At 61.6% G+C, this 57,671-nt stretch carries 47 protein-coding genes and 7 pseudogenes (2 of these 54 only partly in view); 30 read left to right on the forward strand and 24 right to left on the reverse strand.

The genetic code is table 11. The features are described from left to right. On the reverse strand, positions 1-7 hold the 5' end (the start) of the coding sequence (hydA, locus tag OKW28_RS18045; protein ID WP_429447732.1) for a dihydropyrimidinase. It extends 1,484 nt beyond the left edge of the window; the window shows 7 of its 1,491 coding nt (coding positions 1-7); the start codon lies at positions 5-7; its stop codon lies off the left edge, out of view. Beyond that, positions 4-732, reverse strand: a complete 729-nt coding sequence (locus tag OKW28_RS18050; protein ID WP_429448773.1) for a maleate cis-trans isomerase family protein — start codon at positions 730-732, stop codon at positions 4-6. Before OKW28_RS18050 ends, hydA begins: the two co-directional genes overlap by 4 nt. Positions 733-1,238: 506 nt before the next feature. On the opposite strand from OKW28_RS18050, the gene OKW28_RS18055 reads away from it, so the two are divergent. Next, positions 1,239-1,934 carry a GntR family transcriptional regulator gene (locus OKW28_RS18055; RefSeq protein WP_051103809.1) on the forward strand — a complete coding sequence of 232 codons (696 nt, stop codon included), beginning with the start codon at positions 1,239-1,241 and terminating at the stop codon, positions 1,932-1,934. Positions 1,935-1,946: 12 nt separating this feature from the next. Here the strand turns inward: OKW28_RS18055 and OKW28_RS18060 are convergent, their stop codons facing one another. Both OKW28_RS18060 and OKW28_RS18065 read right to left on the reverse strand, forming a co-directional pair. After that, the gene (locus tag OKW28_RS18060; RefSeq protein WP_429447734.1) at positions 1,947-2,183 is read right to left on the reverse strand and encodes a hypothetical protein; all 237 of its coding nucleotides are present in this window, start codon (positions 2,181-2,183) and stop codon (positions 1,947-1,949) included. A gap of 103 nt (positions 2,184-2,286) precedes the next feature. After that, a complete protein-coding gene (locus tag OKW28_RS18065; RefSeq protein WP_429448775.1) occupies positions 2,287-3,006 on the reverse strand; it encodes an IS6 family transposase in 720 nt (239 codons plus the stop codon). 614 nt (positions 3,007-3,620) lie between these two features. Between OKW28_RS18065 and OKW28_RS18070 the strand changes: the two genes are divergently transcribed. Further along, positions 3,621-5,441 (forward strand): ABC transporter transmembrane domain-containing protein, encoded by a 1,821-nt coding sequence (locus tag OKW28_RS18070; protein ID WP_429447736.1) that lies wholly within the window; start codon positions 3,621-3,623, stop codon positions 5,439-5,441. A gap of 267 nt (positions 5,442-5,708) precedes the next feature. Beyond that, a pseudogene (locus OKW28_RS18075) lies at positions 5,709-5,864 on the forward strand (helix-turn-helix domain-containing protein); the annotation flags it as partial. Positions 5,865-5,877: 13 nt separating this feature from the next. Here the strand turns inward: OKW28_RS18075 and OKW28_RS18080 are convergent. Beyond that, positions 5,878-6,171 carry a winged helix-turn-helix domain-containing protein gene (locus OKW28_RS18080; RefSeq protein ID WP_429448777.1) on the reverse strand — a complete coding sequence of 98 codons (294 nt, stop codon included), beginning with the start codon at positions 6,169-6,171 and terminating at the stop codon, positions 5,878-5,880. Between the two features lie 204 nt (positions 6,172-6,375). On the opposite strand from OKW28_RS18080, the gene OKW28_RS18085 reads away from it, so the two are divergent. The 5 genes and pseudogenes from OKW28_RS18085 (at position 6,376) to OKW28_RS18105 (ending at position 11,052) form a co-directional block, all read left to right on the forward strand. Beyond that, a complete protein-coding gene (locus OKW28_RS18085; protein ID WP_429448778.1) occupies positions 6,376-7,083 on the forward strand; it encodes an IS6 family transposase in 708 nt (235 codons plus the stop codon). Between the two features lie 57 nt (positions 7,084-7,140). Then, a pseudogene (locus OKW28_RS18090) lies at positions 7,141-7,407 on the forward strand (3-hydroxyacyl-CoA dehydrogenase family protein); the annotation flags it as partial. Positions 7,408-7,452: 45 nt separating this feature from the next. Beyond that, positions 7,453-8,202 carry an electron transfer flavoprotein subunit beta/FixA family protein gene (locus tag OKW28_RS18095; protein WP_429447738.1) on the forward strand — a complete coding sequence of 250 codons (750 nt, stop codon included), beginning with the start codon at positions 7,453-7,455 and terminating at the stop codon, positions 8,200-8,202. Between the two features lie 13 nt (positions 8,203-8,215). Next, positions 8,216-9,163, forward strand: a complete 948-nt coding sequence (locus OKW28_RS18100; RefSeq protein ID WP_429447739.1) for an electron transfer flavoprotein subunit alpha/FixB family protein — start codon at positions 8,216-8,218, stop codon at positions 9,161-9,163. 98 nt (positions 9,164-9,261) lie between these two features. Next, positions 9,262-11,052, forward strand: a complete 1,791-nt coding sequence (locus tag OKW28_RS18105; protein WP_429447740.1) for an acyl-CoA dehydrogenase — start codon at positions 9,262-9,264, stop codon at positions 11,050-11,052. Positions 11,053-11,138: 86 nt separating this feature from the next. Here the strand turns inward: OKW28_RS18105 and OKW28_RS18110 are convergent, their stop codons facing one another. Further along, entirely contained in the window at positions 11,139-11,843 is a 705-nt protein-coding gene (locus tag OKW28_RS18110) for a GntR family transcriptional regulator (protein WP_429447742.1), read from the reverse strand. Positions 11,844-12,062: 219 nt separating this feature from the next. Here OKW28_RS18110 and OKW28_RS18115 point away from each other — a divergent pair. Next, a pseudogene (locus tag OKW28_RS18115) lies at positions 12,063-12,253 on the forward strand (acyl-CoA dehydrogenase C-terminal domain-containing protein); the annotation flags it as partial. 110 nt (positions 12,254-12,363) lie between these two features. Here the strand turns inward: OKW28_RS18115 and OKW28_RS18120 are convergent. Together OKW28_RS18120 and OKW28_RS18125 are read right to left on the reverse strand one after the other, a co-directional pair. After that, the gene (locus OKW28_RS18120; protein ID WP_429447743.1) at positions 12,364-13,062 is read right to left on the reverse strand and encodes an IS6 family transposase; all 699 of its coding nucleotides are present in this window, start codon (positions 13,060-13,062) and stop codon (positions 12,364-12,366) included. A 55-nt stretch (positions 13,063-13,117) separates the two neighbouring features. Next, positions 13,118-13,393 (reverse strand): annotated as a pseudogene (locus OKW28_RS18125) (transposase); the annotation flags it as partial. Between the two features lie 231 nt (positions 13,394-13,624). Here OKW28_RS18125 and OKW28_RS18130 point away from each other — a divergent pair. From OKW28_RS18130 to tnpC, 3 genes and pseudogenes are all read left to right on the forward strand, one after another. Then, positions 13,625-14,332 (forward strand): IS6 family transposase, encoded by a 708-nt coding sequence (locus OKW28_RS18130; protein ID WP_429448778.1) that lies wholly within the window; start codon positions 13,625-13,627, stop codon positions 14,330-14,332. A gap of 57 nt (positions 14,333-14,389) precedes the next feature. Continuing rightward, positions 14,390-17,146 (forward strand): annotated as a pseudogene (locus OKW28_RS18135) (Tn3 family transposase); the annotation flags it as partial. Then, a complete protein-coding gene (gene tnpC, locus OKW28_RS18140; protein WP_090812213.1) occupies positions 17,143-17,508 on the forward strand; it encodes a Tn3 family transposase post-transcriptional regulator TnpC in 366 nt (121 codons plus the stop codon). The pseudogene OKW28_RS18135 and the gene tnpC, both read left to right, overlap by 4 nt. 206 nt (positions 17,509-17,714) lie before the next feature. Here tnpC and OKW28_RS18145 read toward each other — a convergent pair whose 3' ends face one another. The 3 genes from OKW28_RS18145 to OKW28_RS18155 form a co-directional block, all read right to left on the reverse strand. Further along, complete coding sequence (locus OKW28_RS18145; RefSeq protein WP_429443949.1) at positions 17,715-19,145, reverse strand: IS1182 family transposase; 1,431 nt, start codon at positions 19,143-19,145, stop codon at positions 17,715-17,717. A gap of 247 nt (positions 19,146-19,392) precedes the next feature. After that, positions 19,393-20,256, reverse strand: coding sequence for a class I SAM-dependent methyltransferase (locus OKW28_RS18150; RefSeq protein ID WP_026226061.1), 864 nt, complete (start codon positions 20,254-20,256; stop codon positions 19,393-19,395). A 95-nt stretch (positions 20,257-20,351) separates the two neighbouring features. Then, a complete protein-coding gene (locus OKW28_RS18155; protein WP_018421952.1) occupies positions 20,352-21,245 on the reverse strand; it encodes an NAD(P)/FAD-dependent oxidoreductase in 894 nt (297 codons plus the stop codon). 285 nt (positions 21,246-21,530) lie between these two features. Between OKW28_RS18155 and OKW28_RS18160 the strand changes: the two genes are divergently transcribed. The 6 genes and pseudogenes from OKW28_RS18160 (at position 21,531) to OKW28_RS18185 (ending at position 33,468) form a co-directional block, all read left to right on the forward strand. Further along, positions 21,531-22,163 carry a TetR/AcrR family transcriptional regulator gene (locus OKW28_RS18160; RefSeq protein WP_018421953.1) on the forward strand — a complete coding sequence of 211 codons (633 nt, stop codon included), beginning with the start codon at positions 21,531-21,533 and terminating at the stop codon, positions 22,161-22,163. After that, a pseudogene (locus OKW28_RS18165) lies at positions 22,151-22,272 on the forward strand (IS5/IS1182 family transposase); the annotation flags it as partial. The gene OKW28_RS18160 and the pseudogene OKW28_RS18165, both read left to right, overlap by 13 nt. A 798-nt stretch (positions 22,273-23,070) precedes the next feature. After that, positions 23,071-24,321, forward strand: coding sequence for a hypothetical protein (locus OKW28_RS18170; protein WP_429447745.1), 1,251 nt, complete (start codon positions 23,071-23,073; stop codon positions 24,319-24,321). A 634-nt stretch (positions 24,322-24,955) separates the two neighbouring features. Next, positions 24,956-27,247: a filamentous hemagglutinin N-terminal domain-containing protein gene (locus OKW28_RS18175; protein ID WP_429447746.1), complete on the forward strand. Its 2,292-nt coding sequence runs from the start codon at positions 24,956-24,958 to the stop codon at positions 27,245-27,247. Between the two features lie 729 nt (positions 27,248-27,976). After that, complete coding sequence (locus OKW28_RS18180; RefSeq protein ID WP_429447748.1) at positions 27,977-30,427, forward strand: filamentous hemagglutinin N-terminal domain-containing protein; 2,451 nt, start codon at positions 27,977-27,979, stop codon at positions 30,425-30,427. 620 nt (positions 30,428-31,047) lie between these two features. Next, on the forward strand, positions 31,048-33,468 hold the full coding sequence (locus OKW28_RS18185; protein WP_429447750.1) for a filamentous hemagglutinin N-terminal domain-containing protein: 2,421 nt from the start codon (positions 31,048-31,050) through the stop codon (positions 33,466-33,468). Between the two features lie 375 nt (positions 33,469-33,843). Here the strand turns inward: OKW28_RS18185 and OKW28_RS18190 are convergent, their stop codons facing one another. Beyond that, positions 33,844-34,098 carry a hypothetical protein gene (locus OKW28_RS18190; protein WP_429447752.1) on the reverse strand — a complete coding sequence of 85 codons (255 nt, stop codon included), beginning with the start codon at positions 34,096-34,098 and terminating at the stop codon, positions 33,844-33,846. Positions 34,099-34,293: 195 nt separating this feature from the next. On the opposite strand from OKW28_RS18190, the gene OKW28_RS18195 reads away from it, so the two are divergent. Continuing rightward, positions 34,294-35,991: a phage integrase family protein gene (locus OKW28_RS18195; protein WP_429447753.1), complete on the forward strand. Its 1,698-nt coding sequence runs from the start codon at positions 34,294-34,296 to the stop codon at positions 35,989-35,991. Between the two features lie 112 nt (positions 35,992-36,103). Continuing rightward, positions 36,104-36,691 (forward strand): DUF7713 domain-containing protein, encoded by a 588-nt coding sequence (locus OKW28_RS18200; protein WP_429447755.1) that lies wholly within the window; start codon positions 36,104-36,106, stop codon positions 36,689-36,691. Positions 36,692-36,718: 27 nt separating this feature from the next. Here OKW28_RS18200 and OKW28_RS18205 read toward each other — a convergent pair whose 3' ends face one another. After that, on the reverse strand, positions 36,719-37,063 hold the full coding sequence (locus OKW28_RS18205; RefSeq protein WP_429447757.1) for a hypothetical protein: 345 nt from the start codon (positions 37,061-37,063) through the stop codon (positions 36,719-36,721). Next, positions 37,060-37,353 (reverse strand): toxin-antitoxin system TumE family protein, encoded by a 294-nt coding sequence (locus OKW28_RS18210; RefSeq protein ID WP_429447759.1) that lies wholly within the window; start codon positions 37,351-37,353, stop codon positions 37,060-37,062. The genes OKW28_RS18205 and OKW28_RS18210 overlap by 4 nt, the downstream gene beginning before the upstream one ends. Before the next feature lie 806 nt (positions 37,354-38,159). On the opposite strand from OKW28_RS18210, the gene OKW28_RS18215 reads away from it, so the two are divergent. The 4 genes and pseudogenes from OKW28_RS18215 to OKW28_RS18230 form a co-directional block, all read left to right on the forward strand. Beyond that, positions 38,160-38,687 carry a hypothetical protein gene (locus tag OKW28_RS18215; RefSeq protein ID WP_429447761.1) on the forward strand — a complete coding sequence of 176 codons (528 nt, stop codon included), beginning with the start codon at positions 38,160-38,162 and terminating at the stop codon, positions 38,685-38,687. Between the two features lie 220 nt (positions 38,688-38,907). Continuing rightward, complete coding sequence (locus tag OKW28_RS18220; protein WP_429447763.1) at positions 38,908-39,192, forward strand: type II toxin-antitoxin system Phd/YefM family antitoxin; 285 nt, start codon at positions 38,908-38,910, stop codon at positions 39,190-39,192. 11 nt (positions 39,193-39,203) lie between these two features. Then, positions 39,204-39,530 (forward strand): type II toxin-antitoxin system RelE/ParE family toxin, encoded by a 327-nt coding sequence (locus OKW28_RS18225; RefSeq protein ID WP_429447765.1) that lies wholly within the window; start codon positions 39,204-39,206, stop codon positions 39,528-39,530. Positions 39,531-40,307: 777 nt separating this feature from the next. Next, positions 40,308-40,638, forward strand: a pseudogene (locus OKW28_RS18230) (PDDEXK nuclease domain-containing protein); the annotation flags it as partial. Positions 40,639-40,906: 268 nt separating this feature from the next. On the opposite strand, the gene OKW28_RS18235 reads toward OKW28_RS18230, so the two are convergent. The 7 genes from OKW28_RS18235 to glnT form a co-directional block, all read right to left on the reverse strand. Next, complete coding sequence (locus OKW28_RS18235; RefSeq protein WP_429447767.1) at positions 40,907-41,299, reverse strand: response regulator; 393 nt, start codon at positions 41,297-41,299, stop codon at positions 40,907-40,909. Between the two features lie 269 nt (positions 41,300-41,568). Beyond that, entirely contained in the window at positions 41,569-43,386 is a 1,818-nt protein-coding gene (locus OKW28_RS18240; RefSeq protein ID WP_429447768.1) for a bifunctional protein-serine/threonine kinase/phosphatase, read from the reverse strand. Next, positions 43,387-44,823: an APC family permease gene (locus OKW28_RS18245; protein ID WP_429447769.1), complete on the reverse strand. Its 1,437-nt coding sequence runs from the start codon at positions 44,821-44,823 to the stop codon at positions 43,387-43,389. Between the two features lie 80 nt (positions 44,824-44,903). Beyond that, positions 44,904-46,265 carry an FMN-binding glutamate synthase family protein gene (locus tag OKW28_RS18250; protein ID WP_429447771.1) on the reverse strand — a complete coding sequence of 454 codons (1,362 nt, stop codon included), beginning with the start codon at positions 46,263-46,265 and terminating at the stop codon, positions 44,904-44,906. Between the two features lie 62 nt (positions 46,266-46,327). Continuing rightward, positions 46,328-47,017 (reverse strand): protein glxC, encoded by a 690-nt coding sequence (locus OKW28_RS18255; RefSeq protein ID WP_429447773.1) that lies wholly within the window; start codon positions 47,015-47,017, stop codon positions 46,328-46,330. Beyond that, a complete protein-coding gene (locus OKW28_RS18260; protein WP_187638208.1) occupies positions 47,005-47,913 on the reverse strand; it encodes a class II glutamine amidotransferase in 909 nt (302 codons plus the stop codon). Before OKW28_RS18260 ends, OKW28_RS18255 begins: the two co-directional genes overlap by 13 nt. Before the next feature lie 12 nt (positions 47,914-47,925). Continuing rightward, the gene (gene glnT, locus OKW28_RS18265) at positions 47,926-49,314 is read right to left on the reverse strand and encodes a type III glutamate--ammonia ligase (RefSeq protein WP_429447775.1); all 1,389 of its coding nucleotides are present in this window, start codon (positions 49,312-49,314) and stop codon (positions 47,926-47,928) included. A gap of 191 nt (positions 49,315-49,505) precedes the next feature. On the opposite strand from glnT, the gene OKW28_RS18270 reads away from it, so the two are divergent. Continuing rightward, a complete protein-coding gene (locus tag OKW28_RS18270; protein ID WP_187638207.1) occupies positions 49,506-50,108 on the forward strand; it encodes a helix-turn-helix domain-containing protein in 603 nt (200 codons plus the stop codon). Positions 50,109-50,340: 232 nt separating this feature from the next. Here OKW28_RS18270 and hutG read toward each other — a convergent pair whose 3' ends face one another. Beyond that, entirely contained in the window at positions 50,341-51,135 is a 795-nt protein-coding gene (gene hutG / locus OKW28_RS18275) for an N-formylglutamate deformylase (protein ID WP_429447777.1), read from the reverse strand. Positions 51,136-51,159: 24 nt separating this feature from the next. Next, positions 51,160-52,125 (reverse strand): LysR family transcriptional regulator, encoded by a 966-nt coding sequence (locus OKW28_RS18280; RefSeq protein WP_429447780.1) that lies wholly within the window; start codon positions 52,123-52,125, stop codon positions 51,160-51,162. 202 nt (positions 52,126-52,327) lie between these two features. Between OKW28_RS18280 and OKW28_RS18285 the strand changes: the two genes are divergently transcribed. Genes OKW28_RS18285 through OKW28_RS18305 form a run of 5 tightly spaced genes read left to right on the forward strand, consistent with a single transcriptional unit; the run spans position 52,328 to position 57,590 of the window. Next, entirely contained in the window at positions 52,328-53,515 is a 1,188-nt protein-coding gene (locus tag OKW28_RS18285) for an NAD(P)/FAD-dependent oxidoreductase (RefSeq protein ID WP_429447783.1), read from the forward strand. 22 nt (positions 53,516-53,537) lie between these two features. Then, positions 53,538-54,311 carry an electron transfer flavoprotein subunit beta/FixA family protein gene (locus OKW28_RS18290; protein WP_429448780.1) on the forward strand — a complete coding sequence of 258 codons (774 nt, stop codon included), beginning with the start codon at positions 53,538-53,540 and terminating at the stop codon, positions 54,309-54,311. Then, entirely contained in the window at positions 54,308-55,240 is a 933-nt protein-coding gene (locus tag OKW28_RS18295; RefSeq protein WP_429447785.1) for an electron transfer flavoprotein subunit alpha/FixB family protein, read from the forward strand. Before OKW28_RS18290 ends, OKW28_RS18295 begins: the two co-directional genes overlap by 4 nt. Then, positions 55,240-55,914 (forward strand): HutD/Ves family protein, encoded by a 675-nt coding sequence (locus OKW28_RS18300; protein ID WP_429447787.1) that lies wholly within the window; start codon positions 55,240-55,242, stop codon positions 55,912-55,914. The genes OKW28_RS18295 and OKW28_RS18300 overlap by 1 nt, the downstream gene beginning before the upstream one ends. An 11-nt stretch (positions 55,915-55,925) precedes the next feature. Beyond that, positions 55,926-57,590, forward strand: a complete 1,665-nt coding sequence (locus OKW28_RS18305) for an electron transfer flavoprotein-ubiquinone oxidoreductase (RefSeq protein ID WP_429447790.1) — start codon at positions 55,926-55,928, stop codon at positions 57,588-57,590. A gap of 63 nt (positions 57,591-57,653) precedes the next feature. Here the strand turns inward: OKW28_RS18305 and OKW28_RS18310 are convergent, their stop codons facing one another. Continuing rightward, on the reverse strand, positions 57,654-57,671 hold the 3' portion of the coding sequence (locus OKW28_RS18310) for a flavin reductase (RefSeq protein ID WP_429447792.1). 909 nt of this gene lie beyond the right edge of the window; the window shows 18 of its 927 coding nt (coding positions 910-927); the start codon falls outside the window, past its right edge; it ends in the stop codon at positions 57,654-57,656.

Raw genomic sequence — 57,671 nt, forward strand, 5'->3', positions numbered from 1 at the left:
CACTCATGCGACCTCCCGGAACAGGCTGCCCCAGCCGGTGACGCGCGACGTATCGATGCCGCTCGTCCGCAGTGCTTTCCAGACCACCGTCGAGATGGTGTCGTACACCGGAATGCCGAGTTCGGCTTCGAGCTCTTCCGCGAGCGGCGCGCCGCGCAAATTGGTGCAGAAAATCGTAATCGCGTCGGGTTTGCTCTTTGCGACTTCACGTGCCATCTCACGCAACGTGTCGGCACTGACTTCCGAAAACGAAAAATTGTCCTGCTTGTTTAGATGACGTTCACCGACACATTCAAAGCCCGCGCCGCCATACGTCGAAATGACCTTTGCCTGTACGTCGTCGCGATACGGTGTGACCAGACCGAAGCGACGCACGCCCGTCATGGCGAAAACCTCGTTAAGCGCAAGCACCGAGGTGCAGGCGGCAATGCCGGTGCGTTCTGTGATGCTGCGGCACAGACGCTCGTCTGCCTCAAACCCGAGCCAGCCCGACGATGTCCCGTTCCAGCCGATTACGTCCAGCTTGGCATCGGCGAGCAACCCTGCCGCGCCGAGAATTTCCTCGTCGTCGAACTGGGCCAGCGCCTGTTCGGACAGTGCGATCTGGGTCACCCGGAAGCGGCCGAAATGCGCACTGACGTCGGGCAGGCCCGCGAGCATCGCCGAAGTGACCGGTTCGAGAACCGTGTTGGAAGACGGGGTCAACATGCCAATCAGAGTGCGTTGCGTCATGATTTCCATATCAAGGATAGCTTCTGGCGGACCGCGCCAGAGAAAGATGCTTGCTGGATTCTTTTGACGCAAGCTTTGTGCCAACATAAATCTGTGCGTTTGTACGCAATAGAAGCGTGATTGTATGCAATGTTGGACGTGCGTTCGATAGCGGAAACGGCTGCTTCCTGAATACCTTCTCTGGAACGAGCGGCAATGGATCATGGCGGAAACTACGATAAAAGCGCATGCGGGAAGATGGTGCGAGTGTGCACCAAAATTGAATCATTGGCACCAAACGAGGGTTGTCGCACGGGCCAAAAGGCGCCTGCGAAAGAGGTCTCCAGGTTGTCAGGCCCCGACAAGCATCAATGAATGTGTGCATACAAAAAATTGCGATCTCGTCCGTTAGAGAATGGTTTCGATGAGAACGCACCATCGAATTTTTGTGTACAAAAGCGCTCGTGATTGCTCTATCATCGATTCATTTCCCAGTTGCGAGAAACCCTTTGAGCCGAGCCTCCTCCATGCCTGCCAGTAAAGTTGCCGCGCCCAGGGCGCCGTTTACGAACGAGGAAATCTACGGCCGCATCCAGAAGGCGGTGCTTGAGCATCGCCTTGCACCCGGGACAAAATTGATTGAGGAGCGGCTTGCGGAAGTCTCGGGCGTGAGCCGGACAAAGATTCGCGAAGTGCTCAACAAGCTTGCCCATGAGGGGCTGGTCGAACTGGTGCCGAATCGCGGAGCCTTTATCGCCAGCCCGAGCGTCCAGCAGGCGCGAGACGTATTTGTCACGCGACGCATGATCGAGCCGGAAATGGCCAGACTGTTGAGCCGCACTGCGACGTCGGCGCAAGTGCGTGCGTTACGCAAGCACGTGCGGCAGGAAGGCGACGCGCGCAAGCAGAATGACCGGCCCGCCATCATCCGGCTGTCAGGCGAGTTTCATGTGCTGATCGCGGAGATGATCGGCAACGAAATCCTCTTGCGGATGATGCGAGAACTCGCGCCGTTGACGTGCCTCGTCATCACGCTTTACGACAAGCCCAACGCCCCGGCGTGCCCGCATCACGAGCACAGTGATCTGATCGATGCAATCGAAGCGCATGACGAAGCAAAGGCTGCGGCGAGCATGCTGGAACACCTGCAGCATATCGAAGCGACACTGAACTTCGACGAGGTGAAAGACGCGTCGCCGGATATTGAAGCGATCTTCTCCTGAGATAGCCCGGCCTCACTCCGTCGCCCCCGTCTGGCGCAGTGCATCTGCCACCGCCGTATTGCGCTGTGCGATAGCCATTTGCAGCGCGGTGCCGCATTGCGCATCCAGATGGTTCGCGTTTGCGCCGTGCGCCACCAGCACTGGGTTCATATCGCGGCGGAGAAGCGGCGTCACCAAAACGGGAACGCGGCTTCGCCGGCATCGTTGGTGATAGATATTGCGGGGCATGTCCAACAGCATCTTTTGCAACGTTCGTCTCTCTTTTGAGGAATCTGGTGCAAATAAAGGCGATCAAAAGGGCGCTGTCAATTTGGCGGTGGTGAGCCGGCGCAGTGCCAAAGAGGTAGATTGCTCAGAAAGCGATCGACGGATTTTGGCTGAGCTCGGTGAATGCATGCCACGCAGCGAATCGGGCGGCGAGTTGTTTGCGATAAAGAGAGGCGCGCAGCAGATGTCGTTTGAGAGCAAAGTGCTGCCGAATCAGACCGAAGCTCGACAGAAAATCTTGCGTTCGCTTCGGGTCGCGGAACCCGCGCATGCGTCGTTCGCGTTCACGGGTAGGTTGATGACTATTCTCAGCCCAGTTATTCACCCGTGCAGCAGCCTTGACGAACACGTGTTTGACGCCGGCCAACTCGGGGATCTCGGCCTTCGCGGCCGGATAGCTTCGTAATTGATCTGTGACGATCTTGCGCGGCACGGGGCATGACCGAAGCACGTGCTTGAAGAAGCGTTTGGCAGCGGCTTTGTCCCGCCGCTTCTGCAACAGAATGTCGAGTTCGGCACCATGCTCGTCAACCGCTCGCCACAGCGGATGAGGCTCACCGCGCAGCGTCACGAACATCTCATCGAGATGCCAGGTGCTGCCGGGCTTATAACGCGCGGCCTTGACGCGATGCGCGAAGCGAGCGCCAAACTTGTCGCGCCAGCGTCGCACGGTTTCATGGCTCACCACCACGTCGCGTTCGAACAACAACTCCTGAATGTCGCGCAGGCTCAGTTGAAAGCGGAAATGCCAACGCACCGCGCAACTTATGACTGCGGCCTGATTTTCGGCGTCTTGACAAGGAATTGGTGACCTTAGTCGATTCCCTGATACGGCGCTGAGAAACTTCAGTAGGGTATAGCGGATTTATCCATTACCAGACTAGTAAAACGAGCCAGCCGTGGGGAATTGCATTCGGCCAAGAGTGAAAGGCAGTTACAGAGCCGAAAGCGGGCATCGACGCATGACTAATACCTTTGGCCGCTTAGGGTCGGGTCGTGCCGCTCGCAGACACGCTATGACCGGCCCGGCTCGGCGATTAACGTTTGCTCCCGACTCGGCAATCGCGACCGGCGCATTTCGTATCAAGCCATCTTAGCGACGGCCACTGCGGGCCCACACGTAGCGTACCCAACGTTGCCATCGACCCTGTTGCGCAGCGGTAGTATTACGCTTTACCTGCTCTTCGCGGTCGCGCTCGACGCTCCTCTGTACCTGTTCGTGGATCTGGCGCAACGTCAAGCCACCGGGTCCTTTCAGTTCGTCCGGATCGGATTTGTCTGTCATGGCAATGGCTCATTCCTGAGAAGATCGATTTGATCTTGATACATATGGGGAGTCGCGGCAAGCACGCGACCGCTGCCTTCGAATCTGTAGGACTGGCACAATCGAGATGAACTTCTACCCGCTCGGGAATCCTCATGCCAGACGCTGTCCCGCCTTCGCCGCCTTCGCGGGCTATAGGCCCCCTGTTTGCCCTGTTTCCCTTCATGCGCCCGTATGCCGGGCGCTGGGCGCTCGCGTTCCTGGCGCTGGTGACGTCGGCGGGCGCCACACTGGCGTTGCCGGTGGCGTTCAAATACCTGATCGACCGTGGCTTTGCTGCGGGTGATCGTACGCATATCGATCGCTATTTCCTCGCGTTATTCGCCGTTTCGCTGGTACTGGCCGGCGCCACGGCACTGCGCTTCTACCTCGTGTCGTGGCTGGGCGAGCGGGTCACGGCCGATTTGCGAAGTGCGGTCTACGACCACGTGCTGGAGATGAGCCCGCAGTTCTTCGAAACCACGCAGACCGGAGAGGTGCTGTCGCGGCTCACCACCGACACCACCTTGATTCAGACGGTGGTGGGCACCAGCCTGTCGCTGGGGTTACGCAACTTCTTCCTGCTTACCGGTGGCGTGGCGATGCTGGCAGTGACCAGCCCTGTACTGTCAGGCTACGTCATCGCTACGCTGGTGGTGGTGGTCGCTCCCGTCCTTGTCTTCGGTCGGCGCGTGCGCCGCCTCTCGCGCGCCAGCCAGGACAAGGTAGCGAACGCGAGCGCGCTGGCGGGCGAGGTCCTCAATGCCATGCCGACCGTCCAGTCGTACACGCAGGAGTCCTTTGAAGCGCGGCGGTTTGCCGGCGCGGTGGAGGTGGCCTTTGAGACCGCGCTCAAGCGAATTCGGGCGCGTGCCTGGTTGACCGCCGTGGTTATCGTGCTGGTATTCGCCGCCGTCGTGTTCGTCCTCTGGCTTGGGGCGCAGTCTGTGCTAGCCGGGCGGATGACGGCCGGCCAGTTGTCCCAGTTCATCCTCTACGCGGTGTTCACCGCCGGCGCTGTGGGAGCTGTCGCCGAAGTGTGGGGCGATCTGCAGCGGGCTGCCGGCGCCACCGAAGGTTTGTTGCAACTGCTGGTGGCACGCTCGCCGGTGGTACAGGCCGAGGCCACGGTCACGCTGCCGGCGCGCGGGGACGGCATCCGCTTCGACAATATTAGCTTTTCGTATCCGTCCCGCCCCGGCATCGCTGCACTCGCCGGGCTCTCGCTCGACGTCCGCGCGGGCGAACATGTCGCGCTGGTTGGACCGTCCGGCGCCGGCAAAACCACGCTGTTCCAACTGCTGCTGCGATTTTACGACCCGCAGGCCGGCAACATTCTGATCAACGGCGTCCCGACGCGACAGGTGCCGCTCCTCGAGTTGCGCAAGGGAATCGGGGCAGTGCTGCAGGAATCGGTGATCTTTTCGGGCAGCGTGCTCGACAACATCCGCTACGGCGCGCCCGACGCCACACTCCCGCAAGTGCAGCGGGCTGCCGAAATGGCCGCTGCGGCCGGTTTTATCGAAGCACTGCCGCAAGGCTACGACACGTTTCTAGGCGAGCGCGGAGTACGACTGTCTGGCGGACAGCGCCAACGCATTGCGATCGCCCGCGCGATCCTGAAGAATCCGCCCGTCCTGCTGCTGGACGAGGCCACCAGCGCGCTCGACGCTGCCAGCGAACGCCTCGTACAGAAGGCGCTGCACAATGCCGCGCAGAACCGCACCACGCTGGTCATCGCGCACCGCCTCGCGACCGTACAGCAAGCGGACCGCATCGTCGTGCTGGAGCAAGGCCGCATCGTCGCGCAGGGCCGTCACGCCGACTTGCTTCTGAGCTCGCCGCTCTATGCCCAGCTTGCCGCCCTGCAGTTTGGCGAGCAGGTTGCGCATACGGGACAGAGCGACGCTGAGTGCGATCGCGTCGACTCGGCGTGAAGACACGATCCAGGTCGGCACGGGCAACCGCAGGGCTCCCAACGGATCGACATGACGCGGTAGCGTAAGGCAATAAGCGGCCATGAAGAGACACCTGCCTCTCGGCCATGAATGACCGCTGACACGACAAAACCGGCCCCTCGCTCCCGACTTCGGTGCGATCCCTCATGGACAGAATTGCCGGTTGTTGTCCTCGATGGGCGCTTTCGCCCAGATCATGCCAAATAGACGCATCTATAGACGCATCTAAAATGCGGAGGATGGCTCGTGGACGTCAACTTCGACATCAACGATTTGCAGGCGTTTCGAGCCGTCGTGGAGTTGGGTAGCTTCCGCAAAGCAGCGGAGGCGGTCAACATTTCGCAGCCGGCACTGAGCCGCCGCATCGAGAAGCTCGAAGAGGCGCTCGGTGTGCGGCTGTTCGCGTTCGAATTATTTAGTGAGAAGGAGAACTCGAACTCGACCAACGATAGCCTCGACTCCAAACCGTTTCGATCATTGTGTCAAATGGTCGAAGCGCATGGCGGAGGAACTTTATATGGGCATCGACCGCGCGTTCCCCAGCATCGGGTTGTTCCATCCAGATATCTTTGAGAATTGCGTCCCGGGAAAGTACCTCCCCCGGATGCGTCAAAAAAAGACGCAGGAGTTTGAATCCTGTCGGCGACAAAGTGACAGCAACTTCTCGGTCCCCGCGCCGTACGAATACTCGATGAGACGTGAGCGACATGGTGATCCCAAGGGCGCTCAACGTATCTTCGGCCTTCACGATTGGGCGCGGGCGCGATGCAGTTGCGCGAAGGTGTGCATCTGACGTCGAATGGCTGGGTCGCCGACGAGGTCTTCGTGCGCTGAACGGCTCTGGTGCAAATAACGCGGGGGCGAATCGGTTAAGGTGTCAGGCTGAACGAATTGAGAACCGACGATGAGCAAGCTGAAGAGCCTTGACGAACTGTTCGCAGGCCGTCACTTTGACCGCGATGTGATCATTCTGTGTGTTCGCTGGTACCTGCGCTACAAGCTTAGCCTGCGCGATCTGGTCGAGATGATGGCGGAACGGGGTCTGTCGCTGGCGCACACGACGATCCTGCGCTGGGTGCGGCGCTTTGCGCCGGAGTTCGTGAAACGGTGGAACCGCTTTGGCAGGCCCACCGGGCAGTCGTGGCGTGTCGACGAGACTTACCTCAAGCTGCGCGGCAAGTGGGTCTATCTTTATCGAGCGGTGGATGGGGTGGGCCAGACAGTAGACTTCATGCTCAGCGCCAGGCGCGACGTGAAGGCGGCAAAAGCCTTTTTCAGGAAGGCAATCGAACATCAAGGCCAGCCACCGAAGACCATCACGCTTGATGGTTATGCAGCCTCGCACCGCGCCGTGCGCGAGATGAAGGCCGATGGCTTGCTGCCTGAGGACACAAACGTCCGATCCTCGAAATATCTCAATAATCTGGTCGAGCAGGACCACCGCAACATCAAGTCCCGGACGAAAGTCATGCTCGGCTTCAAACGTTTCAGGAACGCAGCGATTACACTCTCAGGTATTGAGTTGGTCCATCGTATTCGCAAGGGCCAATTCAGCCTCGCGAAGCTCGGCCTCAAAGATACCGCTGCGCCCGCAGTTTGGGAGGCCGTCCTGTCTGCTTGATGAGGTATCCTTTCTATAACAAAAATCTCGTCCAGACCGCCTATTTGCACCAGAGCCCCCATGATCAATGAAGCGTTTTTCGTGCTGGCAGAGGGCGTGGCCAGCGCCGAGGAAGTCGACGCCGCAATGCGGCTTGGCGCCAATCAGCCGGTCGGTCCTCTGGCACTCGCAGACCTCGTCGGGCTCGATGTTTGTCTTTCGGTTATGGATGTCTTGTTGAAAGACCTTGGCGATCCAAAGTACCGCGCATGTCCGCTTCTGCGCGAACTGGTGGCGGCGGGACGATTTGGACGTAAATCAGGCCACGGTGTGTACCGGTATTAATGACTTTTGCCGGTCCGTCGGATTCGAACTAGTGAGGAAAGCGTTGTGAAGATTATTGTGCCAATGAAAAGAGTGGTCGACTACAACGTGAAGGTCCGCGTGAAATCGGACGGTACGGGCGTCGATATCGCGAACGTGAAAATGTCGATGAACCCGTTCGACGAAATCGCGGTTGAAGAAGCCGTGCGTCTGAAGGAAGCGGGCGTCGCGACCGAAGTGATCGCCGTGTCGGCGGGTGTTGCGCAGGCGCAGGAAACCCTGCGCACCGCGCTCGCCATCGGCGCGGATCGCGCGATCCTGATCGAATCGAACGAAGACCTGCAGCCGCTCGCAGTCGCGAAGCTGCTCAAGGCGCTCGTCGACAAGGAGCAGCCGCAACTGGTGATCCTCGGCAAACAGGCCATCGACGACGACTCCAACCAGACCGGTCAGATGCTCGCCGCGCTCGCGAATCTGCCGCAGGCGACGTTCGCGTCGAAGCTTGTCGTGGCGGACGGCAAGGCGACGGTGTCGCGTGAAGTGGACGGCGGCGCGGAAACGCTGTCGCTGACGCTGCCGGCCGTGGTCACGACCGATCTGCGCCTGAACGAGCCGCGCTACGTAACGCTGCCGAACATCATGAAGGCGAAGAAAAAGCCGCTGGAAACGGTCAAGCCCGAAGACCTCGGCGTCGATGTCACGCCGCGTCTGAAGACGCTGAAAGTCGCCGAGCCGCCCAGGCGCTCCGCCGGTGTGAAGGTGCCGGACGTGAAGACGCTGGTCGAGAAGCTGAAGACCGAAGCGAAGGTGCTGTGAGGAGACCCAAGAAATGACGAACCTGGTAATTGCAGAACACGACAATGCGTCGATCAAGGCCGCGACGCTGAACACGATCGCAGCGGCTCGGAAGATCGGCGGTGATATTCACGTGCTGGTCGCGGGGCATAACGCGCAGGGCGCGGCCGATGCGGCAGCGAAGATCGCTGGTGTCAGCAAGGTGCTGCTCGCCGATGCGCCGCAACTGGCCGCAGGCCTCGCGGAAAACGTCGAAGCGACGGTCCTGACGGTTGTGCAAGATGCGGCGAAGCACTACACGCATATCCTCGCGCCGGCTACCGCCTACGGCAAGAACATCGCGCCGCGTATCGCCGCGAAGCTCGACGTCGCGCAGATCAGCGACATCACCGCAGTGGATAGCGCCGACACGTTCGAGCGTCCGATCTACGCGGGCAACGCAATCGCGATCGTGCAATCGGCTGACCCGATCAAGGTCATCACCGTTCGCTCGACCGGTTTTGATGCCGTCGCAGCCGTTGGCGGCAGCGCAGCGGTCGAGAAGATCGAAGCGGCAGCCGACGCCGGCATCTCGCAGTTCGTGAGCCGCGAAGTGACGAAGCTCGATCGTCCGGAACTGACGAGCGCGAAGATCATCGTGTCGGGTGGCCGTGGTCTGGGCAACGGCGAGAACTACACGAAGGTGCTCGAGCCGCTGGCCGACAAGCTCGGCGCGGCACTGGGCGCATCGCGTGCGGCGGTCGACGCGGGCTTCGTACCGAACGACTATCAGGTCGGCCAGACCGGCAAGATCGTCGCGCCGCAACTGTACGTCGCGGTCGGCATCTCGGGTGCGATCCAGCATCTGGCCGGCATGAAGGACTCGAAGGTCATCGTCGCGATCAACAAGGACGAAGAAGCGCCGATTTTCAGCGTGGCCGATTACGGCCTGGTTGGCGATCTGTTCACCCTCGTGCCGGAACTCGTGAGCGAACTCGGCTAAGCGCCGCGGCGCCTGAAAGAGGCCGCCGAAAGCAAGCGAAGGGCGCAGGACCGACCAAGTCCCGCGCCCTTTTTTCATATCAAGGGAGGAGAACCGAAATGAGCTATACGGCGCCCATCAAGGACATGCTGTTCGTGATGAAAGAACTGGCCGGACTCGAAGACATCGCGAAGCTGCCCGGCTTCGAGGACGCGAACCTCGACACCGCGCGGGCCGTGCTCGACGAGTCGGCGAAACTATGCGGCGAAGTGCTCGCGCCGCTGAACGTCGACGGCGATCGCAATCCGAGCAGTTGGAAGGATGGCGTGGTCACTGCGACGCCGGGTTTCAGGGAAGCCTTCCGCCAGTTTGCCGAAGGCGGTTGGCAGGGCGTGCAACATCCGCTCGACTACGAAGGCCAGGGCCTGCCGAAGCTGATCGCGACGCCTTGCATCGAAATGCTCAACGCGTCGAACCTCTCTTTTGCGCTGTGTCCGTTGCTGACCGACGGCGCCATCGAAGCGCTGCTAACCGCTGGCAGCGAAGCGCAAAAACAGACCTATGTGCCCAAGCTGATTTCCGGCGAATGGACCGGTACGATGAACCTGACCGAGCCGCAGGCCGGCTCCGATCTCGCGCTCGTACGCACGCGCGCCGAGCCGCAGGCCGACGGTTCATTCAAGCTGTTCGGCACGAAGATTTTCATCACGTGGGGCGAGCACGACATGGCGAAGAACATCGTGCATCTGGTGCTCGCACGCACGCCGAACGCGCCCGATGGCGTGAAAGGCATTTCGCTGTTCCTTGTGCCGAAGTTTCTCGTCAACGAAGACGGCTCGCTCGGTGAGCGCAACGACGTGCATTGCGTGTCGATCGAGCACAAGCTCGGCATCAAGGCGAGCCCGACCGCGGTGCTGCAGTTCGGCGATCACGGCGGCGCGCTCGGTCAGCTGATCGGCGAAGAGAATCGTGGCCTCGAATACATGTTCATCATGATGAACGCCGCCCGTTTCGCGGTCGGCATGCAAGGTGTCGCGATCTCGGATCGCGCATATCAGAAGGCGGTCGCGTATGCGAAAGAGCGTGTGCAGAGCCGTCCCGTGGACGGCTCCGCGAAGCAGTCGGTCGCGATCATCCAGCACCCGGACGTGCGCCGCATGCTGTCGACGATGCGCAGCCTCACCGAGGCGTCGCGCGCGCTCGCCTACGTCGCGGCCTCGCACTGCGATATCGCGCATCGTCATCCGGACGATGCGACGCGCGCGAAGCATCAGGCGATCTACGAATACCTCGTGCCGATCGTGAAGGGCTGGAGCACGGAGCTGTCGATCGACGTGACGAGCCTCGGCGTGCAGGTGCATGGCGGCATGGGCTTCATCGAGGAAACCGGCGCTGCCCAGTACTACCGCGACGCGCGCATTCTACCGATTTACGAAGGCACGACCGCGATCCAGGCCAACGACCTGATCGGTCGCAAGACGCTACGCGACGGCGGCAAGGTCGCGAAGGAACTGCTCGCTGGCCTCGCCGAAACGGTTGAAGCGCTTGGCGAGCAGCGGGGTGCGGCGTTCGCGTCGATGCGCACGCAGCTCGCGCAGGGCCAGCGCGCGCTTGGCGCGGTCGTCGATTTCGTCGTCGCCAATGCGAAGGGCGATCCGAATGCGGTGTTCGCGGGCAGCGTGCCCTATCTGAAGCTCGCGGGCATCGTGCTGGGCGGCTGGCAGATGGCGCGTGCGCAGCTTGCCGCGGCGACGAAGCGAGACGAGGACCCAGCGTTTCATGACGCGAAGATCGCGACCGCGCGGTTCTACGCCGAGCACGTGTTGCCACAGGCGGCGGCGCTCGAAGTGGCGATCGTCAGCGCGAAGGGGGGCGAGGGCGTGCTGGATTTGTCGGAAGACCAGTTCTGATGCGACGCTCGCGGGCAACTGCAGCTCCAAAAACAGGATGCGCCCGAGAGGGCCTCCTGCGTGCGCAAACGATGAAGCCGTCAGGCTTATGCTGCGTTCTCGCGCACGACCACGAGGCGCTCCGAAAATGGCCCGGAATAGACGCTCTGATAGTAAAGCGGCTGGTCGCGCAGGGTGTAGCCGCGCAACTCCATGATGAAGCCGGGCGCGTCGGCCTCAAGCCCAAGCTCGCGAGCGGCCGTCGGGGGAAGTGCACCGAAGCGGATCCACTGGTCGACTCGTAGCGTGGGAAGTGATAGTCGCTGACCGATGAGTTCACGCAGGTTCTTATCAAGAGCCTCATTGTCGAGACTGCCCAGTCCGACGAATTGCTCCTCGCGCAGCCAGAATTCGCTATAGAGGTCAAAGCGTCCACCGACGCTGATGATTCTCTCAATGCGAACGAAACCGTCACCGTTGAGAAATTCTGACCACGGTCCTTTGCGTTTCATACGCCTTACGGAGCGCCCGTGAACATAGGACGGCAATTCGTTGCCATCGGCGTCGCGAAAGCGCAGGTAGCGGACGTCTGCGGGGGCCACACGCGTACCCGACACAAACGTGCCGCGGCCTTGCTCGCGGGTTATCAGTCCGGAGTGCACGAGACGGGCGAGAGCCTTCTGAATGGTGCCAACGCTAACGCCATGAGATGCCGCGAGTTCGCCCTCGGAGGGAAGGCGGTCACCCTCGCGCAGTGACCCGGATTCGATGTGACGGATGATCGCGTCAGAGACGCTGGAGAGCTTTGTCATATTGCTTTGGCGGCTGCGTTGGAGCCGAAAATTTGCGATCTCGCTGACTTCGAGGACCGTGCCTGTGAGTCGATGAGGCTGCCGACTACCGGTGCAAAAGTGAGCAGGAGGAAGACAGCAGAATCATACACCTATATAGGTGTAGAAGAGGTTGTCGAAGCGCAGGAACGTGTAATCCGGCGCAGCTGTCTTCATCGGATCCGCGGAGGACGTAGACAATGGGAGATGGCGCGTTCGCTGCTTGCCGCAGCGCAGAAACAGGCCGAGAATTCTTTATTCAACGGCGCGAAAATCGCGACCGCGCAGTTCTTTGCCGAACATGTGCTGCCCCAGGCAGTGGGGCTGAAAGCGTCGATTGTCAGCGCGAATGGCGATGCGGGGGGCTGGCGCTATCGGAGGACCAGTTCTGAGGGTGGTTGCGATAAACCGGAGGGAGCATCATGGCCAGTGCCCCAAGTGTAAGGGTTCTGTCGCAATAAGAAAAAGTGCGTTGAACAATGGCCCGCATGATTAGGACTATTTATACGGCTAACGAGTAGAACTGCTCCGCGGGAGTCTGTCCGATGCCGCAGTCTTTCATCTGCCCTTTGGCGATCATATGCATAAGTTCAATGCCGCTTAACAAGATGCGCGCACAACGAAATATCTTGAATCCCAACATGGGTCGGGTACGGCGCTTTATCGCCCGATGGTCTTGTTCCACGATGTTGTTGAGATACTTGACTTGGCGGATCGTGATGGGCGTCTCACGCTCGGCGTTCACGGCGTGCAGCCCGGCCAGATTGGCACCGCTTTTATCGATGGTTACGGTTTCGGGCACGCAATTCTGATCGATGGCCTTCTCGAAGTACCGTCGGGCCGCTTCCTTGTCCCGCCTGGCTCGCAGCAGAAAGTCAACCGTGTTGCCGGCCTTGTCGACGGCGCGGTACAGATAGGTCCATTGCCCCTTGACTTTGATGTAGGTCTCGTCGACACGCCAGCTCTTGCCGACCGGGCGCTTGCAGCGGCGGAACGCCTTTTCAAGCACCGGCAGAAGCTTGATGGCCCACCGGTGAACGGTCGAATGATCGACCGCGATCCCGCGTTCGGCCATCATCTCTTCGAGATTGCGCAAGCTCAGCGGGTAGGCCACGTACCAACGCACGCACACCAACATGATCTCAAGCGGATAGTGCAACCGCTTCAGCACCTTGGCTACCGCCGGACTGAGTGCTTTCATTGTCGTTCACATCATTCTGTAAGGTCCCCCAGCATACCAGCCGCCGCTATTGCGACGGAACCCGCCAAACTCCCCCCTGCAATGTCTTGGCGCTATGCCCATTCCGGGTGTTGCCAGTGGCATTAGTCACCGCTTCGCTCTTGCCATGGCCCAGGTGCTCGGACATCTCCGTCTCAAGCGCTCGCTCCACCAGCATCTTCGTGAGCTGCTTGAGCAACCCGTTCTCGCCTATCAGATCTTCCGGCTTCTGGTAGTTCGCCAGCAGGCTGTCTGCCAGCTTGACGAGTTCAGGATCGGGGTTTTCTCTTTTGTTGCGTTTCGCTACGGTCATCTGTGCTCCAGTTGCTGACAGTTTCCTGCCAAATGACCGTTTACACAAAAATTTTTACACCCTCATCGCCGTAAAGGCAGTCAAACGCGTCGCTGGGTCAGGGTCACGCGCCGCATTGAAATTCCATCGGGTTTCCACACGACCTGGGTCGGTTGGCTCTGGTGCAAATAACGCGGGGGCGAATCGGTTAAGGTGTCAGGCTGAACGAATTGAGAACCGACGATGAGCAAGCTGAAGAGCCTTGACGAACTGTTCGCAGGCCGTCACTTTGACCGCGATGTGATCATTCTGTGTGTTCGCTGGTACCTGCGCTACAAGCTTAGCCTGCGCGATCTGGTCGAGATGATGGCGGAACGGGGTCTGTCGCTGGCGCACACGACGATCCTGCGCTGGGTGCGGCGCTTTGCGCCGGAGTTCGTGAAACGGTGGAACCGCTTTGGCAGGCCCACCGGGCAGTCGTGGCGTGTCGACGAGACTTACCTCAAGCTGCGCGGCAAGTGGGTCTATCTTTATCGAGCGGTGGATGGGGTGGGCCAGACAGTAGACTTCATGCTCAGCGCCAGGCGCGACGTGAAGGCGGCAAAAGCCTTTTTCAGGAAGGCAATCGAACATCAAGGCCAGCCACCGAAGACCATCACGCTTGATGGTTATGCAGCCTCGCACCGCGCCGTGCGCGAGATGAAGGCCGATGGCTTGCTGCCTGAGGACACAAACGTCCGATCCTCGAAATATCTCAATAATCTGGTCGAGCAGGACCACCGCAACATCAAGTCCCGGACGAAAGTCATGCTCGGCTTCAAACGTTTCAGGAACGCAGCGATTACACTCTCAGGTATTGAGTTGGTCCATCGTATTCGCAAGGGCCAATTCAGCCTCGCGAAGCTCGGCCTCAAAGATACCGCTGCGCCCGCAGTTTGGGAGGCCGTCCTGTCTGCTTGATGAGGTATCCTTTCTATAACAAAAATCTCGTCCAGACCGCCTATTTGCACCAGAGCCATCGGCGACACCGTGCAATTCGGCTACGACACTGAGACCTCCCCAACGCTGTTCCGGCATTACGCGGCGGTTCGCACCTGGCTCGACGTGAAGCCGTATTACGGCACCGACGCGAACGCGATCGCGACACGGGCAGCGCATACGGCGTCGCTGACGATGGACCAGCCGGTGGACATTATCAACGCGACGATCGACGAGCTGATCGCGCGCGATATCGAGCTGCCGGCGTTCTCGACGCTCGACCGGCTGACTGAACAGATCCATGCCCGGGCGCAGTCCCGACTGTTCAAGCGCGTCACGCGACGGCTGACCGATGAACAGAAACTCGCGCTCGATCGGCTACTCGCCCGCGACCTGTCGAGCCGGCAGACCGCCTACAACCGCATCAAGCGGCATGCGAAACGCCCATCGCGCCAGCATCTGGACATATTGATCGATCAGCTTGCCTGGCTCGACGAACTCGGCGATTTTTCACTGGCCGTCGCCGGGATTCCGGCCTCGAAGCTGCGCTCGCTCGCGAATCAGGCGATGGCGCTCGACGCGTCCGCGCTCAGGAATGACACACTCCCCGAGAAGCGCTACACACTGATCGTCGCGCTGCTCAACCGCATGCGCGTGCGCGCCCGCGACGATCTCGCCGACATGTTCGTGCGACGGATGGCCGCGATCCACAAGCGCGCGAGCGACGAGCTGGACGTGATCCAGCGCAAGCAGCGTGATCAGGTCGAGGACCTCGTGGTCCTGCTCGACGGCGTGGCCGACATCCTCGCCGACGAATCCGACGAGACGGCCATCGCCCGAGCGGTCAGGAAGCTGCTCGCGCCGAAAGGTGACCTGGAGCCCTTGCGCGAGAGCTGTGCGGCAATCCGCGCGTTCAGTGGCCGCAACTATCTGCCGCTGCTCTGGAAGCACTTCAAGGCACACCGTTCGGTCATGATGCGCGTGGCCCGTACGCTCGAATGGGATTCGACGAGCCCAGTCCGCTCGCTGCTGAACGCACTCGATGCGGTGATGGAGAACGAATCGCTGCATCGCGAGTGGATCGATGCGGACGTCGACGTGAGCTTCGCCGCGCCGCGGTGGCGCAAGCTCGTGCGGCGCTCGCACGGCGACGGATCGCCGACCAACCGCCGGTATCTCGAGCTCTGCGTGTTCTCATACATGGCCGAGGAACTTCGGGTCGGCGATCTGTGCGTATCGGGCTCCGACGCCTACGCTGACTATCGCGACCACCTGCTGCCGTGGCGGCAATGCGAGCAGCAATTGCCCGACTACTGCGACAAGCTCGGCATGCCAACGACTGGCAGTGACTTCGTGCTCGATCTTCGTCAATGGTTGACCGACGCCTGCCACAAGCTCGACACCGAACTACCGCACAAGCGCGAGCACGTCGTGATCGACCGTCACGGTGAGCCGATCCTGCGCAAAACCGTCGCCAAGGAAATCCCGGCGAGTGCGATCGCTTTACAGGAGCGGCTCAACACCCGCCTGCCGACGCGGAACATGCTGGACATCCTCGCGAACATCGAGCACTGGACCCACTTCACGCGGCACTTCGGGCCCTTGTCCGGGAGCGATCCGCAGATTCGCAAGGCCGCCGAGCGCTACCTGCTGACCATTTTCGCGATGGGCTGCAATCTCGGCCCGACCCAGGCGGCCCGCCATCTCGACTCCGATGTCACCGCGCATATGCTGTCGTTCGTCAACCGTCGGCATATGAGCCTGGACAAGCTCGAGACCGCACAACGTGAACTGATCGAACTGTACCTGCGGCTGGACCTGCCGAAACACTGGGGCGATGGCAAGACGGTGGCGGCTGACGGCACGCAATACGATTTCTACGACAACAACCTGCTGGCCGGCTATCACTTCCGCTACCGGAAAATGGGCGCGGTCGCGTACCGGCACGTCGCCGACAACTATATCGCGGTGTTCCAGCACTTCATTCCGCCGGGCGTCTGGGAAGCGATCTATGTGATCGAGGGACTCCTGAAGGCGGGGCTGTCGGTCAAGACGGACACCGTTCATGCTGACACGCAGGGCCAGTCGGCCGCCGTTTTCGCATTCACGTACCTGCTCGGCATCAACCTGATGCCGCGGATTCGCAACTGGAAGGACCTCGTCCTGTATCGGCCGGACAGCAAGGCCAAATACAAGCACATCGACAAGCTGTTCACCGCCACGATCGACTGGGTGCTGATCGAGCAGCACTGGCAGGAACTGATGCAGGTCGCGCTGTCGATTCAGGCAGGTACGATCTCGTCGCCGCTGCTGCTGCGCCGGCTCGGCTCCGAAAGCCGCAAGAACCGGCTGTATCTGGCCGCACGCGAGCTCGGCAACGTCGTGCGCACGGTGTTCCTGCTCGAGTGGATCGGCAGTCTGGAATTGCGGCAGGAGGTCACCGCGAACACGAACAAGATCGAGTCGTACAATGGCTTCTCCAAATGGCTGTCGTTCGGTGGTGATGTGATTGCCGAGAACGAGCCGGAGGAGCAGCAGAAGCGGCTACGCTACAACGACCTGGTCGCATCGGCCGTGATCCTGCAGAACACCGTGGACATGATGCAGGCGCTGCGCGAGATGGCGGCAAACGGCGAGAAAGTGCGCGCCGAAGACATCGAATTTCTGAGCCCGTATCCGACCCACAACATCCGGCGCTTCGGCCACTATAAACTGCATCTGGATCGCCGGCCGGAAGCCTGGATCAGGGACCCGCTGTTCGGCCATGGTGCCCGCACCTACGCATCCCGCCAATGACTGCACGCCCGGCCATCACTACGACCTATTTCGGCGATGTCGACACCGCCGCGCTCGAGCGGCTCGAATCGAGCTACGACACCACCCGCCTGCTGGCCGCCGTCGATATCGTCGATCGTCTCCGCGCCCAACTTCACGATCCCGAGGGGCTACGTGACGATCTACTGGAGATCCACAGCATGGCACATTCGGTGCTGAATGGCGCACCATCAGTGCCGGCGCGACGCGAAGGCGCCTTGCCCGAGCGGGTGCTGGACGCACTCGATCTGATTGATGAATTTGTCATGGAACTCACGCGGGTGAGGACGATCCTTGAGCCGCTCGAAGCGCTGCACCCTGATGAGGGGTTCGGCGAGGATTGAACGGCGCCCACCCACTGATCGTGACCACGGGGGCCGGTCCCGGCCGGTGTTATGCGGCCGCAGACGGCCCAGACTGTGTCAAAACGCGTGGCCACTGGGAATTGACGAAACCTGTTCCGGCGCATGTCGCGGCTTGTCGTTTGCGGCAATCTGAACGCAAACCACAACCGAACATATCGCAAAGGCTCAACAACCCCGTACGGGCATCACGCCCGCATCGCCTTCATAACCGCTTCTGAACCGAGTAGCTTGATCACTCGCTTCATGTTGTACGCCAGCACGTGCAAGCTCATCTCCGTACTCACCCGCTCGATGGTCCGTGTCAGGAAATGAGTGGCGCCCATCCATGCCTTGATCGTGCCGAACGGGTGCTCGACAGTCTGTCGCCGGATGCGCATCATCTCAGGCGCATGATCAAGTCGCGCCTGCATCTCATCGAGAACAGCCTCGTGCTCCCAGCGTGTCACGCGACGTTGAGGACCCGGCGTGCAATCCCCCTTTAGTGAGCATTGCTGGCAATTTGAACTCCAGTATTTACTGATCTTCAGACCGCGCTCAACAGTTGAGAATCGCCAGATGAGCCGCTGGCCCGCCGGGCACCGATATTCGTCCGTCTGTGCGTTGTAAATGAAGTCATCCTTGCCGAAGCGGCCATTAGCCGTTGCGCTCGATGTCACCGGTTTGGGAACGAGCACGCTTATTCCAGCCTCATGACATGCGAGTATCTCCTCGCTCTTGTAGTAGCCGCGATCCGCAACTGCGGTGAGCTTGTCGACGGCCATCTCATCACGCGCCAGCTTCGCCATCGACGTCAACTGATCACGATCAATGCCATCATTCGTAACGACGTGCGCGACGATCAGATGGTGCTTCGTGTCAACCGCCGTCTGGACGTTGTAGCCGACGACTCCCGTTCCTCGTGTCTTCATCGAACGGGCATCGGGATCCGTGAGCGACACCTGTCGGTCCGGTGCTTCGTTCAGCTTAACCTCGATTTCCTTGAGGCTTCGCATCTGTTCCTTCAAGGCCGCGATCTTGTCTTGCAGTCGCTCTGTTCTGGCCTTCGCGATTGCAGGCTCCTGACGATCGGCTGTGTCCATCGCCTCGAGATAGCGAGCGATACTTGACTCGATGTCGCGCATGCGTCGTTCGAGCTTGGCGCTTGTGAAGTTGCGATCACGATGGTTCACCGCCTTGAACTTGCTGCCGTCGATCGCAACGAACGCTTCAGCGAAAAGGTCCAGACGCTGGCATAGCATGACGAACTGACGACAGACGCTGCGGATTGCTTTGCCGTTGTCTTTACGGAACCGAGCAATGGTCTTGAAGTCCGGCGCCAAGCGGCCCGTGAGCCACATCAGTTCGACGTTGCGCTGAGCCTCGCGTTCAAGGCGACGGCTGGATTGAATACGGTTCAGGTAACCGTAGATGTAGATCTTGAGCATCACCTCCGGATGATACGAAGGCCGCCCTGTCAGCGCTGGCTCAACACCTTCAAACCCAAGCTTCTGAAGATCAAGCTCATCTACAAAAACATCGACTACACGCACGGGATTGGTGTCCGTCACGTAGTCGTCAAGTGCTTCAGGGAGGAGAAAGCTTTGTGTACGACTGTCGCCTTGAACGAACCGCTTCATCTCGCCCATCCTCCGCTATCGGATGAGCCATTTTAACCTGTCAAAATGGCGTTTTGACACAGTCTGGGCCACAAACTGCCGGTCACATGCGCCGCCGGAAGGCCGCTCAGGCGCCGGCTCTGCTTCGCAACCGGCCATCTGATTGTCGCAAGGCGAGCGCTCGTTCAGCGGCCAGAAGGGACATCAATCTGGCCGGCCAAAGACGCCCTGTTCCACCGAGCGGAGGCATCTCCCCTGTTAATCCCTGTCAGCTTGCCGGATTTCGTGCCATGACGACCCATGCCGCGCCGTTGATCATCACCGACCCCTCGCCGGGGAGGCTCGCGAAGGCGGCACGAACTGCGGCGGAGGCACGGGCGCGGATGTCGTCGGGCTGACCAGCGAGCGCACGCGACAGCGGGCCGACCTCAAGCGTCATCCTCACTGCGTCGTCGATCGCCGCGTCCCGCGTTTCGCCCTCGCCGAATGGGACGGCCGCGTCGAAGGGCGAGATAACGATTTCGGTGAAACCGGCCGCCGTCAGGATGCGCGCCACGTGCTCCCGGTCGCCGAACGAAAACGGGCCGGGCGCTTCGGGATCGGGGAGCGCGCTCGGCGGGACGATGTCCTTGAGCGCGCCCACCGGCAGTCGCATCCAATCGTTCTCGGCCGCACCGCGCCAGCAGACGAAAGCGACCCGGCCGCCCGGCCGGAGCGCGCGTCGCATATGGGCGAACGCCGCTGTCGGATCGGGGAAAAACATCACGCCGAAACGCGAGAACAGAATGTCGAACGCGCCTTCGGGCAGCTCTGCGCTGCTGGCGTCGGCCACCTGAAACAGGGCCGGCGTATCGTGGCGCGCAAGCGCGCGCGCTCGATCGATCAGCGGTTCGGATATGTCCACGCCCAGCACTTGGCCCCCCGCGCCGACGCGAGCGGCCAGAGCCAGACTTGACGCACCCGCGCCGCAGCCGATGTCCAGCACGCGCTCACCCGTCGCGGGCGCGGCGGCTTCGATCGCGGCCTGGCCGAACACCGCCACCAGAGCGTCGAGCCGGGCCTGGTTGGCGACCCAGCGCTCCCCGCTTTGACCATTCCAGTCACCCACCTGATCAGCACTTTGCTTTGCCATGTCATCTCCTTGACTCGACGATCCGCCTTTCGCCGCGTCGATTTACGCCAACCTTTTCGAAGGCGACGACGCAACAAGAGCAGGGATCTGTGCTCTCAAACCACCATCGACTGCTGGGCGAAGATACCCGCCATCGCGCCCTGCGATGAAGCCTGGGTGACCGAGGGCAAGAAGGGCGTGGCGAGGTCGCCAGCGGCGTAGATGCCGGGCATGCTGGTTTGGCGGCGCTCGTCGACTTTGAGGACGATGCCGGTGGGCGTATCGACCGTGGCGAGGCCCAGTGATTCATGCAGGCGTGCGGACGGCTTGTTGCGCGGATGGGCGAACAGGACGTCGACCGCGACATTGCGGCGGGTATCGAGATTGACGGTGTTGATATGGCCCTTGTGATGGGCGATCTCGACGATCCGGCCATCGACGACAGGTATGTTGCGACGCGCCAGATCGACTTGGATATCGGGCGCAATGTCATGACCATCGGCGAAGACAGTCAGCTTGTCCGTCCAATCGCGGAACAGCCTGGCAGACTGGTGCGACTGCGGGCTGGACCAGACGAGGCCCCAATGCTGGCCGGCGACTTCAAAGCCGTCGCAATAGGGGCAGGGCACGATGGACGTGCCCCAGCTTTCGGCAAAGCCCGGAACATCAGGCATCTGGTCGGCGACGCCATAGCTCAGGATCAGGCGGTGCGCCCTCAGGCTTTCGTTATCGTCAGTGACGACGCAGAAATCGTCGATGGCGCCAGACACGCTCTCGGCCCGGGCATTGACCAGCCTGATCGTTGGATAGCGCGTCAACTGCTGCCGCGCCTCGACCAGGATGTCCAGCGGTGGCTTGTGATCGTGGCCGAGCAAGCCATGCGAGTGGCCTGCAAAGCGGTTGCGCGGCCGGCCGGTATCGAGAACCGTGACCTTGCGGCGGGCACGGCCGAGCTGCAGGGCGGCGGCGAGGCCGGCAAAGCTGCCGCCGATGATGATGACGTCATCCATGGTGATGGGCTCCGTGTTGTGATTGGAGGGGTGGGCTCGGCGTGGTGTGCAATATCGTCCAGCGATACGCGCTTGAGACGGTCAGCGAGTAGGGCTTCGGCATTGGCGAGAAAGTTGCTGATGGCTGTATTGATCGGCCCCACAATCCCGCATTCGATATCGCCAGGCGCCCCGGGGAAACCTGATTTGGGCAACTGGTTGAAACCTATCCTTGGCTTGCACATTTAAGATACTGCGTGGTATCGTAGCGCAAGAATTTGAATACTGTCAAGTACTGGAATTGTTGTGACCGAAAACAGCCAGAGCCGGCGCGGCCGGCCCGCCAACGAGGCGCTTCGCCAAACGATCGTCGACGCCGCCTGCGAACTCTTTGTGGAATTGGGTTTTCAAGCGACGACCATGGACAAGGTCGCGCAGCGGGCGAAGATATCCAAGCTCAGCATCTATCGGCACTTCGAGAACAAGGAGGCGCTGTTCAGCGCGGCCATGGTGGCCCACTGCCATCAATTTGCACCCCAGGCCCTTTCTGAAAGCGTCGACGGTTCAGCCGAAGATCAGCTCATGGCGGTGGGATCATCCCTGCTTCGCACGCTGTTGAGCCCGGACGTCCGCAGTGTCGAAGCCATGGTTTTGGCCGACAAGACGAATCAAAAGTCGTTAAGCAAGCTCCATTACGAAGCCGGGCCCGCCCATGTCATCGCCCAAATCGAGGCCGTGTTGCGTCAGTTGCACGCGAAAGCGATTCTGAACGTACCCGATGCTCTCCGATCCGCCCGCTTGTTTGCCGCGCTTTTCAAAGGATCCGATCTTCTGCTTGTCGCACGCTTCGATGAGGCGAGAGCAGAGGATGACAACGAAATCGAATCCTATTGCCGGTCGGCCGTCGCCATGTTCATCGCCGCGCACGGTGGCATCTAAAGGTGCGCTATCGCGGCTTGATGAAGAACCCGCAGAGTTGCACACGCTGTTCGCTCTCAGCAATCTGTGGATGACGCGCGAACGACTGATGCGCGAGGCCGCTGAATGAGCGCAAAAGCCGCCCGCGCGGGCAGGCAATCGGCGCCTTCCTTATGCCGAACGTAGCGCTGCATTCGAGCCAGGTGCCGCACCGCTTCCACCGCATCGGCCCTATGTGGATGGCTCAGTGCGGCAAAACGAGTTCTGAACACCATCCCTAACCTTGCGGGCGCTTCCTTTCGATCTGGTGAACGACAAGCTGATTGCTTATAGAGAAATCAAACTTAAGTTCGAGAGCAATTCGAGGGTCGAGCAAGACGTCATCCTTGCACGGCGTAAGCCGCCTCACCAACTCACGGGTCTAAGCGTCCGCAGATGCCGATGACTTGTCCCCCAGGCGACGGCACGGAATGACCGTTCCACTCCGATACCTACCCTTAGAACAGAGACTGCTCGACCGGCTGCAACGGGTCGAGTGCAGCCCGTCGCGGCCATCAGGCAGCGCGATGGCACAGGTGTGAAGCCTGATGGTTCAGCAATTTCAGCCACCGAAACGTCAATGCTCAAACCAGCTGGCCATAAGAACGTACCTGGGCGGCGCAGTCCAGCGTGTTCCGTGCGTTCCACTCTGGCCAAGCTTGCCCGAGCCCAGCTATTTCCGTTTCCCAACAGCACGGCAAATTGTGTCCGTCCTGAAGGGAGGAGCCTAAACATTTATTTGCTTTTCGAAACGCACTACTAAGATGAAGTGTTGGGCGGTTTGAAGGCTTTCGGGCTTGCTTTCCCTGGTCACAACATCCTGCGTTCCGCGACAACGACTTTTCCTTGAATAGTCGTGACAATTCGGTGACACCGAACAGGAGGATGTATGTCGCACGGAACGCAGCTCTGTCCGAGCATCGCTGTCATGTTGCGGGCCCTTTACGCACTGCTGCTAATTGCGACGGCAAACCCCGCCCCCGCGCAGATCATCAGCACCGTCGCGGGCCCCGGTCAGGGCGGCGTAGGTGCGGCCGGAATCCAGGCCAACGCCATCGCGGTGGACCGATGGGGAAACATATATACCGCCGAACCGACATTTCTCGTCGTTCGCCGCATCGATCACGCGAGCGGAACCGTTACCATCATTGCCGGCACCGGGCAAGCAGGCTATAGCGGCGACGGCGGCCCTGCGACGCAGGCCATGCTCAACGATCCGACAGGGGTTGCGCTTGACAGGGCAGGTAACGTATTCATTGGCGATTTCGGCGGTGGCGTGCGAAGAGTGGATCGGGAAACCGGGGTAATTACCACAGTTGCCGGCCCGGGCAATCCCGGCGTACCTAACCGTGGTGACGGCGGCCCGGCCACGCAAGCCATAATGCTTGCAACCGACGTTCTTGTGAACGGGGAAGGCGATCTCTATATCGGCGATGACGACCGCATCCGGCGCGTGGACCACAAAACGGGAATCATCACGACCGTCGTCGGCGATGGGCACGATGCATTTCTCGGCGGCAGCGGCGAAGGCGGGCCGGCCACCCGCGCGGGCTTTAGCTACATCCTAGCGCTCGCCTTTGGCCCGCACGGCGAACTCTATATCGTCGATCCCGGTCTCTCAAATGTTCGCCGCGTGGATAGAAGGACTAACATCATTACCACTGTGGCCGGAGAGCACCTCGCCTTCTTTTCTGCGCCCCCGGCTCCCTTCGGCTATAACGGCGATGGCGTCCCGGCGACCGACGCGTTATTGAGCTTCCCCACGCATATCACATTCGACTGCGCGGGTAACCTGACGATCAGCGATACCGTCAACTCCCGCGTACGCCAGGTGAATAGGCAAACCGGCATCATCACGACCATTGCCGGCAACGGGCAGGACTCTTACGGCGGCGACGGCGGCCTTGCCACTCAAGCTGGCATAGATGGTCCGAGGGGGCTCGCGTTTGGACCCGAGGGCGATCTGTTCTTTGCTGAAGCTGGGGGGAGCTCCGGGTACATTCGCAAGGTAAGCGGCCTGCCGAAAGCCGGGCGCCGCTGCGAAGAACGTGATGAGGACCGCGACGGCGGCGATGCGGGGCGCCGCAGTGATCGCACCGATCGGAAAGATGGCGGTGCGTTGCTTCCATGGTGGTGGTGACACCGCTTTCGTTACGCCAGTATCGCGCGCGCAGATGATCGCGCGCGCGCCTGCGCCGGATGCGGAAAAGACGAGGGCAGCCTGCTGGCCAGCAGGCTACTTTGGACCACGCCACCAGCTCCGACTGTCGCAGTTCGGTCAGTAGCTGCCTCGCCATCGCCGATAGGTGAATTTCGGCTTCGGCCGACAAGCGGCAGGCGTCTCGGCATGAGCGAATGGCGGTTAGACTTTTGACAACGGACGTTGCCCTCGCGGAGACCCGAATGACGGCAACGGGTCGAGTTCTGCCGAACGCGTACCGGCCAAGCAGGCCTGGCTCGCGCGAGGCCGACGTCGGACCGGGATCGGCCGTCGGGCGGACATTCAGACGTCGCATCGCATTGCAAACGGTCATCGACCTTCGCCGGGAACACACTGCCCTTCGAGCAGTTTCGAGCCGATTTCGCAAGCGCGTCAAACGGTGCCACACGAGAAGCGGCCACAAACGGCGAGTCAAGTAGGCGCAAAAAGCAGAGGTATCGGCATGCATCGGCGACTCCAGCGGCTATTCTTCATACGCTGCGACGATTGCGTTCCCGGTCGGCTGTGCGTGGTGGTCGGCAGCATTCCGCGCTTCTCGCGGAAAGGGGGTTGTATGTCACGTCCAGACCGATCCCGGCGCGCGCGACGCGCACTCCATCGCGGGCAAGCAGACGGACATCTGTGGTTCGCCATCGGTATTTCGCTCACGGGGCTATCCTTTTCGCAAGCGATGCTCGCGGCGGGCACCCTTCCGCAAGGCGGCACATACGTGGCTGGCGCGGGCGCGATAGCAGGGCACGGAAACGGCCTTGTCATCACGCAACCGGGTTCGACACGCGGCGTGATCGACTGGAACAGCTTTTCGATCAGTAAAACCAACAGCGTGACGTTCGACAACGGTTCGGGCGCGACCCTGAACCGGGTGACGGGCGGCTCGCCGTCCGCTATCTTCGGCCGGCTCAGTGCAACGGGCAGCCTGTATGTGATCAATCCGCAGGGCATCGTCGTCGGCTCATCGGGCGTGATCAGCACAGGTGGCCGCTTCGTCGCGTCCACCCTGGATATCTGCGACGACGCCTTCATGAAAGGCAGCGGCCCGCTTACGCTTTCAGGCAACTCGGATGCAAGCGTCATCAACCTCGGCAGGATCAGTTCCAGCGGCGGCGATGTGTTCCTGATTGCCCGGGACGCAGTCATCAACGACGGCACCGTGGCAGCGCCCACCGGCACGGCGGAGCTGGCCGCAGGCGGGCAGGTGCTCCTGCAGGATTCGGGCAGCAGCAGGCAGGTGTTCGTGCAGACGGGCAGTCAGGGCACGGCCATCAACAAGGGGCGGATAACGGCCGCTCAGATCAGCTTGCAGGCCGCCGACGGCAACGTGTATGCGCTCGCAGGCGGCGGCATGCGCATCCGCGCGACGGGCACGGCCAGCCGCGACGGCCATGTGTGGCTAGTCGCCGACAGCGGTCGTGTCGGGCAGCTCGGCAAGATCGCCGCAAGCAACGCGGACGGCAGCGGCGGAACGGTCGACACGCAAGCGGCGCAACTCGCATTCGGCAGACATGCAGCGGTTCATGCGGGCCAATGGAATCTGACGACGCCCGGCTTAACGATCGACGACTCCGCCGCCCATGCGTTGCAGCGCAGCCTGAACGCGGGCACCTCGGTCGCGGTTACGACAACGGGCGCCAATGGCGTAACGGGCGATCTGAGCGTTGCGTCGAGCCTCATCTGGCAGGGTGCCGCTTCGCTGACGCTTGCCGCGTATCACAACGTCTCAGTGACGACGGGCACGACGATCGCGAACCACGGGGCGGGCAATCTGGCCGTGCGCGCTGATGCAACGGGCAGCGACAACGGCGGCAGCATCGCGAATAACGGCATCATCGACTGGTCGGCAAGCACCGGCATCGTCAGCGCGCTCTACGACATGAACGGTACCTACAGCCCCGGCACCTTAGTCGGCAATGCATCGTGGTCCGCTCCGGCTTACAGCGGGCTGGTTACGCAGATCACCGGCTATCGACTCGTCAATTCGGTAGCGGACTTTCAGGCGGTCGGCAACGACATGACCGGCAACTACGCACTCGGAAAAGATATCGAAGCGAACAACGCCGCGTTCACCACGCTGGGCACTACCCCGTACACAATTAGCACGTTGTTCACCGGTCAATTCGACGGCATGTGGCATATCGTTTCGAATCTTTCGCCGAGCCTCGACGCCATCTTCGGCGATATCGGGCAACACGGCGTCGTGCGCGATTTGAAAGTCGACGCCCACCCGCTCGCCAACGACACTGGGTTTTACTATGGAATTGGCCTCCTGGCTATTAACAATCACGGCACTGTAGTCAATACGTTCACCTCTGGCGCGAACAGCTGCGATTGCTTCTATGCACCACTGTCAGGGCTCGTTGGGACGAACTTCGGGCTGATCGAGCGCTCGGGAAGCAGCGCTACGGTTCGGACCGGTGGCGTAGCGGCCGGACTGGTTAGCACCAACTATGGAAGCATCGACGAGTCGTATGCGACCGGCTCCGTCACAGGCTTTTTGACGCACGGCGGTGGTGGCGGACTGATCGCGAACAACTACAACTACGCCACCTCCAGCTACGGCGTCATAACGCAATCTTTCGCGACAGGTCGCGTTATCAGCGGCAACGGATTGGGGATGGGCGGCATCTGCGCAGGCTGCTCGGGTGGCCTTGGCGCCGACGTTTACTGGGACGTTCAGACCACCGGGCAACCGTCGGGCGGCGGCAATCTACCTGCATCCAACGGGCTCACCACAGCCCAGATGAGCAACCCCGCCAGCTTCGTCGGCTGGGACTTCGGGCCGAACGGCGCGTGGGTCATGCCGACCGGCGCCACGCATCCAGTGCTGCGGTGGCAAGTGGAACATTAGCCTGGCGCGATGTTGGTGGAACTGCCCGTCACGCAGACGATCGGAGACCGAAGCGAGTCGATCTGGGCTATCGACGCCTTGATGCCCGCGTGCTGGGGAGCGCATCGCTATGTCTGTGCTGGAGTTCAGACAATGACGTTGAACGTCTGAGAATGGTCTGGTGTGAGACGTATGCAGAATCCCGCCCCCGATGTCTCTGATGGGTCGGGTTCGGCCGACCGCGTCGGGCGGCAGTCGGCCGAGGGTGTGTCAAAACTCGAAACTGCCAGGTTTTCGAGTGTCGCTTTACCCCTCCCCACGTGCCGCGAAGCCGATACAGCGCGTTCTGGTGGGTCGACTTTCGCACTCGACTACGAAGCAGCACGTTTTGACACACCCTCGGCCAGGAAGTGTCATTCGCCGCTACTGTTGACCAGACATTTAGACGTCGGTTCTGCAGCCGCCAGCGGCCATTGGCCACCGGAACACAACTGATCTTCCTGGTCCGCCTTCTTCGGGTTCGGTATATCTACAGCCTTGGTTTGGACCTTCCCTTGTTTCCCTTATGGTTACCGCGTTCTGACCTGGCGAAGTGGCACAAAAGTCCCCATAAGAAGGTGCCAAACGCTGAGATATCGGCATGCATGCGTGACGCCAACTGCTATTCTTCAGACACGGCGACTCACGCGTCTCCGGTCGGCTCCGCGGGTCGTTGGCGGCCATTCCGCATGCATGCGGAAAGGGGGCTGTATGTCACGTGCAGAACCACCGCGGTCCGCGCGACGCGCACCGCATCGTCAACAGTCAAACGGACGCATCTGGCTCGCCATTGGCATTTCGCTGACTGGACTTTGCCTGACACCCGTGGCGTTCGCGGCGGGCAGCCTGCCGCAGGGCGGCCGTTACGTCGCCGGCACGGGCACGATAGCGGGCGCGGGCAACAGCCTCGTGATCACCCAACCCGGTTTGACCCGCGGTGTGATCGACTGGAACAGCTTTTCGGTCGGCGGGAACAACAGCGTTACGTTCGTCAACGGCACGGGCGCGACCTTGAACAGGGTCACGGGCGGCTCGCCGTCGGCCATCCTCGGCAGACTCGGCGCAACAGGCAGCGTGTATGTGATCAATCCGCAGGGCATCGTCGTGGGGCCATCGGGCGTGATCAGCACGGGAGGCCGATTCGTCGCGTCTACGCTCGATGTCTGCAACTGTGCGTTCATGAAGGGTGATGCGCTCACGCTGTCGGGAGATTCAAATGCGAGCGTGATCAACCTCGGCAAAATCAGTTCGAGCGGCGGCGATGTCTTCCTGATCGCACGGCAGGTGGTCGTCAACGCGGGCACGATCAAAGCGCCTGCCGGCACGGTGGAACTGGCGGCAGGTGATCAGGTGTTGTTGCAGGACTCGACCAGCAGCAGACAGGTTTTCGTGCAGACGGGCAGCGTTGGTACGGTCGTCAACAGCGGGCGCATCGCAGCCGCGCAGATCAGCCTCCAGGCCGCCGATGGCAACGTGTATGCGCTCGCCGGCGGTGGCGCGCGCATCCGCGCGACGGGCACGGCGAACCGCGACGGACATGTGTGGCTCGTCGCCGACAGCGGCCGGGTCGAGCAGTCGGGCGTCATCGCGGCCAGGAACGCCGACGGCAGCGGCGGGACGGTCGACACTGACGCGGCACAACTGGCGTTCGGCGCCAAGGCAGCGGTCCATGCGGGCGAATGGAATCTCTCGACGCCTGCATTCACGATCGATCATTCCGCTGCACGCGCACTGCGTCGCAGCCTGAATTCGGGCACTTCTGTCGATGTCGCCACGACAGGCGCGATGGGCACAACGGGCGATATCGATGTCGCCTCGAACCTGCGCTGGCGAGGTCCTGCGTCGCTGACGCTCGCCGCATACCGCGACGTGTCGGTCGAGAGCGGCGCGACGATCGCGAACAATGGCGCGGGCAATCTCGGCTTGCGCGCCGACGCAACCGGCATCAACAACGGCGGCGGCGTCGTGAACAACGGCACGCTCGACTGGTCGAAGAGCACCGGTGCGCTGAGCGCTTTCTACGACATGAACGGCACCTACGTTGCCGGTACCCTGCTGAGCAACCCGGCGTGGACGCCTCCAGCCTTCAGCGGCCTCGTTACGCAGATCACCGCGTACAGGCTTGTGAACTCGCTGACCGATCTGTCGAACGTCGCCAACGATCTCACCGGAAACTACGCGCTCGGCAAGAATATCGATGCGAGCGCGACGAGCAACACGCCATTCGTTCCGATCGGCAACGTCGACACACGTTTCACGGGCCAGTTCGACGGACAAGGCAATACGATTAGTTCGCTCACGCTGGGCGAGTGGGTGGGTACCAGGGCCGAACGGCCACAGATGGGCATGTTCGGTGTGATCGGCACCCAAGGTGTCATACGCAACCTCGACGTTTCGGGCACGGCGAACCTGTCTAACGTGAGCGTGGACCTCGAGTACCCAACCCTCGATATGGGCGTACTCGCCGGCGCGAACTTCGGTACCGTCCTGCGCGTGAGCACGTCCGGCACGGTGGTGGTGAACAGCAGACCCGAGGCCGCTGTTATGAGCGACGGTTCGATAGCCGGTGGGCTCGTGGGCGCTAACGCCGGCTTAATCCAGCGTTCTTCGAGCAGCGCCGCCGTGACCGCGGGGCATGTGCTCGGTGGTCTGGCGGGCGCGAATAGCGGCCTGATCAACCAGTCGTTCGCCACGGGTCCTGTCGTTTCGCTGAGTTATATCAATGAGGGCGGCGGCGGCCTTGTCGGCGATAACAGCGGCACGATCAACCAGTCTTATGCAACCGGCTCGACAACGCTTCGGGGCTATTGCCGAGGTGCTTTCGGTACGCCATGCGGTGGCGCGGGACTCGTCGTTACGAACGAAGGAACGATCAGCCAGTCATTCGCAACCGGCCTCGTGACGCAGCCGTTGTATGGACCGATCGGTATCGCGCGGGCCAATACCGGCACGATCGGGAACGATGTGTACTGGGACACCGACACCACGACCGCCACAGTCGGCGTCGTGTACGGCACGCCGATTCCCGCGGCGAACGGGCTGACCACCGCGCAGATGAGCACACCGGCATCATTCGTGGGTTATGACTTCAGTCCGACGGGGGTGTGGGCGATGCCTGCCGGCGCGACGCATCCGGTGCTGCGCTGGCAACTGGCGCAATGACAGACGTGGAGTCAGCCATAGGGCTGTAAGCGGGTTTTCGACGCGGGATCATCTTGCCCACATATTTGCTTCAAGGCGCAGCCCGAATTCGGCTCAACGTTCGGACGATCTGTTGGATTCGTTGGCCCGGGTTCGGCCAATTCGAACACGTCGGCCCAACGTCACTGCCTAGTGTCCCCGTTCTTTCGGCATCAGGCGCGGTGACGGAGCGCATTTGATTCGAAGGGGGCACTTTGATCAACGCGGTCGTATGTCGCCAACAAGACCGCTGTCCGCGAGGGGGCGCGCGTTCGCTCAGCGGACAGAGGTCGGCCATGAAGCGTCATTCACCTCCTCCGTCGGCGGACAGTCAGACGTCGCATCCGCATTGCAAACGGTCATCGACCTTCGCCGGGAACACATTGCCCGTCGAGCAGTTTCGAGCCGATTTCGCAAGCGCGTCAAAAGATCCCACACGAGAAGCGGCCACAAACGGCGAGGCAAGTAGGCGCAAAAAGCAGAGGTATCGGCATGCATTCGCGACTCCAGCGGCTATTCTTCAGACGCTGGGACTAACGCGTTTCAGGTCGGCTCGCGCGTCGTCGTCAGCCATGCCGCGCCCCACGCGGAAAGGGGGTTGTATGTCAAATCCAAAACTACCTCGGCCCGCGCTACTACGCGCACCGCGCCGTGGCCAGTCACACGGACGCCGGTGGCTCGTCATCGGCGGCGCGCTCACCGGACTGTCCTTTACCCAGGCGGCGCTCGCGGCGGGCACACTTCCACGAGGCGGCACTTATGTGGCGGGCACGGGCACGATAGCCAGCAACGGGAACGGTCTCGTCATCACGCAACCCGGTTCGACGCGCGGCGTGATCGACTGGAACAGTTTTTCGATCGGCAGGCACAACAGCGTGATGTTCGATAACGGCTCGGGCGCGACGCTGAACCGGGTAACGGGCGGCTCGCCGTCGGCCATTCTCGGCAGGCTCAGTGGAACGGGAAGCCTCTATGTGATCAATCCGCAGGGCATCGTTGTGGGGCCATCGGGCGTGATCAGCACGGGCGGCCGCTTCGTCGCGTCGACGCTCGATGTCTGCAACTGTGCATTCATGACCGGGAGCAGCCCGCTTACATTCTCGGGCGACTCCGCTGCAAGCGTAATCAACCTGGGCAAGGTCAGTTCGAGCGGCGGGGATGTGTTCCTGATCGCACGGCGTGCCGCCATCAACGCGGGCACTATCACCGCACCCAACGGTACGGCGGAACTGGCTGTCGGCGAGACGGTGTTGCTGCAGGACTCGGCCAGCAGCAGGCAGGTGTTCGTGCAGACGGGCAGTCAGGGCACCGTGGTCAACAGGGGGCCCATCAACGCCGCGCAGGTCAGCCTGCAGGCCGCCGATGGCAACGTGTATGCGCTTGCAGGCGGCGGCACGCGCATCCGCGCGACGGGCACGGCAAGCCGCGACGGCCATGTATGGCTGGTCGCCGACAGCGGCCGCGTCGAGCAGCTCGGCAAGATCGCCGCAAGCAACGCGGACGGCAGCGGCGGAACGGTCGATACACAAGCGGCACAACTGACGTTCGGCAAGCACGCGGTGGTCGATGCAGGCCAATGGAATCTCTCGACGCCCGCTTTCACCATCGATGATGTCGCAGCGCATGCGTTGCAGCGCAGTCTGAACGCGGGCACTTCGGTCGACGTGACCACGACGGGCGCGAACGGTGCAACGGGCGACCTCGGCGTCGCGTCGAGCCTGCGCTGGTCCGGTCCGGCTTCGCTCACGCTTGCCGCGTACCGCGATGTCTCAGTCGCGAGCGGCACAACGATCGCGAACAACGGCGCGGGCAATCTGACCTTGCGCGCCGACGCCTCCGGCATCGACAACGGCGGCAGCGTGATCAACGGCGGCACTATCGACTGGTCGAAAAGTACCGGCATCATCAGCGCGCTCTACGACATGAACGGCAGCTACACTCCCGGCATGATCGTGGCGAATAGCGCGTGGACAGCAGCTCCGTATAGCGGTCTCATCACCCAGGTGACCGGCTACAAGCTGGTCAATTCGGTCGGCGATTTACAGAACATCGCGCGCGATCTCGGCGGCGCGTATGCGCTCGGCAAAGACCTCGACGCCAGTTCGACCGATACGTCTTTCGCTTTCTCTTCGCTCGGCAATGCGACCACGCCATTTTCCGGTCAGTTCGACGGGATGGGCCACGTGATCGACAGGTTCACCCAGTTCGATCAGAGCTCGACCGAGCAGCCGGCGACGGGACTGTTCGGCACGATCGGGCCGACCGGTGTCGTGCGGAATGTCGGGATGACCAACGCCCGGGTCGTGACCCATATCTATTTCCCGGGCGGGATCCCGCTTGGCATTCTGGCCGGCGAGAACCAGGGCTTGATTACCTACGCCTATACTACCGGCGACCGCGGCTCTGGCGCGTTCGAAGGTGCGGTGCTCGGCGGCCTGGTGGGACGCAACGTCGGCCTGATCGAGCGCTCTTGGAGCAGCGCGTTCGTCGGGTCGGCCGGCCTGCTCGGCGGCCTCGTCGGTGGCAACGGCGGTACCATCGTGCAATCTTATGCGACAGGGACGGTGAGCGGCGGCAATCATGGCTCCGGTGGCGGTCTGGTCGGCGCTAACGACGGAACGATTTCGCAGTCGTATGCAACGGGGATAGTGTACGGCCCATTCAGCGCTGGGGGACTGGCTCTTTCGAATACCGGCCTCATCGAGCAGTCGTTTGCGTCGGGCGAAGTCAGAGGACCAACGTTCCAGGGCCCGGATTATGGCACTTATGGCGGCATCGTCGCCTTCCAGGGCTTACCGGCTGGAGTGCCGCTCGCGTCCAACGTCTACTGGGACAAGGAGACGACAACGCGAACGAAGAGCAGCGGGTACGGCGCGCAGCTATCGGCGTCCAACGGGCTCACGACCGCACAGATGAGCAATCCGGCCAGCTTTGACGCCTCGTGGGATTTCAGTGAGACCGGGACGTGGGTCATACCGGCGGGCGCGACCCACCCGATCCTGCGCTGGCAACTAGCGCCCTAGGCGCTGCAGCGAACTGGGGCGCGCACGCAGAACTGGCTCAGCCGCGTCGGCTGGTGGCATCGCAACGACAGATTGGGGGGAAGCCGGCCTCCGACTGCCTGCCTGAGCATGTCTACGAACGTCCGAAGATGGCCAACTGAGCCGGTGATCTGCAGCTTGTCTCCAATGCCTTTTTCGCTCGACGAAAGACTGACCGAGCGTGCGGTCATTCTGCAATAGCTCGCGCCGCTTCGGTAGTGGATTCGCATGCGCACTTATCCCTTGGCAGCAGGTCCGGCCAGGCAAGATTTCTCGCAGACCAAGGCGCGCCCAGTCCGCATGCAAACGTGCCTGATTGCGGCGATAGGATAGCTACATTCGGACTCGTTATTCGCGCTACCATGCCCGATCGCCGCCGTGATATCGGCGTTCATCGCGACAGTCCCAGCCGCGCTTTTCGGTAAAGCCGGTAATGCGTCTGACAGTGAAGCCATTAGCAACGCACAGGCTTCCGTCGGGCGCGAAGCCGAGACCGATTGGTCCCGCGAACATTGCCTGGTTGGCGAGCCCTCCTTCATCACCATAGACCCGTGTGCCGGTCCCGGTCGTGCTGACGACTCCCGACAAAGCACGGATGACCGATGTGGTCACGTTACTGCCATTCATTGCCGTCGGAACCGACCGGCTGTTTCGGGTCGTCTGCTGCCATCTGGCGAATGCGCCACATCGGGTCGACCTGAGGCAAGACCGGGGCCGCTGCGAGCACGTCGTATAGTGTGCGAGATGCGATTAGACTGATAAATACTATTATCAGTCCGTCATCGAAATTTATATAAACTGGGAGTCATGAAAACGCGCGACGCCTTACCCATCAACGAAACTGAATCCGGCTTCCCCGACGAAGCGGAGCTCGCCGCACTGCGCGGCTGGTACGCCGGGTTGGACGCGCGGGCCGCTGTCGCGCGGTATCTGGGTGACCGAAGATCAGCGGGCGCGTCCTCGCGCGGCGTGCTCGGCCGGATTCGTCGGCGGCTCATCGCGTATGCGCAGGCGCGCCAACGCGCGGAGCTGGCGAGCGTCTTCGTCGATCGCCCAACGACTGCATCGGCGGATGGGGTGGTCCGCGCAATCGAGGTGCTGCGCAATCTGCCGGTACCGATACCGACGATCGCCGATCCGGTCGATCTGTGGTTACCACCGCGTATCGTTGCAGCACTGCGCGCGCACGGCATCCGGACGCTGGCCGACCTGACCGTGCGGATTCCGCGACGGCGTCGTTGGTGGTTGGCTATCGCCGGACTCGGCGTCGCCGGCGCGCGCCGAATCGAGGCGTTCTTTGCCGCCCATCCGGCCCTGACCGAACGCGCCCGTGCGTTAATTGTCGCTGCGCCGGCAGGCAACGTCGTGCCGTGGGAGCAGTTGCGTGTGCCACACGAGGTCGACGGCTCGCGCGGACAGTACCGCGCCCCAAAGGACGCCTGCCTGCTCAAGGCTTCGAACGACTATGAGGCCGTGCAGTCCTGGCTGTCACTGCACGAGTCGGCCGCCACGCAGCGCGCTTACCGGAAAGAAGCCGAACGCCTGATCCTGTGGGCGATCGTTGAACGGGACTGCGCACTGTCGTCGCTCACCACCGACGACGCGATCGCGTACCGGAGTTTCCTGCGCCGGCCGACACCGCGCGAACGCTGGATCGGGCCATCGCGGCCGCGGCACAGTGTCGAATGGCGGCCCTTCACCGGCGCGCTGTCACCCCGCTCGGCGGCATACGCGCTGAACGTCCTCTCGGCGATGTTTCGCTGGCTGGTCGCGCAACGCTATGTGCTCGCAAATCCGTTCGCCGGCGTCAAGGTCAAGAGTCACGCACAGCGTGCGGGACTGGACGCGTCCCGCGGCTTCTCCGAAGGCGAGTGGCTGCTGATCCGCACTCTCGCTGACGGCCTCGAGTGGTCGTACGGCTGGAGCGAAGCAGCCGCGCAGCGGCTGCGATTCCTGCTGGACTTTGGCTATGCAACCGGCCTGCGCGCGAGCGAGTTGGTCGGCTCGAAGCTCGGCGATATCCGTCGCGACGAACACGGCGATCACTGGCTGCATGTACTGGGCAAAGGCGGCAAGCTCGGCAAGGTAGCGCTGCCGTCGCTGGCCCGAACCGCGCTGGATCAATATCTTATGCAGCGCGGCCTACCAGTCACGCCGGAACGCTGGAGCCCGGCGACGCCGCTTGTTGTGAGTCTCGAGGAGGATGATGCGCACATCGAAAGCACACGGCTCTGGCGCGTGATGCGACGGTTCTTCGTGCTGGCGGCCGATGCGATCCAGGACGAACGACCGGCGACCGCAGAGAAGCTGCGGCGCGCGAGCCCGCATTGGATGCGGCACACGCATGCGTCGCACGCGCTCGCGCGTGGCGCAGAACTGATCATGGTGCGGGACAACTTGAGGCACGCTTCGATCTCGACGACTTCGACCTATCTGCACAGCGACGAGGTGCAGCGAGCCCGGCAGTTCGATCAGGCATTTCGCTCACGGGATCTCAAGCGGTAGTTGGGAAAAAGTCGCTTATAGCGCTTTCGGTATAAATGTCGGAAATTTCATACCGTCAATGCTTATGATAGGAAATTGCGCTCACCTTGTTCATAGCCCAAGAGGAGCGTTGATGACCGGTAACACCTGTGTCCGGTGCGGAACAGTCACCCCACCGCACGACGTTGTCAGCGTTGCTTCGCCGGATGGCGGCTTCCGGTTGCTCTGTAGCCGCTGTTTTAACACTGAGATGGCGTATCTGGCGGATGTTCAAGCCTTCGAACATCCGGAGTTCACGTCCGTGCGTCTGCCCGATGCTGATGGCGTCGTACACGAGTTCCATTTCCGTAGCCTGCTGTTCGGTGACCAGCTTTCACTGGAGACGTTCGAGCTCGCTTCGGGTGACGAGGACCGCGCAGGCTTCCGTTTCCAGCTTCTCGGTGATCCGCGGTCGGACCCGTTTGAGCTGTTGGGCGACCTGCTCCAGAAGATGAAGCGTGCCCTGGCAGTCAAACACCTGGTCGAGGATGCAGGCCATCTCGTGGTAGCCGAAACGACGGTTCGTGGACGAATCGAGTGGGACGGCAACGAGAACGACCGGCTGCCATGTGTGGTCATTGATGGCAGGCGGGTCGACTGGTCCGATTTTGGGGCGATGTTAATGGCGTTCGAAGGGTGGCAGTTCCGGATTGAACTGGTGGATCCGAGCGATGAGGCATGACCTCACGTATGGCCGTCCGCGATTCGGTCACAAGGAAACCTCGGCGGTTACCGCGTCCCACGGCGCAGTCAGACGACCTTCTTCGCGCACGATAAGGCCAGCGTTCTCCAGGATCACCACGTCCTCGTAGACACGCTTGTAGTCCCGATCCAGCGCAGTTGCCAACGCCTTCACGCTTTCTGCGCCTTCGCGATGTAGGTGACGAAGCATCTCAAGGCGCTTCGGCGACAGCGCAGCCAGCATCTCCTCGAGCGACAGAAACGTCACGTGCCGCTCTTCGACATGCTCGCCTGCCTGCGCACGGTTGAATGCCGCCGCGAACCGACGACCCATATCCCGCGCGCCACCAACATGCACATTAAGTTTGCTCATGATTCACCTCGCTCACGTTCTACATCATCCAGAAAATCAGCCACCATCTGCTCGGGCGTCGAGAATGCGTACGGCTCTTCCCGGTCGCGGTAGTGCCGGTGATCGCCTTTGCCCCGTTCGTTGTCGTAGCCGATGATTCGCTGACCTGCACGACCATAAAACAGGCTGTACTTGAGGCCGTTCGGTCGTTCGCCGTCGCTCTCCGGTAATCGCCAGATGCGCATTTCGAGAATGGCTCCATCCGGGTAGATGGTTCGATCCTCGAACAGGAGTGTGGCCTTCTTCTTCATATGGTGCAGGATGCCATACGACGATTATGGCGTCAAACGCCATAACAGGGCGCGGCTCTTCGGGGTTCCGAAATCGATGCAGCGGTCGCCACAGCGGATTGACTGAAGAAGTCCGCGAGAACGTCCGGCGCAGGATTGTGGCTTCAAGGTTGATGTGACGCTCGATGTAAACCCGCCAAAAGAAAACGCCCACGTTGTTCATGCAGGCGTTTCCGTGGCCCCGCTACCGCGCCCCCAATCAACGGTCTTCCCGTCCGTACTCCTTCGCGGCCGGCTTCCGCGCGGCTCCCATCCAGAATAGGACGCGCATAAAATCAGAGATATTTGCGAAGTGTGATTGCTGGCCACTCCATCCATCATCGTGCCGCAGCGGCGGTATGTGCTGAAGTGGACGATCGACGTGACATCGCGATCGAATGAGGGTCCGATGGTTCTGATTTTGCAACTGGCTGCTATGGAAAGAAAACTATCGCCATTGTGTAAAGGCGAGTCTCGCGAACGTCGATCCCATGTGCACGGCGCGCATGCGGCAGCGGCGACCGCGCCCGCGTTCCTCGCACTACGGCGGTTGCCGTCCGACTACGACTTTGTGTGCACCACGACGCCGTGCCGGTCAACCGTCGGCAAAGGCTAAACTGAGCTGAATGATCTCAGAGTACGAAGGGCCCGGCTGCGTCTGGCCGGGAAACGGCTGATCGTCCGGATGCGGACGATCTCTGCAAGTGTGGTCTCGTTCATCTCTTCGACGAGAGCAGATTCGATGCTCTTGACTTGAACCGGAACTGTCCGAAGGACTGAGCATGTCCATGAAGCCTTCTGAATTTCACATTGGTCTCGAATTCACGTGCGGCCCGTTTTGGTGGCGCTGCACAGACACCGGTACGCGTACGGTGACCGCCATCCGGCTCGTCGAGGATGATCCAGTCTGGTACGAAGGTCCGCCGTACATGGTCGATGAAGTAGTTCTCGACGAGGCCGAACTGGAAGACGCGCATCGAAGCGAAGCCGAAAAGATTCGCGCGAGCATCGATGAGGCGCGCCTGCCAGGCCATCCCGGCTTTTCTCATGCGGCGCTATGCCGGATGATGGACGAGAAGCTCGACAGTGGTCCGTACCCGCACAAGCGTTTATTGCAGTTCGACCGCGTGCGAGCCGATGGCGAGATCCTGCATCCGTACGCCGCGCGTCGAGATGGACGAAGTGATGGTCGCTCCTGGATCATTAGGCTCTATCTACCGTTCACGAACGAATGGGCGGAGCTGGAGGAAAGCGAGTTTCGCGCGCTCACCCTGTCCACGCCGGCTGCCATCCGCAATCGAGCCAGGAAATTGTAAAGGGCGTAGTGAGATCGACTATGCCGTCTGAGCGGGCCAACGGATGAAACTACAGACGTGGCTGATCGGGCATCCGCTCAACTTATGAATAAACAACATACAGAAAAATTGATAATCTTAATTATGTCAAATACATGCCGACGAAATTGCGTCGCCGGTTGCCTCCGGACCGTTAATGGTTTAAATTCGGTCCTCAACCCCCTTCGACCCGGAGCGCCAAATGCGTCTCGCGGACCATGTGAAGCCAATCAGCTACCTTAAAAGCGAAGCTGCGCAAATCGTCAAAGACCTGACTGATTCGGGCGAACCACTCATCATCACGCAGAATGGCGAAGCGAAGCTCGTCGTCCAGGATCTACGAACCTACGAATCGACGCAGCAAACCCTCGCGCTCCTGAAAATTCTCGCGATTGGCCAGAAGCAGATCGAGCGTGGTGATCACATCGATGGTGACGAGTTCTTTGCAGAGCTAAACGAGCTCGACCGTCAAGAAAAGCTCCGCTGATGGCGGGACCCTTGCTGAAATACCGGATTCTCCCTACCGCGCGAATCGGCATCGACGAACTGAGAAGCTATGTCGTCCGCACGTTTGGTTGGGAAACATGGCGTCAGACATCCGCGCAACTGCAGGAAACGATCAACCACATTCGCCAGTTTCCCGCTAGCGGTCATGCGCCTGCCGAGCTTGAGGGCTTCTTCGAGGATGGTTTCGGACAGGCTCTTTCCGGCAAAAACCGGATCATCTACCAGATCCGCGACGATACCGTCTTTGTTCATCTAGTGGTCGACGTGCGACGCGACCTGCCCTCCCTGCTTCAGAGAATCGTGCTTCGCCTGATGTAAAGGGTCTGGACTCGACAACTGGGTCGCTTCAGACCGGACCGGCTCGCAGCCCAACCACGCGGCACGCCGCGAGCGTTTCGTTGAATTCAACCTCGAAGCAGAGCAAAGTACGCAGAGACGCGGCCGCGTACCGCGTACACTTTCTTTCCATCGGGCGTCGGACGCCTCAAAAGTCGAGAGCCCGCATACCGCCTGCGCGCCGATAGGACAGGCGCGGGTGGCACCCGCCGATGCTCCTTTGGAGGGCGGTCAAACATCAAGTCAAAATCGGTGAATCCGGTGCTCAGTCGTTGCCGCCGGGGCCGCCGTATTTGTGAGGAGCGTCCTCGGTGACGCCCACGCGCGGGAAAGTCCTATTTTGCGCCACGTGGCTGGACGTCTTTGCGAGGAAAGCTGGGAACGGGAAGGCCAGCGAGCACCCCCGTGGCCCGTGCGGCGCGGCAGCCAGCAGCCGGATGTTCATGCTGTGCGGCCGACGCGCCGATCCAGACTGCGTTCGCGCATCTTGCACAGGATCCACCGTGGACGAAGATGATTGCTGCGGCAATTCGCGAGCAGTTCGGACAAGGACGCAAGGTGCCGGTTCTCACCGAACGGACGGATCATCTCGAAAACATGCAGAGTACTTTGAATAAAGCAGTCGAGCCGCTTTTCGTGCTGCACGTGCGTCTCGCGAAAAAAGCGCGTGCGGCGCAGCTTGCCGCCCTTGACGCGCTGGCCGATGACGTACCTCGCGTCGTCCTAGCCACTGGCAGGCTCGTTGGCGAGGGATTGACCGGCTTGGCCGAGAACGCCCAGAAGCGCGACATCGAGTGCGCGTTCACCCAGCTCATCACACGTTTCCGGCTCGAACTGGGCGCCGGCTTCGCGTTCGTGGGGCGTCAGTACCGGCTGGACGTAGGCGGCGACTGTTTGTCGTCGTTCTGGTTTTCTACCATCTCAACCTGCGTTGCTATGTCGTCGTCGAACTTAAAACGACGCCGTTCAAGCCCGAATATGCGGGCCAGCTGAACTTCTACCTGGCCGCGATCGACGCGCAGGTCAAGGCGCGCGAGGACCACCGACCATTGGCCTGCTGCTGTGTAAGGAAAAGAACCGGCTCGTGGCCTTGCCGCCGGAAAAAACCTTCGACCTGGTCGTAATATCCGGGCAACTCCTGTGCGACAAAGCGCAAGGCGAGACGGTCTCCGAGATCGAGCTCGTTCTTGTGCAGTATCGCAAAGATAGCGATCTGACGTTTCAACGTGCTCAGGAATCTCCTCGTCGAACGCGTCGCTAGAATCAGAAATCCAATAGATCATGCCCGTATCAAGCGAGACGTACGCGTTATGTTCCGTTGGCGCCGCAAAGCTGACGAAGTCGAAAGCAGAGAAAGATCATCGTACCTCACTGCGACCTCCCCCCACTGCGGCTCGTACCATTTTGCAGAGATCCTCAGGCTCCATATCTTTCAGCAGATAGCCTGCGGCACTGGCCTCCAGCGCAGCGTCGAGATCGAGTCGACTATCGGATACGGTCAGCATGATGAATCGGGTTTGCGAACCGGCTGAACGCGCCGCCCTGATCAAGGTGATACCGTCGATATCTCTCATGTGAAGGTCCACAAGCGCGACATCAGGTGTCATTCGCATGATCATATCGATTCCGTCCCTTCCGCAACTGTCCTCTGCCAGGACGGTTACACGCAGGTCGCTGTTAAGTAGTTGGCTCACGCCTCTTCGAGACAGGGCATGGTCGTCCACAATGACGACACTGATCTGCCCGGTCATTCTGACCACTTGGTTCTCGTGCTTACGCGATGTTCATTGCCCGTTCGACCTGCCCTATGAGCGCAATTAAGCCGCAACGGAATAAAGATACCGCCGGACGCACACAACCGTCCGGCGGGCATAGACGAGAATGAAAATGCCCTCACGTGCTATCTCACAACGGCACGGGCAATGAATCCCATCTTGAACAGCCGCAGCACGGGCCTCGGCGCGTCCATAGCGCGTGGCTTGTGCCGAGTAGCGCGGCTGCGCCGTACCACCAACGCCGCTCAATGCCGCATCAAGGACCACAACAGCAGCGCCAGCAACACCACTACCACGACCTGCCAGAACAGCACCGGATCGCTCTCGAGCAAGGGCTTGCGTCGAACCGGCGCCATCGCATCCCGACCGCTCGAAAAACGATCGAGGTCAGCGCAGACTTCGAGCACGTCCTGATACCTGCGCGCCGGATCGGGCTGCAGCGCTTTCTCCAGCACCAGGTCAAGCCATTGTGGTGCGTCGGGCCGGTACTGATAGAGCGGCACGCGGCCATTGAAGCCGTAGGGCAGCTTGCCGCCGCTGAACAGCCGGTACAGGGTCACGCCATACGCGAACACCTCGGAGCGCGCATCGCCCTGTGCGCCCTTCATCAACTCGGGCGCCATATAAGCGGGCGAGCCCGGTGCGGCGTCGGGGCCCGGCAATTGCATGCCCGGCATATAACCGAAACCGAGATCGAGCAGGCGCGTGCTATCGCCCCGCATCACCAGCACGTTCTCGGGTTTGATATCGCGATGGAAGATATTGCGGCGATTCAGCACGTCGATCGAATGGCCCAGCTGCCGCGCAATCTCGAGCGCACGCGGCAGCGCCATGGGCTGAGGCGCCGCCAGTAGTTTTTCGAGCGTGACGCCTGCGCCGAGTGGCATCACCACATAGAGCCTGGTTTGCCGGTCGGCATCGACCGGCATCGGCGCAAGCACGCCATCGTCGCCGATCTTGCCGGCCAGCCAGCGCTCGCGCACGATCGACTGGCGCACGTTCTCGTCCTGCTCGACACGCGGCTTCGGGAACTTGAGCGCCAGCGGAGTGTTCGGATCGGCCAGATCGTAGCCGCCAAAAATCCGCGAATAGAAGCCATCGCTCAACACCCTCTTGAGCAGATATCCGTCGATCACTTCGCCGGCGTCGGGCACCGCCGGAATCGGCAAGGTGCCGACCACCCGCTCAAGGTAACCGATATCGAGCAAAGGCAGGTCGCCCACGTCGAGCACCGCGCTTGTCACGTCGTCTTGCGTGCCGCGCGCCACTGCCAGCGCGCCGAGCCGGCGTGCCGCTTCGAGCGCACCGCCGCGCGTCGCCAGCACCGTCTGCAGTTCGCGCATCGGCACGCGGCGATAGAGTCCGTCGGAGCACATCAGCAGGCGGTCGCCCTCGCGCAGTTCAAGAGTTTCGATGCGAGTCACCAGCGTCGGATGCATGCCGACCGCTTGCGCCACATAAGAACCGAAGGCGACCGGCACCACGTCGTCGTCACCGAGTTGGGTCAGTTGGCCATCGCGCAGCAGATAAAGCCGCACATCGCCGGCCGCTACCAGATACGCGGTAGCGCGCCGCACGATCAGCGCCGCAAAGGACGCGGCCATCTGCTTCAGTGCAGGGTCGACGCGGCCGATCTGGTGCAGCCAGCCGTGGATTGCTTCGAGCGCGCGCGCAGCGGCCACGCCGGGCTGCAAGGTGTCGGCGAGCCCGTAATAGGCATCGATAAAGGTTCGCACCGAGAGTTCGGCCGCGACCCGTCCGCCCTTGCTGCCGCTCACGCCATCGGCAAGAGCGATCACGCTGCCACGCGCGGCGCGCTCCGCCAGATCGCCGAGCATCACACCGACGTAGTCTTCGTTGATGTGATCCTGCCCGCGGGCGCAGGCAGGGAAAGAAACACAACCAATCGCGAGCGAGGCGCACTCGCCGCGCTCCGGCCTCAACTGCAGATCGATTTCCTGGCCGCCCATTCCGCGACCGCTAACGAGCCTTCCCTCGGGATCGTCCGGCATTCGCCCCGTGCTGGGTGCGGGCAAACTATCCGGAAAGAAGGGTTCACTCATTTACTTTTTGCCGTGGGTCATCACGTCGCTGGTTTCCAGATCGTGCTCGATCTTTTCGAGCACCTGCGGCGAGCGCTTCTTGAGCATCAGCAACCAGGCTGCGCCAACCAGCATATACGCAACGAACAAATACGGCAGGATGTTATACGGATAGTCGGGCACCGGGTACACGCTGCCGATCACCGCGCCGACCATCGCCAGTGCACCGAGCACGCCCCACACCACGTTACTCGTCTTGAGCTCGCCCTGTTTCTTCAGGTAAACCGGCGCCGCGACGGCGACCAGGAAATACACGACCAGGAAGCCAAAGGTCGCAAACGTACTGGTATAGCCGAAGGTATTGAGCGGACCCGTGCCGAGCATCGCGATACATACCACGAAGGTCACGATGGAGGAAAACGCAACGGCCAGGTACGGTGTCTGGTGCGTGCGATGCACCATGCCCATCGAGCGGTGCACGAACTGATAGCGGCCCATCGAATACAGCAGGCGGCTGGACGAGTTGATGCACGCAAGCACGCACGAGAACGCACTGACCGAGGCAATCAGATAAAACACCGGACCGAGCGGCGAGGCGCCGACGCTCGTGAGCAAGGTGCTGAGCACGGCCGAATCGCCGCCGAGCTTCGCTGCGTCGTCGTGGTAGGCGATCGTCATCGAATAGGCCACAAACATAAAGAACAGGCCCGACAGGATCACGCACCAGACCACCGCACGCGGAATGACGCGCAGCGGGTTCCTGGTTTCCTGGCCGAGCGAGGCCGCGCTCTCGAAACCCACGTACGAGAAGATGCCGAGCACCATACCCTGCGCCATGCCCTTGCCGCGCACGCCCTGCAGCCCCAACTGCGTATGGTCGATGATATGGTCCGGATGCAGTGCGAGCACATAGATCAGCACACCGCCCACGATCACCACCGAAGCGGCTTCGATTGCCAGCGACAGGCGCGAGGAGAGCTTCACGTCACGTGCCGAGAAGAACCAGGCGAGGCCGACAAAGACCGTGTAGACCGCCCACGACGGGACATTGATACCCCAGGCCGTAAAAGCGTTCTGCACGAACACGACGCCCGCGGCGCCAACCCCCATTGCCGTGCCCACGTAGGCCGCGATCAACCCCCAACCGGCAATGCCACCCGCCATCGGCCCAAGCGCGCGAGAGATATAGATAAAGAACGACCCAGCCGACGCGATCCGGCTCGAGAGCGCGATGATGCTCATGCTCACCAGCAATAGCCCGAGTGTCGAAAGACCATAAATCAACCAGGTCCCCGCGCCGGCCAGCGCCGCGATCGCGGTTACGTTGATCGACGGCGTGAAAGTTGGTGAAAGGTTCGCGATGGATTGGCCGATGACCTCGGGAAAACCTAAGGTACCGGCACGCAGGCCACCCGATGATGCCGGCGCTGCTTGTGTGGTGCTTTGCGGAGTGCTCATATTGGGCTCCTGATGGATTGGTGAATCAAGGTTGAATGCACCCAACTCTTCCACAGTCAAAAAACGCAAAACAACTCAATTCATGTGGTCCATCCGGGAATCCACGAAGTACCCGCGAGCGGAATGCGCGCCATCGCCGCGGCTTCCACAGTCAGGGCAACGAGATCCTCGGGCTCCAGGTGATGCACGTTCTGCTTGCCGCAGGCCCGCGCGATCGTCGTCAGCTCCATGTTCAGCGTCTTCAGGTAGTTGCGCACGCGGCGCGAGCCTTCGTCCGGCTGAACGCGTTGTTCGAGCACGGCGTCCTGCGTCGTCACGCCGACCGGGCATTTGCCGGTGTGGCAGTGATGGCAGAAACCCGGCGACGTGCCGAGCGCGGCATAGTCCGCCGTCGCCGGATGCAGCGCGCCGTTCTGAAAGTACGTATCGCTATTGCAGCCGAGCGCCATCAACATGCCCTGCCCGATCGCGACCGCGTCGGCGCCCATGGCGAGCGCCTTCGCCACGTCCGCGCCGGAGCGAATGCCGCCCGACACGATCAACTGCACCGTGCCCTTCATGTTCAGGTCTTCGAGCGCATCCACGGCCTGACGAACCGCGGCCAGCGTCGGAATACCCACGTTCTCGATAAAACATGTCTGGGTGGCGGCGGTGCCGCCCTGCATGCCGTCGATCACCACCACGTCCGCCCCGGCGTGCACGGCCAGCTTGACGTCGTTGAACGTACGCGTCGCGCCGACTTTCACGTAGATCGGTTTTTCCCAATCGGTGATTTCGCGCAATTCCTGAATCTTGATCGCCAGATCGTCGGGACCGGTCCAGTCCGGATGACGGCTCGCCGAACGCTGGTCGACGCCCGCGGGCAGGGTGCGCATCGAGGCCACGCGCGGGTTCACCTTCTGCCCGAGCAGCATGCCGCCGCCGCCCGGTTTAGCACCCTGCCCGATCACGACTTCGATCGCATCGGCACGGCGCACGTCGTCGGGATTCCAGCCATAACGCGACGGCAGGCACTGATACACCAGCGTCTTTGACGCGCGGCGCTCTTCCTGCGTCATGCCGCCGTCGCCGGTCGTGGTGGATGTGCCCATCGCGGTAGCCGCCTGGCCGAGGGCTTCTTTCACGTTCGCCGACAGCGCGCCGAAGCTCATGCCCGAAATCGTGATCGGAATATCGAGCACGACCGGCTTCTTCGCGAAACGCGTGCCGAGCACTGTCTGCGTCGCGCATTTCTCGCGATACCCTTCGAGTGGATAGCGTGACAGCGACGCGCCAAGGAACAGCAGATCGTCGAAATGCGGCACGCGGCGTTTCGCTCCCAGACCACGAATTTCATAGAGGCCGCGCTGCGCGGCGGCGTGGATATAGTCGATCGTCTTGCGGTCGTAGCCTTGCGACTCTTCCTGCTGCAAGCGGGCGAAATGGATGGGTTTGGCTTCCATGGGGACCTTCTTGATGAACTCGGTGTTCGGTTGCGGGTTCAACCCGCGCTCGATATGTCTGGTCAATATTCCTGGTCCGCGTCAGCGTTCCAGTGGTAGAGCGTGCGCGCCGATGCAATGCGCTTGAACGAGCGCGGATCGTGATCGAGGCCCGCCGCGTCGAGCAACGCTCCGACCGCCGCCACGTCCGCGTCGGTCATCGGTTCGAACTGCGCGTCCGCGCCGAGCGATTTCACTTCGCCACGCACATAAAGCACGGCTTCGTACAATGAGTCGCCCAAGGCATCGCCCGCATCGCCGCAGATCACCATGCGCCCCGCCTGAGCCATGAAGGCCGAGAAACTGCCCACCGAGCCGCCGACCACGATGTCGCCGCCCTTGAGCGAAATCCCGCAGCGCAAGCCCGCATCGCCGTCGATCACGAGCAGGCCACCATGTGCGGACGCCCCCGCGCCGTTGGATGCAAATCCCTTCACGTGGACCTTGCCGCTCATCATGTTTTCCGCGACGCCGGTGCCCGCGCTGCCCTCGACGACGATCGTCGCGAGCTGGTTCATGCCGCCCACGTAATAACCGGCGTGTCCTTGCACCGTGACCGTCGCGTGCGCGTTGATGCCCACCGCGATGTTGTGCGCCCCGTTCGGCGACGCGATGTCGACCTTCACGCCTTCGAGCGCTTCTTTCGCGCCATGCAGGTACTGGTTCAGTTCGCGGACCGACGACCCCTCAAGGTCGAACTTCATGCTTTCCATACATACATCTCCTCGGGTGCGGGTTCGAATACCCTGGCGTTTTTGATGTCCGGCAAATGCGCGAGCGAGCGGAACTCGGAAGCGATCGCCACGTAGTCGTCGTTTTCTGCGACCACTGCGGGTTTGCACGCGAACGGATCGCGAATCAGCGCGAGTTCGGTCGAGGTGCCCATCAGGAACGTGTAGAAGCCGTCGAGCTCTTCGAAGCCCTTCTGCAACGCGACCGGCAGTTCATCGCCTTCGCGCAGCCGCCATTCGAGGAAGCGGCACGCGGCTTCGGTATCGTTGTCCGTCTCGAAGCGGATACCTTGCGGCTCCAGCTTGCGGCGCACGCCATGCGCATTCGACAGCGAGCCGTTATGCACGAGGCAAAAGTCTTCGCCGGCCGTGAACGGGTGCGCACGATCGGGCGTGACCGCTGACTCGGTCGCCATCCGCGTATGGCCGACGAGATGCGAGCCGGTCAGCTTCGAGAAGTCGTAACGCTGCGCAACCTCGGCAGGCGAGCCGATGTCCTTGTACAGATCGATCGAGCGTCCGGTGGACAGCAGGAACAGCTTCGGAAAACGCTCGGTGAGCCATGCCTTCACAGCGTCAACATTGCCGTTCACGGTCAGCACCGCGTGATTGCCCTTCGTCTCCACCCGCGCATTCACGTCGATCGCGCCGTTCAGCGCATCGAGCAGCGCGTTCCAGTCGAAGCCGTCGCCGGCTTCCGTAAAGCCCGCATACAGGCTCAGCTTGCGCTGGCTTTCGCCGACCGCACCGCCGAACACGGCGAGTCCGGCCGAGTCAGGGCCGCGCTCGGTCATACCGATCAGCATCGGCACCATCAATTGACCGAGTTGCGCGCGCAGTGCCGGCGTCTTGACCAGCAAGCCTACAATTCCACACATAGTCGTACCCCCTTAGAAGAATTCCAGATAACTTTTCATTTCCCAGTCCGAAACATGGCGCATGTACTCGAGCCATTCCATTCGTTTGAGCTTGATGAATTCGTCGGCGACGGGGCCGAGCGCATCGCAGATCAGCCGATCACTTTCGAGTGCGTCGAGCGCCTGTTCGAGGTTCTGCGGCAGGATGCCGATCTGGTGCTCGCGCAACTTCGCGGGCGACCAGTCGTAGAGGTTTTCATTGGCCGGTGCACCCGGCGACAATTCACGTTCGACGCCGTCGAGACCCGCCGCGATCACGGCGGCCGTCGCGAGATACGGATTGCATGCGCCGTCGGGCAGACGCAGTTCGATGCGCTCGCCTGGCATGCGCACCATCGTCGAGCGGTTGTTGTCGCCGTAGCTGATGTAGGCCGGCGCCCACGTCGCGCCCGTCAGCGAGCGGCCCACCACGAGACGCTTGTACGAGTTGACGGTCGGATTGCATAGCGCGGCGAGTGCCGGCGCATGCGCGAGCAGTCCCGCAGTGAACTGATAGCCGAGCGTGGATAGCCCCATGCCGAGCTTGTCGCTTTTGTCCGAGAACAGATTGCGTTCGCCGTCGCCGATCGACATATGCATGTGCATGCCGTTGCCCGGACGGTTCGCGAAGGGTTTGGGCATGAACGAGCAGATCATGCCCAACTCGTTCGCGATCTCGGATGCAGCCATCTTGAAGAACACGTAGTGATCGCACGAGGTCAGGCAATCGGTATACGTGTAGTTGATTTCGAACTGGCCGTTCGCATCTTCGTGATCGATCTGGTAGACGTCGATGCCGACCGAGCGCATCGATTCGGTGAGCCTTTCCAGGAAGACGCGAGTGCGCGACAGTCCCTTGTAGTCGTAGCACGGCTTGGCGAGCGTATCGCTCGGGTCGCACGGTTCGATCGCGCCCGTCACCGAGCGCTTGAGCAGCGAGAACTCCGGCTCCAGTCCGGTGAAAAGCGTCCAGCCGCGTTGCGTCATGCGCGCGACCTGCTTCTTCAGCGTGACGCGCGAGTCGTATGCCCACGGCAGCCCATCAACGTGGCCGTCGCAGACGATTCGCGCGAGACCGTCCTGCCAGGGCACCGGAGTGAGCGTCGACAGATCGCCCACCGCCATGTAGTCCGGACCGTTCGGCTCGATCCCCACGCCCCAGATCGCGAAGCCCGCAAAGCCGGCGCCGGCCTTCAGTACGCCCTTCAGATGCGCGACCGGGACCGACTTGGCCTTCGCGACCCCGTGAATATCCACGAATTGCGCCAGCACGTATTTCACGCCGCGTTGCGTGAGGTAGTCCTGCGCCTCTTCAGCCGAGCCAAAGCGGGGCACGCTACCCAACTCGTTGACCGGCAGCTTGCTCGCATCGTTCAGGTTCATCGTCACTCCTTGCACCACCATCGCTGGCTGATTGGCGAGTCATGCCCCATTGCACGACTCCACTGCGAGCGCTGTTCGCAGCATCAATACAAATTTACTACTGTGCAACAATATTTCCCAACAAGAAACATTCAGGGCGCAATGCGGCCTTTCTTATCTGCTACCCTCACGCCTTTCAACGAGGTTCAACCATGCAAAACGGCGAAGACAGCAAAAACTCGCTCGAACGCTATCTGGGCGCGACGATCCGCGAACTTCGCCAGCGCCACGGGCTGACGATCGCCCAGGTGTCGGAGCAGGCCGGGATCAGCCGCGGCATGCTCTCGAAGATCGAGAACGCCCAGACTTCCACCGGGCTCGACGTGCTCAACCGGATCGCCAATGCGCTCGGTGTGTCGATGTCCACCCTGTTCCGCCGCTTCGACGTTCCCGAAGGCGGCGCCCAACTCGTGAAGAAGGGCGAAGGCATGGAGGTGGTCCGTAAAGGCACCAAACGCGGCCACACCTATCACCTGCTTGCCTACGACCAGGGCCCCAAAAAACTGTTCGAGCCGTTCCTGATCACGATGGACGACGAATCGGAAACCTTCCCCGTCTTCGAACACCAGGGCACCGAGTTCATCCACATGCTAAAGGGTGTCATCGAGTACCGGCACGGCCAGCAAACCTACATCCTGCATCCCGGCGACACCCTCACCTTCCAGGCCGACGTGCCCCACGGTCCCGAGCGGCTGATCGAAATGCCGATCCAGTTTCTGTCCATCTTCGTGTACGGCGAAGGTGACCGGGACTGATGCGCCTTCAGTCGCCGCTACTTCTTATGCAACCTCCATGCCATGATTACCAATGGGAACATAAGATTCACGATGGGAAACACTTTGGGCGAACCGACGGCATGAAACGGGTGACTTCCGCGGATCCTCACCGCGTCAAAGCAGTGCGGTTTACCGACCTGCGCGGTGCCTCGCTGCACAGGAACGGCACCTCGGGTTCAGATACATCAACAGCATTACTTATACAAAGTGGTCACAGGTGCTCGAGCGCATTCAGCGCGCCGCCCACCATGCGCTGTAGCGTGGGTTGAAGAACCGCCGCGCGTGCGTCGTGATAGGAGAACGGCGCGTCTTCATTCATGTAGATGCACTGACACATTTCAAGCTGAACCGCGTGGATACCGCGCTCGGGTTCGCCATAGTGACGCGTGATATAACCACCCTTGAAGCGGCCGTTCGCGACCCACGTGTAGGCGCTGTCCGCAGCGGCTCGTTCGGCTGCGTTTTGCACGAGCGCGTTTGCGGTGCGGCCGTCTTGCGTCCCAAGATTGAGATCCGGCAACTTCGCGTCGAAAAGGCGCGGCAGTACGCTCGCGATCGAATGTGCTTCCCATAGCAGTACATTCGGATGCCGCTCGCGCAGCCTCGCCAACTCCGCTTGCAATGCCGTGTGGTATGGCTGCCAATAGGCAGCCACGCGGCGTTGCTTCTCCGCCTGATCGGGTTCCTGACCGGGCCGGTAAACCGCTTCGCCCCGAAACGTTTCCGTTGGACAAAGGCCCGTCGTCGTTTGGCCGGGGTACAGACTCTCGTCGTTCGGCGGCCGGTTCAGATCGATCACGTACCGGGAAATGCGCGCGCCCAGCAAAGTCGCGCCCAGCGATTTCGCAAAGTCGTAGAGACGGTCGAGATGCCAGTCGGTGTCCGCTACACTCAGTGCCACCTCCGAATACCCATGATTCAGCGACGACGGAATCTCCGTGCCGAGATGCGGAATCGAAATCAGCAACGGCGCATCGCCACGATGCAAGTTGTAAAGCTCAGTCATCGTTGACTCCTTCTAATTTTTTTCTCAGCGCAGCGCGCCATCGGGCAAATGCGGCAATACGCGGGCCAGCGCCGGCCGGATGCTGTGATCGAGCACGCCACGTGTGAGTGTGATGATCTCCGACGCGAAATCGTCCCATTCACCCTGACGATGCAGCAGAAAAAAATCACGACGCCCAAGACGGCTATCGGGCAGCGGCAATACGGCAATGTCGTCGAGATAATGACGCGCCTGCCACAAACAGAGCGGCGTCGAAATGGCAAATCCGAGCCCTGCGGCCACGAGACTCAATAGTGGATCGGTCGCGTCGAATTCATAGCGCCGCGCGCTCTCTATGCCAAGATGCCGCGCGAACCGCTCAACCTGCTGGCCGATCACGGAGCGCGCCGTATAGCGGATTAGCGGCAATTCCAGTGCGAGCGTGCGCCAGTCGACGTTCTTGCGCTGATCGAGATAACGTCGCGCCACGACGGCCACGAAGGCTTCCGAAAATAGCGGGACTTCGACAATCCGTGCGTCGCTCAATAACGTCTGCGTGCAGATCGCCACGTCCAGTTCACGGTCGTGCAACTGCTTGCTGAGGCCCGGCGTCAGACCAGACCAGAGCGAAATCTGCCGCGCCGAGCCCGATACCGCCCGGATCAGTTCGGGCCCCACGGTGGCCGCGAACGAATCCACGCAACCGAGCCGCACCGGCAGCTTGCCTGCATGCGACGCATCGCCGACGCGCGCGCTCACCATCTGCGCATGTTCGATCAACGGACCGGCCAGTTCCAGCAATGCGCGTCCAGCGATATTGGGGCGTGGCGGCCGGCTTTCGCGATCGAACAGATCGACGCCTTGATCGCGCTCCAGCGCGCCAATGGCCTGGCTGATCGCGCTCTGGCTTACGCCCAACTGCTTCGCCGCGCCCGTCATGGACCCCGCCTCGCAGACTGCGATGAAAGCCTGCAACGCGCGCAGGTCGATGGGAGGTTGGGTTCGTCGCATGAAGACTCCGCTGGTTATCGCGTCTGGCGCCTTTCGCCTTCTTGCCCTCTTTTGTCACGGAAGAGCCTGCATGATGCTTTTTTTCTGCCGGCACTTGCCGACCATGAGCAATCCACGGTCTGCACCATAAGTTTGCCTAATACAAAAGTCCCGTGGGGTTCGGCTGCCTAGAATCGGCTCCATCTTCAACGCAGAGGTTCACATGAGCCATTACGATTTTGTTGTGATCGGAGCCGGTGTAATCGGAGCCTCGGTAGCCCATCATCTGGCCGCGCTCGGCGCGAAAAGCGTGCTTGTGCTTGAACGCAGCACCATTGGCGCGGGCACGACGTCACAGTCGTCCGGTCTGTTGCGCACCCATTATTCGGTGAAACAGAACGTCGAACTGGCCCGCTCGTCGTGGCGGGCTTTCAACAATTTCGCCGAATATGTTGGCGACGACGAAGCGTCGTGCGGTCTCGTCAAATGCGGCTACATGATTTGCGCACCGGACGGCGGCAAGATCGATCCGCTGCGCGCGTCGTTGACCGCACAACAGGACATGGGTATCGAGGTCCAACTGCTCGACCGGGCCGAGGCGCGCGAACGCCTGCCGATCGCGCAATTCGACGACGCCGCGTTGATCGGCTACGAGCCGGAAGCGGGCTTCGCCGACGCGTATCTGGTTGCGACCAGCTTCGCTCGCGCGGCGCGCCGTCAAGGCGTCAGGATCATGGAAGGCGTGAGCGTTACCGGCGTAGTACGCGAAGGCCGCAAGGTGGTGGGGGTTCAGACGTCGGCTGGCTCGTTCGGTTGCGGCGCGCTGATCAGCACGCAGAACATCTGGACGCCGGAGATGGCCGCGTGGATGGACGTCGATTTGCCGGTCAAGCCTGAACGTCATACGGTGCTTGCGCTGGAATGCGACACAGCCGCCTATTCGTTCAAGATGCCCGCGTTCAAGGATCTTGGCTCAGCCGGGATGCTTTACTACCGCAGCTATGGCGGCAGCCAGATGCTCGTGTCCGAAGGCGTGGTCGGCGAAACGTTGAATGCGCCGGAGACCGAGCAAGGCGATATCTCGCTCGATTACGTCGGCGAAGTCGGCGCGCAAGTCGCCGAACGCTTTCCCGCTTATGAGACCGCAGGTCTGGCGTCGTCATGGACGGGTGTGTACGACGTCACGCCCGACTGGAATCCGGTGCTCGGCTCAGTTGGCGATATCGAAGGACTGGTGGTGGGATTCGGTTTCTCGGGACACGGTTTCAAGCTATCGCCGGGGGTCGGTAAGATTCTCGCGCAGCATGCACTTGGGCAGCCCACTGACGTTTCGCTGGCCCCCTATGCGTTGAGCCGGTTTGCGAGCGGTGCGCTGCTCGTCGGCAAATACGGCGCGGGCGCCGTGTCCTGATCCGGAGCGTATCCACATGACCATTCGAATTCTCGTTCCCATCAAACGGGTCGTCGATGCCAACGTGCGCGTGCGGGTCAGTGCAAGCGGCGTGATCGATACGGCCGGTTTGAAGATGTCGCTCAACCCCTTCGACGAATGCGCGGTCGAAAAGGCCCTGCAACTCAGGGAGGCAGGCGTGGCCTCCCAGGTAACGGTGGTGACGTGCGGCCAGTCCACCAGCCAGGACGTGTTGCGCACCGCCCTCGCGATGGGCGCCGACGACGCCGTGCTGATCGACACCGGCGCCGCCAGCGCCAGCGTGGACTCGCTGGCCGTCGCGCGCTTGCTGCGCGCGTACATGGCAACGAGCGACTTCGGCCTCGTCCTATGCGGCAAGCAGGCAATCGACAACGACATTGGCGGCGTCGCCGCCATGCTCGCGGCGTTGCTTGGCTGGTCCCAGGCGCTGAACGCAAGCGCGTTGTCCGCACGCGACGCTCACTGGCAGGTGACGTGTGGCGATGACGGCGGCACATCCGTGTGGGAACTGGACGGTCCGAGCGTTATCAGCGCGGACTTGCGTCTGTCCGAGCCGCGTCGCGTCACGCTGCCGAGCATCGTCAAGGCGAAGCAGAAACCGCTTGTGACGATCGACGGCGCAACGCTCGGCGTCGATCTGACGCCGAGCACGACGATCGTCGAACTGCGAGACCCGCCTGTGCGCGAGGGCGGCATCAAGGTCGCGAATACCGCCGCGCTGCTGGATGCGCTCGCCGCACAACGTCCGTTGGACAACCTCGGAGCACCGGTATGAGAAGTCTTGTGGTAGGGGAATGGGAGCATGGCGAGCTCGCGGAATCGACGCGGCGCGCCGTCACTGCGGCGTTGCAACGTGGTCTGCCGGTCGACGTCCTGGTACCGGCAGCAGGCGCCCACGCTGCGGCCAGCATCACCGGCGTGGAGCGCGTGCTCGCCATCACGGGCGATGTGGCTCATGTTCAGGTACCCGAAACGCTCGGCATGCAGCTTCAGGCCGTCTCTCACGATTACACGCTGATCGTCGCGAGTCACCGCAATCTCGGCCGCAGTGCGTTGCCGCGTGCCGCCGCGCTAACCGATGGCGCGTTTCTCGCTGACGTGACCGGCATCGACGCGCAAGGCCGCTTCACGCGAGTTCTTTATGCGGGCAGCGTCATCGCCAAAGTATCGGTCACAGCGCGCGTGACGTTTGCCACGGTACGCACCTCATCTTTCGTTGCGGCGCAGGCATCGGGCGGTGCCGCCGCGATTGTCGAAACGGAACCGGTCGCCGCGTTCAAGAAAACGAAGCTACTGGAGCGCCAGGCATCCGGACAATCCGGACGCGATCTGAGCACTGCACGTGTCGTCATCTCGGGCGGCCGCGGACTGGCATCGAAAGACAACATGGTCCGTCTCGGCGAGTTCGCCGATCGCATGGGTGCCGCACTCGGCGCATCGCGAGCCGCCGTGGATGCGGGTTATGCGCCGAACGCCACGCAAGTGGGACAGACCGGCAAAACCGTCGCACCCGACGTGTATTTCGCATTCGGCATCTCCGGCGCGATCCAGCATCTGGCCGGCATGAAGGATTCGAAGGTGATCGTCGCCGTCAACAAGGATCCGGACGCGCCGATTTTTTCGGTGGCAGATTACGGCATCGTCGGCGATCTGTTCGATGTGTTAAGTGAGCTCGAAGCCCATGCCGGCGCAAGGGCAGCGTGATGGAACTCGACCTTCCGAACCCCATCTCGCGCGATAGCGGCGAAGCGCTGGGTCATCTGAAAACGCATCGTGCCGACGAGAACCTGCCGTCGGTCCGCTTTCTCGACTGCACGTCGGTCCCGCCCGAACCATGGGTCAACGGCGGCGGTACGACCCGCACCCTCGCTCGTGGTGCGAATCCGGCGGGCGTAGCCGACTGGCGCGTGAGTCTGGCGGACCTTAAGGGCGCCGCGCGGTTTTCGCAATTCCCCGGCTTCGAACGGACTCTGCTGCTGATCGACGAGGGCACAGTCGATCTGCATTCGCAGGACGGCCAGTTGCTCGCGCGAACGGGTCAGCCAGTGCAGTTCTCCGGTGACCTGCACGTGTGGGTCAGCTTGCCGACGAAGCCCGTCCAGGTGCTCAACTTGACGGCACGGCGCGAAGCGTGCCGCGCGAAAGTCAGTGTCGCGACGAACGCGTTGCGGATCACGCCAGCACGCGTGCAACTGTTGATCAGTCTCTCCGGACAATGGAGCCTGTCGAGTGAGTTACTGAAGAACGTCACGCTGTCGCCGATGCATGGCATCTGGATCGAAGGCCGCAGCGACGAGCTGGATCTGCATCATGTCGGGCCCGGCGCGAAACTGGTGTCGATTGCGATCGAACCGATCGTCCCGCCACCCGCGCAATAAAGAATGCAACCATGCAGAACCTGAGAGAGCAATACGGCCCGCGCGAGTCGATGGAATACGACGTGGTGATCGTCGGCGGCGGCCCGGCTGGCCTGTCCGCAGCGATCCGCCTGAAACAGCTGGCGGCTGAAAAAGGCGTCGAGTTTGGCGTGTGCGTACTGGAAAAAGGCTCGGAGATCGGGGCGCATATCCTGTCGGGCGCGGTGATGGACCCGCGCGCGATCACCGAACTGATCCCGGACTGGAAGGAAAAAGGCGCGCCGCTCACGGTGGACGTGACCGAAGACAGGTTTCTGTTCCTGACCGAGACCGGCTCGAAGAGCGTGCCGGTCTGGGCGCTGCCGGAGAATTTCAAGAACCACGGCAACTATGTGATCAGCCTCGCAAACGTGACGCGCTGGCTGGGCCAGCAGGCCGAAGCCGCGGGCGTGGAGATTTTCCCGGGCTTTCCGGCCGCGGAGGTGTTGTACAACGACGACGGCTCGGTGAAAGGCGTCGCCACCGGCAACCTGGGCATCGGCAAGGACGGCGAGCCGACCGGGAACTTCCAGCTCGGCATGGAACTGCACGCGAAGTACACGCTGTTCTGCGAGGGCGCGCGTGGCCACCTCGGCCGTCAGCTGAACGACAGGTTCAAGCTGCGCGAAGGCGCCGATCCGCAGGTCTACGGTATCGGCATCAAGGAATTGTGGGAAATCGATCCGGCGAAGCACAAGCCGGGTCTGGTGATGCACACGGCTGGCTGGCCGCTCGAAAACGACACCTACGGCGGCTCGTTCCTCTATCACATGGACAACAACCAGGTGGTGGTGGGCTTCGTGGTCGGGCTCGGCTACACGAACCCATATCTGTCGCCGTTCGAGGAATTCCAGCGCTACAAGACGCATCCGGCGATCCGCGCGATCCTCGACGGCGGCAAGCGCGTGTCGTACGGCGCGCGCGCGATTACCGCCGGCGGCCTGATGTCGCTGCCCAAGCTGGTGTTCCCGGGCGGCGCGCTGGTCGGCGAGGACGCGGGCTTCCTGAACGCATCGCGGATCAAGGGTTCGCATGCGGCGATCAAGACCGGCATGCTCGCCGCCGACGCTGTTTTCGAAGCGGTGCAGGCGGGACGTCAGTCAGACGAACTGACCGCTTATCCAGCGTCGTTCAAGACTTCATGGCTGCATACCGAACTGCATCGCGCACGCAACTTCAAGCAGTGGATGAGCAAGGGCCTGTACCTCGGTACGCTGATGGTCGGCATAGAGCAGAAGCTGCTGGGCGGCACCGTGCCGTGGACGCTGCATCATCAGCATTCGGATCACGAGATGCTCAAGCCGGCTTCGCAGTGCAAGCCGATCGTGTATCCGAAGCCGGATGGCAAGCTGACCTTTGACCGTTTGTCTTCGGTGTTCATCTCGAACACCAATCACGAGGAGAACCAGCCGGCTCACCTGACACTGAAAGATCCTGCCGTACCGGTCAATATCAACCTTCTCACTTACGATGGCCCCGAAGCACGCTTTTGTCCCGCAGGCGTCTATGAATTCGTAAAGGAGAACGGTTCGCCGCGCTTGCAGATCAACGCGCAGAACTGCGTGCACTGCAAGACGTGCGACATCAAGGACCCGACGCAGAACATCGTGTGGGTCGCACCGGAAGGTGGCGGCGGTCCGAACTACGCGAACATGTGACCGCGGCAAGGAAAAACGGCTTCAAAATTCGAAGCCGTTTTTCTTATGCACAGACGGATCAATTCAAACATTCGCCACCAA

The organism is Paraburkholderia sp. 40 (genome assembly GCF_050434105.1).
Lineage (GTDB): Bacteria > Pseudomonadota > Gammaproteobacteria > Burkholderiales > Burkholderiaceae > Paraburkholderia > Paraburkholderia tuberum.

Excerpts from the sequence above, each read along its gene's own strand:
- OKW28_RS18210 (WP_429447759.1), bottom strand. The coding sequence starts at position 37,353 with ATGAAGAAGAAGGCCACACTCCTGTTCGAGGATCGAACCATCTACCCG.
- OKW28_RS18280 (WP_429447780.1), bottom strand. The coding sequence starts at position 52,125 with ATGCGACGAACCCAACCTCCCATCGACCTGCGCGCGTTGCAGGCTTTC.
- OKW28_RS18110 (WP_429447742.1), bottom strand. The coding sequence starts at position 11,843 with ATGACAAAGCTCTCCAGCGTCTCTGACGCGATCATCCGTCACATCGAA.
- OKW28_RS18195 (WP_429447753.1), top strand. The coding sequence starts at position 34,294 with ATGAAAACGCGCGACGCCTTACCCATCAACGAAACTGAATCCGGCTTC.
- OKW28_RS18105 (WP_429447740.1), top strand. The coding sequence starts at position 9,262 with ATGAGCTATACGGCGCCCATCAAGGACATGCTGTTCGTGATGAAAGAA.
- OKW28_RS18175 (WP_429447746.1), top strand. The coding sequence starts at position 24,956 with ATGTCACGTCCAGACCGATCCCGGCGCGCGCGACGCGCACTCCATCGC.
- OKW28_RS18100 (WP_429447739.1), top strand. The coding sequence starts at position 8,216 with ATGACGAACCTGGTAATTGCAGAACACGACAATGCGTCGATCAAGGCC.
- OKW28_RS18245 (WP_429447769.1), bottom strand. The coding sequence starts at position 44,823 with ATGAGCACTCCGCAAAGCACCACACAAGCAGCGCCGGCATCATCGGGT.
- OKW28_RS18285 (WP_429447783.1), top strand. The coding sequence starts at position 52,328 with ATGAGCCATTACGATTTTGTTGTGATCGGAGCCGGTGTAATCGGAGCC.
- OKW28_RS18180 (WP_429447748.1), top strand. The coding sequence starts at position 27,977 with ATGTCACGTGCAGAACCACCGCGGTCCGCGCGACGCGCACCGCATCGT.
- OKW28_RS18205 (WP_429447757.1), bottom strand. The coding sequence starts at position 37,063 with ATGAGCAAACTTAATGTGCATGTTGGTGGCGCGCGGGATATGGGTCGT.
- OKW28_RS18270 (WP_187638207.1), top strand. The coding sequence starts at position 49,506 with ATGCAAAACGGCGAAGACAGCAAAAACTCGCTCGAACGCTATCTGGGC.
- OKW28_RS18145 (WP_429443949.1), bottom strand. The coding sequence starts at position 19,145 with ATGAAGCGGTTCGTTCAAGGCGACAGTCGTACACAAAGCTTTCTCCTC.
- hutG (WP_429447777.1), bottom strand. The coding sequence starts at position 51,135 with ATGACTGAGCTTTACAACTTGCATCGTGGCGATGCGCCGTTGCTGATT.
- OKW28_RS18260 (WP_187638208.1), bottom strand. The coding sequence starts at position 47,913 with ATGTGTGGAATTGTAGGCTTGCTGGTCAAGACGCCGGCACTGCGCGCG.
- OKW28_RS18055 (WP_051103809.1), top strand. The coding sequence starts at position 1,239 with ATGCCTGCCAGTAAAGTTGCCGCGCCCAGGGCGCCGTTTACGAACGAG.
- OKW28_RS18235 (WP_429447767.1), bottom strand. The coding sequence starts at position 41,299 with ATGACCGGGCAGATCAGTGTCGTCATTGTGGACGACCATGCCCTGTCT.
- OKW28_RS18080 (WP_429448777.1), bottom strand. The coding sequence starts at position 6,171 with ATGTCGCTCACGTCTCATCGAGTATTCGTACGGCGCGGGGACCGAGAA.
- OKW28_RS18070 (WP_429447736.1), top strand. The coding sequence starts at position 3,621 with ATGCCAGACGCTGTCCCGCCTTCGCCGCCTTCGCGGGCTATAGGCCCC.
- glnT (WP_429447775.1), bottom strand. The coding sequence starts at position 49,314 with ATGAACCTGAACGATGCGAGCAAGCTGCCGGTCAACGAGTTGGGTAGC.
- OKW28_RS18050 (WP_429448773.1), bottom strand. The coding sequence starts at position 732 with ATGACGCAACGCACTCTGATTGGCATGTTGACCCCGTCTTCCAACACG.
- OKW28_RS18150 (WP_026226061.1), bottom strand. The coding sequence starts at position 20,256 with ATGGCAAAGCAAAGTGCTGATCAGGTGGGTGACTGGAATGGTCAAAGC.
- OKW28_RS18220 (WP_429447763.1), top strand. The coding sequence starts at position 38,908 with ATGCGTCTCGCGGACCATGTGAAGCCAATCAGCTACCTTAAAAGCGAA.
- OKW28_RS18250 (WP_429447771.1), bottom strand. The coding sequence starts at position 46,265 with ATGGAAGCCAAACCCATCCATTTCGCCCGCTTGCAGCAGGAAGAGTCG.
- OKW28_RS18170 (WP_429447745.1), top strand. The coding sequence starts at position 23,071 with ATGTCGCACGGAACGCAGCTCTGTCCGAGCATCGCTGTCATGTTGCGG.
- OKW28_RS18155 (WP_018421952.1), bottom strand. The coding sequence starts at position 21,245 with ATGGATGACGTCATCATCATCGGCGGCAGCTTTGCCGGCCTCGCCGCC.
- OKW28_RS18305 (WP_429447790.1), top strand. The coding sequence starts at position 55,926 with ATGCAGAACCTGAGAGAGCAATACGGCCCGCGCGAGTCGATGGAATAC.
- OKW28_RS18200 (WP_429447755.1), top strand. The coding sequence starts at position 36,104 with ATGACCGGTAACACCTGTGTCCGGTGCGGAACAGTCACCCCACCGCAC.
- OKW28_RS18185 (WP_429447750.1), top strand. The coding sequence starts at position 31,048 with ATGTCAAATCCAAAACTACCTCGGCCCGCGCTACTACGCGCACCGCGC.
- OKW28_RS18120 (WP_429447743.1), bottom strand. The coding sequence starts at position 13,062 with ATGAAAGCACTCAGTCCGGCGGTAGCCAAGGTGCTGAAGCGGTTGCAC.
- OKW28_RS18300 (WP_429447787.1), top strand. The coding sequence starts at position 55,240 with ATGGAACTCGACCTTCCGAACCCCATCTCGCGCGATAGCGGCGAAGCG.
- OKW28_RS18215 (WP_429447761.1), top strand. The coding sequence starts at position 38,160 with ATGAAGCCTTCTGAATTTCACATTGGTCTCGAATTCACGTGCGGCCCG.
- tnpC (WP_090812213.1), top strand. The coding sequence starts at position 17,143 with ATGACTGCACGCCCGGCCATCACTACGACCTATTTCGGCGATGTCGAC.
- OKW28_RS18255 (WP_429447773.1), bottom strand. The coding sequence starts at position 47,017 with ATGGAAAGCATGAAGTTCGACCTTGAGGGGTCGTCGGTCCGCGAACTG.
- OKW28_RS18295 (WP_429447785.1), top strand. The coding sequence starts at position 54,308 with ATGAGAAGTCTTGTGGTAGGGGAATGGGAGCATGGCGAGCTCGCGGAA.
- OKW28_RS18240 (WP_429447768.1), bottom strand. The coding sequence starts at position 43,386 with ATGAGTGAACCCTTCTTTCCGGATAGTTTGCCCGCACCCAGCACGGGG.